Origin of the sequence: Photobacterium sp. MCCC 1A19761 (assembly GCF_037389125.1) — a bacterium.
Taxonomy (GTDB): domain Bacteria; phylum Pseudomonadota; class Gammaproteobacteria; order Enterobacterales; family Vibrionaceae; genus Photobacterium.
In genome coordinates, this window is record NZ_JAZGTF010000003.1 from 115344 (window position 1) to 172367 (window position 57024).

The 57024-nt window shown below is 52.8% G+C and carries 58 protein-coding genes and 2 pseudogenes (2 of these 60 running past the window's edge); 30 read left to right on the plus strand and 30 right to left on the minus strand.

From position 1 onward, the window contains the following. Positions 1-865 carry the 5' portion of a LysR family transcriptional regulator gene (locus VV869_RS05570; RefSeq protein ID WP_337733989.1) on the minus strand. 68 nt of this gene lie to the left of the window's left edge, so only the first 865 of its 933 coding nucleotides appear in the window; its start codon is at positions 863-865; its stop codon lies off the left edge, out of view. A gap of 425 nt (positions 866-1290) precedes the next feature. Between VV869_RS05570 and VV869_RS05575 the strand changes: the two genes are divergently transcribed. Continuing rightward, positions 1291-3078, plus strand: coding sequence for an ABC-F family ATP-binding cassette domain-containing protein (locus VV869_RS05575; protein WP_337733990.1), 1788 nt, complete (start codon positions 1291-1293; stop codon positions 3076-3078). A 124-nt stretch (positions 3079-3202) separates the two neighbouring features. Here VV869_RS05575 and VV869_RS05580 read toward each other — a convergent pair whose 3' ends face one another. Then, positions 3203-3889 carry an NAD(P)-dependent oxidoreductase gene (locus tag VV869_RS05580; RefSeq protein WP_337734190.1) on the minus strand — a complete coding sequence of 229 codons (687 nt, stop codon included), beginning with the start codon at positions 3887-3889 and terminating at the stop codon, positions 3203-3205. A gap of 122 nt (positions 3890-4011) precedes the next feature. Here VV869_RS05580 and VV869_RS05585 point away from each other — a divergent pair, with 122 nt between their 5' ends. Continuing rightward, positions 4012-4926 (plus strand): LysR family transcriptional regulator, encoded by a 915-nt coding sequence (locus tag VV869_RS05585; protein ID WP_261603482.1) that lies wholly within the window; start codon positions 4012-4014, stop codon positions 4924-4926. Here the strand turns inward: VV869_RS05585 and VV869_RS05590 are convergent. Both VV869_RS05590 and VV869_RS05595 read right to left on the minus strand, forming a co-directional pair. Beyond that, complete coding sequence (locus VV869_RS05590; protein ID WP_337733991.1) at positions 4916-5608, minus strand: DUF4336 domain-containing protein; 693 nt, start codon at positions 5606-5608, stop codon at positions 4916-4918. The genes VV869_RS05585 and VV869_RS05590 overlap by 11 nt on opposite strands. A 286-nt stretch (positions 5609-5894) precedes the next feature. Continuing rightward, the gene (locus VV869_RS05595; RefSeq protein WP_337733992.1) at positions 5895-7346 is read right to left on the minus strand and encodes an NAD-dependent succinate-semialdehyde dehydrogenase; all 1452 of its coding nucleotides are present in this window, start codon (positions 7344-7346) and stop codon (positions 5895-5897) included. Between the two features lie 146 nt (positions 7347-7492). On the opposite strand from VV869_RS05595, the gene VV869_RS05600 reads away from it, so the two are divergent. Further along, positions 7493-8419 carry a LysR family transcriptional regulator gene (locus VV869_RS05600; RefSeq protein WP_337733993.1) on the plus strand — a complete coding sequence of 309 codons (927 nt, stop codon included), beginning with the start codon at positions 7493-7495 and terminating at the stop codon, positions 8417-8419. A 167-nt stretch (positions 8420-8586) separates the two neighbouring features. Here VV869_RS05600 and glaH read toward each other — a convergent pair whose 3' ends face one another. Next, complete coding sequence (gene glaH / locus VV869_RS05605; protein ID WP_337733994.1) at positions 8587-9546, minus strand: glutarate dioxygenase GlaH; 960 nt, start codon at positions 9544-9546, stop codon at positions 8587-8589. 220 nt (positions 9547-9766) lie between these two features. On the opposite strand from glaH, the gene VV869_RS05610 reads away from it, so the two are divergent. From VV869_RS05610 to VV869_RS05625, 4 genes are all read left to right on the plus strand, one after another. After that, positions 9767-10651 carry a LysR family transcriptional regulator gene (locus VV869_RS05610; RefSeq protein WP_337733995.1) on the plus strand — a complete coding sequence of 295 codons (885 nt, stop codon included), beginning with the start codon at positions 9767-9769 and terminating at the stop codon, positions 10649-10651. A gap of 100 nt (positions 10652-10751) precedes the next feature. Further along, on the plus strand, positions 10752-12068 hold the full coding sequence (locus VV869_RS05615) for an aspartate aminotransferase family protein (protein WP_337733996.1): 1317 nt from the start codon (positions 10752-10754) through the stop codon (positions 12066-12068). Positions 12069-12495: 427 nt separating this feature from the next. Further along, a complete protein-coding gene (locus VV869_RS05620; RefSeq protein WP_337733997.1) occupies positions 12496-13032 on the plus strand; it encodes a GNAT family N-acetyltransferase in 537 nt (178 codons plus the stop codon). 109 nt (positions 13033-13141) lie between these two features. Continuing rightward, positions 13142-13612, plus strand: coding sequence for a GNAT family N-acetyltransferase (locus VV869_RS05625; protein ID WP_337733998.1), 471 nt, complete (start codon positions 13142-13144; stop codon positions 13610-13612). Here VV869_RS05625 and VV869_RS05630 read toward each other — a convergent pair. Next, entirely contained in the window at positions 13609-13788 is a 180-nt protein-coding gene (locus VV869_RS05630; protein WP_337733999.1) for a hypothetical protein, read from the minus strand. The two genes, VV869_RS05625 and VV869_RS05630, sit on opposite strands and share 4 nt — an antisense overlap. 35 nt (positions 13789-13823) lie before the next feature. Between VV869_RS05630 and VV869_RS05635 the strand changes: the two genes are divergently transcribed. From VV869_RS05635 to VV869_RS05650, 4 genes are all read left to right on the plus strand, one after another. After that, the gene (locus tag VV869_RS05635; RefSeq protein WP_337734000.1) at positions 13824-14312 is read left to right on the plus strand and encodes a GNAT family N-acetyltransferase; all 489 of its coding nucleotides are present in this window, start codon (positions 13824-13826) and stop codon (positions 14310-14312) included. Between the two features lie 13 nt (positions 14313-14325). After that, the gene (locus VV869_RS05640; RefSeq protein ID WP_261603467.1) at positions 14326-14847 is read left to right on the plus strand and encodes a cysteine hydrolase family protein; all 522 of its coding nucleotides are present in this window, start codon (positions 14326-14328) and stop codon (positions 14845-14847) included. Positions 14848-14962: 115 nt separating this feature from the next. Further along, positions 14963-15682: a riboflavin synthase subunit alpha gene (locus VV869_RS05645; protein ID WP_337734001.1), complete on the plus strand. Its 720-nt coding sequence runs from the start codon at positions 14963-14965 to the stop codon at positions 15680-15682. Between the two features lie 92 nt (positions 15683-15774). Next, positions 15775-16488 (plus strand): sulfite exporter TauE/SafE family protein, encoded by a 714-nt coding sequence (locus VV869_RS05650; RefSeq protein WP_337734002.1) that lies wholly within the window; start codon positions 15775-15777, stop codon positions 16486-16488. Between the two features lie 25 nt (positions 16489-16513). Here VV869_RS05650 and VV869_RS05655 read toward each other — a convergent pair whose 3' ends face one another. After that, positions 16514-17161: a glutathione S-transferase family protein gene (locus VV869_RS05655; RefSeq protein WP_337734003.1), complete on the minus strand. Its 648-nt coding sequence runs from the start codon at positions 17159-17161 to the stop codon at positions 16514-16516. A gap of 117 nt (positions 17162-17278) precedes the next feature. On the opposite strand from VV869_RS05655, the gene VV869_RS05660 reads away from it, so the two are divergent. After that, on the plus strand, positions 17279-18127 hold the full coding sequence (locus tag VV869_RS05660) for a LysR family transcriptional regulator (RefSeq protein WP_337734191.1): 849 nt from the start codon (positions 17279-17281) through the stop codon (positions 18125-18127). Between the two features lie 68 nt (positions 18128-18195). Then, a complete protein-coding gene (locus VV869_RS05665; protein WP_337734004.1) occupies positions 18196-18483 on the plus strand; it encodes a hypothetical protein in 288 nt (95 codons plus the stop codon). 26 nt (positions 18484-18509) lie between these two features. On the opposite strand, the gene VV869_RS05670 is transcribed toward VV869_RS05665, so the two are convergent. Continuing rightward, complete coding sequence (locus tag VV869_RS05670; protein ID WP_337734005.1) at positions 18510-18839, minus strand: winged helix-turn-helix transcriptional regulator; 330 nt, start codon at positions 18837-18839, stop codon at positions 18510-18512. 86 nt (positions 18840-18925) lie between these two features. On the opposite strand from VV869_RS05670, the gene VV869_RS05675 reads away from it, so the two are divergent. From VV869_RS05675 to VV869_RS05695, 5 genes are all read left to right on the plus strand, one after another. Further along, a complete protein-coding gene (locus tag VV869_RS05675) occupies positions 18926-19213 on the plus strand; it encodes a YciI family protein (protein WP_337734006.1) in 288 nt (95 codons plus the stop codon). A 196-nt stretch (positions 19214-19409) separates the two neighbouring features. After that, positions 19410-19844: a GNAT family N-acetyltransferase gene (locus tag VV869_RS05680; protein ID WP_443147292.1), complete on the plus strand. Its 435-nt coding sequence runs from the start codon at positions 19410-19412 to the stop codon at positions 19842-19844. A gap of 44 nt (positions 19845-19888) precedes the next feature. After that, positions 19889-20473: a GNAT family N-acetyltransferase gene (locus VV869_RS05685; RefSeq protein WP_337734007.1), complete on the plus strand. Its 585-nt coding sequence runs from the start codon at positions 19889-19891 to the stop codon at positions 20471-20473. After that, positions 20461-20967, plus strand: coding sequence for a GNAT family N-acetyltransferase (locus VV869_RS05690; RefSeq protein WP_337734008.1), 507 nt, complete (start codon positions 20461-20463; stop codon positions 20965-20967). Before VV869_RS05685 ends, VV869_RS05690 begins: the two co-directional genes overlap by 13 nt. 429 nt (positions 20968-21396) lie before the next feature. After that, positions 21397-22899 carry a hypothetical protein gene (locus VV869_RS05695; protein WP_337734009.1) on the plus strand — a complete coding sequence of 501 codons (1503 nt, stop codon included), beginning with the start codon at positions 21397-21399 and terminating at the stop codon, positions 22897-22899. 196 nt (positions 22900-23095) lie between these two features. Here VV869_RS05695 and VV869_RS05700 read toward each other — a convergent pair whose 3' ends face one another. Both VV869_RS05700 and VV869_RS05705 read right to left on the minus strand, forming a co-directional pair. Then, on the minus strand, positions 23096-24472 hold the full coding sequence (locus tag VV869_RS05700; RefSeq protein ID WP_337734010.1) for a hypothetical protein: 1377 nt from the start codon (positions 24470-24472) through the stop codon (positions 23096-23098). 830 nt (positions 24473-25302) lie between these two features. Beyond that, entirely contained in the window at positions 25303-25500 is a 198-nt protein-coding gene (locus VV869_RS05705; RefSeq protein WP_337734011.1) for a hypothetical protein, read from the minus strand. Between the two features lie 150 nt (positions 25501-25650). On the opposite strand from VV869_RS05705, the gene VV869_RS05710 reads away from it, so the two are divergent. From VV869_RS05710 to VV869_RS05745, 8 genes and pseudogenes are all read left to right on the plus strand, one after another. Continuing rightward, positions 25651-26199, plus strand: coding sequence for a TetR/AcrR family transcriptional regulator (locus tag VV869_RS05710; RefSeq protein ID WP_337734012.1), 549 nt, complete (start codon positions 25651-25653; stop codon positions 26197-26199). 170 nt (positions 26200-26369) lie between these two features. Continuing rightward, positions 26370-26996 carry a thermostable hemolysin gene (locus VV869_RS05715; RefSeq protein ID WP_337734013.1) on the plus strand — a complete coding sequence of 209 codons (627 nt, stop codon included), beginning with the start codon at positions 26370-26372 and terminating at the stop codon, positions 26994-26996. A 2-nt stretch (positions 26997-26998) separates the two neighbouring features. Beyond that, positions 26999-28024: pseudogene (locus VV869_RS05720) on the plus strand (AMP-binding protein); the annotation flags it as partial. A gap of 513 nt (positions 28025-28537) precedes the next feature. Continuing rightward, on the plus strand, positions 28538-29260 hold the full coding sequence (locus VV869_RS05725; RefSeq protein ID WP_337734193.1) for a TenA family transcriptional regulator: 723 nt from the start codon (positions 28538-28540) through the stop codon (positions 29258-29260). A 26-nt stretch (positions 29261-29286) separates the two neighbouring features. Next, positions 29287-30090 carry an SDR family oxidoreductase gene (locus tag VV869_RS05730; protein WP_337734014.1) on the plus strand — a complete coding sequence of 268 codons (804 nt, stop codon included), beginning with the start codon at positions 29287-29289 and terminating at the stop codon, positions 30088-30090. 23 nt (positions 30091-30113) lie between these two features. Next, entirely contained in the window at positions 30114-30758 is a 645-nt protein-coding gene (locus VV869_RS05735; protein ID WP_443147293.1) for a tetratricopeptide repeat protein, read from the plus strand. A gap of 2 nt (positions 30759-30760) precedes the next feature. Then, positions 30761-31420, plus strand: a complete 660-nt coding sequence (locus tag VV869_RS05740) for a response regulator (RefSeq protein ID WP_337734015.1) — start codon at positions 30761-30763, stop codon at positions 31418-31420. Next, positions 31407-32888, plus strand: coding sequence for an ATP-binding protein (locus VV869_RS05745; RefSeq protein ID WP_337734016.1), 1482 nt, complete (start codon positions 31407-31409; stop codon positions 32886-32888). Before VV869_RS05740 ends, VV869_RS05745 begins: the two co-directional genes overlap by 14 nt. A 63-nt stretch (positions 32889-32951) precedes the next feature. On the opposite strand, the gene VV869_RS05750 is transcribed toward VV869_RS05745, so the two are convergent. The 3 genes from VV869_RS05750 to VV869_RS05760 form a co-directional block, all read right to left on the minus strand. After that, positions 32952-33203: a hypothetical protein gene (locus VV869_RS05750; protein WP_337734017.1), complete on the minus strand. Its 252-nt coding sequence runs from the start codon at positions 33201-33203 to the stop codon at positions 32952-32954. 194 nt (positions 33204-33397) lie between these two features. Next, positions 33398-34546 (minus strand): ABC transporter substrate-binding protein, encoded by a 1149-nt coding sequence (locus VV869_RS05755; RefSeq protein ID WP_337734018.1) that lies wholly within the window; start codon positions 34544-34546, stop codon positions 33398-33400. A gap of 12 nt (positions 34547-34558) precedes the next feature. Beyond that, positions 34559-36349, minus strand: a complete 1791-nt coding sequence (locus VV869_RS05760) for an adenylate/guanylate cyclase domain-containing protein (RefSeq protein ID WP_337734019.1) — start codon at positions 36347-36349, stop codon at positions 34559-34561. A 201-nt stretch (positions 36350-36550) separates the two neighbouring features. Here VV869_RS05760 and VV869_RS05765 point away from each other — a divergent pair, with 201 nt between their 5' ends. The 3 genes from VV869_RS05765 to VV869_RS05775 all read left to right on the plus strand — a co-directional run bounded on the left by VV869_RS05765 (position 36551) and on the right by VV869_RS05775 (position 40749). Next, positions 36551-39391 (plus strand): cation:proton antiporter, encoded by a 2841-nt coding sequence (locus VV869_RS05765; RefSeq protein WP_337734020.1) that lies wholly within the window; start codon positions 36551-36553, stop codon positions 39389-39391. A 276-nt stretch (positions 39392-39667) separates the two neighbouring features. Then, entirely contained in the window at positions 39668-40117 is a 450-nt protein-coding gene (locus VV869_RS05770) for a DoxX family protein (RefSeq protein ID WP_337734021.1), read from the plus strand. 98 nt (positions 40118-40215) lie between these two features. Then, a complete protein-coding gene (locus tag VV869_RS05775; protein ID WP_337734022.1) occupies positions 40216-40749 on the plus strand; it encodes an NADPH-dependent FMN reductase in 534 nt (177 codons plus the stop codon). Between the two features lie 101 nt (positions 40750-40850). On the opposite strand, the gene VV869_RS05780 is transcribed toward VV869_RS05775, so the two are convergent. The 10 genes from VV869_RS05780 to VV869_RS05825 form a co-directional block, all read right to left on the minus strand. Beyond that, positions 40851-42698, minus strand: a complete 1848-nt coding sequence (locus tag VV869_RS05780; protein ID WP_337734023.1) for a M3 family metallopeptidase — start codon at positions 42696-42698, stop codon at positions 40851-40853. A gap of 341 nt (positions 42699-43039) precedes the next feature. Beyond that, on the minus strand, positions 43040-43372 hold the full coding sequence (locus tag VV869_RS05785; RefSeq protein WP_337734024.1) for a hypothetical protein: 333 nt from the start codon (positions 43370-43372) through the stop codon (positions 43040-43042). Positions 43373-43590: 218 nt separating this feature from the next. After that, positions 43591-44760 carry an aromatic amino acid transport family protein gene (locus VV869_RS05790; protein WP_337734195.1) on the minus strand — a complete coding sequence of 390 codons (1170 nt, stop codon included), beginning with the start codon at positions 44758-44760 and terminating at the stop codon, positions 43591-43593. Positions 44761-45147: 387 nt separating this feature from the next. Continuing rightward, positions 45148-45606: a methylated-DNA--[protein]-cysteine S-methyltransferase gene (locus VV869_RS05795; RefSeq protein ID WP_337734025.1), complete on the minus strand. Its 459-nt coding sequence runs from the start codon at positions 45604-45606 to the stop codon at positions 45148-45150. After that, positions 45603-46979, minus strand: a complete 1377-nt coding sequence (locus tag VV869_RS05800) for a DNA-3-methyladenine glycosylase 2 family protein (protein ID WP_337734026.1) — start codon at positions 46977-46979, stop codon at positions 45603-45605. Before VV869_RS05800 ends, VV869_RS05795 begins: the two co-directional genes overlap by 4 nt. Before the next feature lie 350 nt (positions 46980-47329). Continuing rightward, positions 47330-47809 carry a DUF1456 family protein gene (locus tag VV869_RS05805; RefSeq protein ID WP_337734027.1) on the minus strand — a complete coding sequence of 160 codons (480 nt, stop codon included), beginning with the start codon at positions 47807-47809 and terminating at the stop codon, positions 47330-47332. Between the two features lie 469 nt (positions 47810-48278). Further along, on the minus strand, positions 48279-49160 hold the full coding sequence (locus tag VV869_RS05810; protein ID WP_337734028.1) for a sulfurtransferase: 882 nt from the start codon (positions 49158-49160) through the stop codon (positions 48279-48281). Between the two features lie 593 nt (positions 49161-49753). Continuing rightward, positions 49754-50368, minus strand: coding sequence for a DNA-3-methyladenine glycosylase I (locus VV869_RS05815; RefSeq protein ID WP_337734029.1), 615 nt, complete (start codon positions 50366-50368; stop codon positions 49754-49756). 11 nt (positions 50369-50379) lie between these two features. Continuing rightward, on the minus strand, positions 50380-50670 hold the full coding sequence (locus tag VV869_RS05820) for a YciI family protein (protein ID WP_337734030.1): 291 nt from the start codon (positions 50668-50670) through the stop codon (positions 50380-50382). Then, positions 50670-51263 (minus strand): TetR/AcrR family transcriptional regulator, encoded by a 594-nt coding sequence (locus VV869_RS05825; protein ID WP_337734031.1) that lies wholly within the window; start codon positions 51261-51263, stop codon positions 50670-50672. Before VV869_RS05825 ends, VV869_RS05820 begins: the two co-directional genes overlap by 1 nt. A gap of 96 nt (positions 51264-51359) precedes the next feature. Here VV869_RS05825 and VV869_RS05830 point away from each other — a divergent pair. After that, positions 51360-51629 (plus strand): annotated as a pseudogene (locus tag VV869_RS05830) (transposase); the annotation flags it as partial. A gap of 1430 nt (positions 51630-53059) precedes the next feature. Here VV869_RS05830 and VV869_RS05840 read toward each other — a convergent pair. From VV869_RS05840 to VV869_RS05870, 7 genes are all read right to left on the minus strand, one after another. After that, positions 53060-53878, minus strand: coding sequence for a hypothetical protein (locus tag VV869_RS05840; RefSeq protein WP_337734032.1), 819 nt, complete (start codon positions 53876-53878; stop codon positions 53060-53062). A gap of 13 nt (positions 53879-53891) precedes the next feature. Continuing rightward, positions 53892-54347, minus strand: coding sequence for an Imm26 family immunity protein (locus VV869_RS05845; protein WP_337734033.1), 456 nt, complete (start codon positions 54345-54347; stop codon positions 53892-53894). Between the two features lie 219 nt (positions 54348-54566). Continuing rightward, on the minus strand, positions 54567-55001 hold the full coding sequence (locus tag VV869_RS05850; protein ID WP_337734034.1) for a VOC family protein: 435 nt from the start codon (positions 54999-55001) through the stop codon (positions 54567-54569). Positions 55002-55097: 96 nt separating this feature from the next. Further along, positions 55098-55571 carry a nucleotidyltransferase domain-containing protein gene (locus VV869_RS05855; RefSeq protein ID WP_337734035.1) on the minus strand — a complete coding sequence of 158 codons (474 nt, stop codon included), beginning with the start codon at positions 55569-55571 and terminating at the stop codon, positions 55098-55100. A gap of 51 nt (positions 55572-55622) precedes the next feature. Next, entirely contained in the window at positions 55623-56144 is a 522-nt protein-coding gene (locus tag VV869_RS05860; protein ID WP_337734036.1) for a GNAT family N-acetyltransferase, read from the minus strand. Positions 56145-56253: 109 nt separating this feature from the next. Then, entirely contained in the window at positions 56254-56532 is a 279-nt protein-coding gene (locus VV869_RS05865) for a SemiSWEET transporter (protein WP_337734037.1), read from the minus strand. After that, positions 56529-57024, minus strand: the 3' portion of a protein-coding gene (locus tag VV869_RS05870) for an inositol monophosphatase family protein (RefSeq protein WP_337734038.1). 275 nt of this gene lie beyond the right edge of the window; 496 of the gene's 771 nt are visible here — the last part of the coding sequence; its start codon lies beyond the right edge, outside the window — the gene reads right to left on this strand; its stop codon occupies positions 56529-56531. The genes VV869_RS05865 and VV869_RS05870 overlap by 4 nt, the downstream gene beginning before the upstream one ends.

Here is a 57024-nt window from a genome sequence, read left to right on the forward strand (position 1 = left end):
AATCATAATGCTGGTGCCACATCAGCACATAAGCCCCGGGGACCAGGTCAACCGGGACGTCTAGGCTCCGCACGTTGAAATCCCCCATCATGGTCGCGGCATATTTGGCCGGAGCGCTCATGATCAGATCGCTGCTTTCACATAACCGCAGCGCACTGTGAAATTCGGCCATATTCACCGCAATATCCCGCTGACGTTTTTCGCGCGCCAGGACGTCGTCCAGCAACCAGTGCTCGACGCCGCCAAAGCTGACCTGCAAATGGCGATAGTTCAGAAACGTCTCAAGCCCCCAGGGCTCCTCAAATAGCGGATGATCCGCCCGCATGATGCAAATCGGATGATCCCGCACCAGTGCCACATAATTGAGCTCCGGCGGGATCTGACTGACATGCAGCGGTGAGCGCTCATCCCACTCCCGAATACAAATCGCCATATCAATGTCGCAGCGAAGCAGCTTCTCCAGACTGTCCTGGCTCCAAATCTGACTGCTGAGCCGAAGATTGGGGGCCTGCGCCAGGAGTTCCGGCATAAAGCAGGGGTAGGTCAGTGAGTACGCCGCCTCGACCATATCAATCCGGAACTCACGGCGGCTGAGCGCCGGATCGAACGCATTCGGCCGGGTAAACTGTTCCAGCTGCTGCAACAGCACCCGCAACTGCGGTGCCAGCGCTTTGGCCCGCGGCGTCGCCCGCAAGCCATGTGCCGTTCGCTCAAACAAAGGATCGCTGAAGGTCTCCCGCAGTTTGGCCAGTTGCTTGCTCACCGCCGACTGGCTCAGGTGCAGCCGCGCTGCCGCCGCAGTCACGCTCTGCTCCTCAAGCAACACTTCCAGCACCCGCAGCAGGTTATAGTCAAAGTTATTCAATCTGTTACTCCCCGAAAACCGCCGTTTACCCTAAACCCAACCTGAGAACGCCGCAACAGGCGAATCCCGAATCTTCTCAGCAACAAATGACGGTTATCTCGCAATTGCCGAACTCACGCTGTTAATCAGTTGTTAGTTTTCTCATTCCCGCCTACAATGCAACACATTGATTAACTGACAAAATAAAGGAGGTAAACTTATGATCTTGTGTGCAATCCATCTCGCACAATTCTTTGGTATTCGAAACCACTCAAGTTTTTGCGATATCGTGCTGCGATAACCAAAGCTTGAGCGAAGCCATCAACATCAACGCGTAATCTTCACTCACGCTTACCGGGTTGTCGTCAGCTTTGTTTGACGATGGCGCAGGTTTTTCTTCTCATGTTTTGAGCCGAAACGCTGTGCCCGCAATTCTTGAGTAAGCCATGAGCACTTTACTAACTGCACAATCGATTTCTTATCACGTCACTTCAGGTTCTCTCCTTGAAGCGGTTTCTTTCACCCTAAATCAAGGCGATCGGATTGGCCTCATCGGCCACAACGGCTGCGGCAAAAGTACCCTGCTGAAACTGCTGGATGGCACCATCGGTGAGTTTCACGGTCAACTAATCCGTGCCGGCCACTGCCTGATTGAACGGGTTGAGCAGCACCTGCCTACCGAGTTGAATCAGGTCACGATGCTGGATGCGGTGATTGACCGTTTGCCGCCTGCTGAGCGACTGGCAGAGCGCTGGCGCGCAGAAGTGCTGCTGGCAGACATGGGCTTTACCGAGCAGGACTGGTCGCTCACCGCCGGTACCCTGAGCGGCGGCCAGCATACCCGTTTGCTGTTAGCCCGGGCATTGATCCGCCAGCCGGATCTGTTGTTGCTCGACGAGCCGAGTAACCATATGGATCTGCCGACCCTGCTGTGGCTGGAAACATTCCTGATCCACTGGAAAAGCAGCTTCGTATTGGTCTCCCACGATCAGTATCTGCTCGACCGGGTGACCAACTGCACCTGGATCATGCGCGACAAGCAGCTGCAGCTCTTCCGTCTGCCTTGCTCGCAAGCCCGGCAAGCCCTTGCCGAGCAGGATCGGGCTGATGAACACCGTCACTTGTCAGAGCAAAAGGAGATCAACCGGCTGGAGAAAAGCGCCAAGCGGTTGGCTACCTGGGGCAAGGTCTACGACAACGAAGATCTGGCCCGCAAAGCCAAACAGATGGACAAACGGGTCGACCGACTGAAAGACAGCCAAACCCAGCTGACGCCCGGGACGCCATGGCAACTGACCCTGAAAGGGGAATCGCTGCCCGCGAACCGCCTGTTGAGTATGACAGCGCTTGAAGTACGGCCGGCCCCGGAGGCTGAACCGCTGTTTGAGGTGATCAGCCAGCAGCTCAAAAGCGGGGATCGGGTCGCGATTCTTGGCCGTAACGGTGCCGGGAAGTCTTCCCTGCTGCGCCTGCTGTGGCAACGTTATCAGGACCTTATCGCCGATACGGCTGACAGCAAAGGCCGTATTCAAACGCCTGAGCTGGCTTTCCATCCGCAGCTCAGGCTGGGTTACTACGACCAGCGCCTGGCGCAGCTACAGGATCAGGACACCCTGCTGGATGCGCTGCGGCCGTTCGCACCGCTGACCGATGAGTTGCGAAAAATGGCGCTAATCAGCGCCGGTTTTGCGTATATCCGCCATCAGGAGCAGGTTGCCACCCTCAGTGGCGGCGAGCGCTCCCGGCTGCTGTTTGTCGGCTTAACCCTGGCGAAATACCACCTGCTGTTTCTGGATGAGCCAACCAACCACCTGGATTTGGAAGGCAAAGAAGAGCTGGCTGAAACCCTGCAAACTTTTGCGGGCGGCTGCCTGTTGGTCAGCCACGATCGCGCCCTGATCGAGCAGAGTTGCAACCGGTTCTGGCTGGTACATGACGGTAAGCTGGAAGAGTGGCACGATTTAGTGCCACTGTACGAGCGCCTCGCCGGCCACAATGCAATACCGGGCGCTGACGATGCGGTCCGCCCCGCCCCTGATTTCGGGGAATCGAGACCAGTTTCAGGCGGCGCGGCAGTCATCCGCGAGGACGAACGGCTGCTTGAACGGCTGGTAACGCTGGAAACCTGGCTGACCGAGGATCGGGCCCGCAAGGCTAAGCATCAGAAGCCCAAGCTTCAGCAAGTCTGGCGCGATGAAATCGAGCAGATCAATCATACGCTGGGATTGGTGTAGACACCATTCCCGAACTGATTGAACCAAAAAGAAAAACGGACAGTGGGTGACCACTGTCCGTTTTTTTGCCGCAACCTGCAGCGAGCCACCAACCTCGACCTCATGCAAGACCGGGGTCACGCTGTTAGTACGCCACGCCAATACGCTGGTTCGGATACTGTTCAGCTTCCAGCTCATCAACCATGGCAACCGCATAATCACTGACCGAAATCCGACTGTTGCCGTCGGCATCGGTCAACAATTGCTCGCCGCCCACCCGATACGGCGCTTGTTGTTCCCCCGGGAAGATTTCGGCAGCCGGGCTGACAAAGGTCCAGGCGATCGGGCTGTCGCTCTGACGAAACACCGCGAGCGCTTCGCCCTGCGCTTGGGCTTCCGCACGATACGCATCCGGAAACTCAGGCCCACTCAGCAAAGTCACGCCCGGCGCCACTTCAAGCGAGCCCGCGCCACCGACCCAGAGCAGACGTGACACGCCCGTTTCCGGCAACGTCGTCAGCAGGCGCTGCGCCGTTTGCGCAACCAGCTCATGATTCCCGGCAGCACGGCCACCCACCGCGGCAATCACTACATCCGCTCCTTGTACCGCGGTAGCTAAATCCGCCTGGGTATCCAGCAAATCGAACTGGCGTACTTGAACACCTGCGGTGGAGAATTTTTCAGCATCTCGCACCAGTGCGATTACCTCGTGCCCGCGGGACACGGCTTCATTCACAAGATGACTACCAATCCAGCCGGAAGCACCGAGAACGGCAACTTTCTGGCTTTGATTCGTTTGCTGGCTTTGGTTTGCATCGATTGTCTTTTGCATCATTTTCTCCCGATATTTCCGTTTCAATTGACTACCCTTGCAGTCTAATTGCTCATCACGGGGCGATAAATATGCAGATATGATGTAGATTGTATCAACCTGAGATACAAATAGTGAACGAGATGGACAAACTCACCGCAATCCGCAGTTTCATTGAGGTGGCTGAAACCGGGAGCTTTACGAAGGCTGCTGATCATCTGGCGCTGAGCCGGTTACAGGTTTCACGACATGTCCAGGAAGTTGAATCCTGGCTGCAACAGCGCCTGCTGCATCGCACCACCCGCAAAGTCAGCCTGACCAGTGCAGGGGAAGAAGCCCTGATCCACTGTGAACGTATCCTGGACGAAACTGCAGCGCTGGAAGTCTCGGCGCTCAGCCGGAGCCAGCAGTTGTCCGGCACTATCCGGATTGCCTCTCCCATCGGCCTGGCTCAGCACCTGTTGCTGGATGTCGTGACCCGATTTACCGATCAACACCCGGATGTCACCATTGAGATCCTGGCCTCGGATCATTTTTCCCAACTGGTGGATGAGCGGGTGGATATTGCGCTGCGTTATACCGACCAGCCTGATGACAACCTCATTGCCCGCCGACTGATGCACATTGATTCCGTGGTGTGCGCCTCACCCGAATATCTGCAGCAATATCCGGCTCCAGAGTCACCCTCAGATTTAAGCCAACACAACTGTTTCGTTCATCTCAAAGCATCGCGATGGACCTTTATCCGGGATAATCACCCCCAGACGGTTGCGGTCACCGGCAACCTCAGAGCCAATGATGTCGGCACCCTGACTCAAGCCGCGCTCAAGGGGAAAGGGGTCGCCCGCCTGCCCTGCGATATGGCCAATCCGTGGATCCGTCAGGGCAAACTCATTGGACTGCTGCCCGAGTATCACGTCCCCGGCAGCACTTTATGGGCGGTCTACCTGTCGCGCAGTTATCAATTGCCGGTGGTCCGGCAATTAATTGATTTTATCGCCAGTGGCTGGCATGCGGATATTCGAAAAGAGCCCAATCCAAACTCTGTCAGCGAGTGAACCGCTGGCAAAGATTGGTGAACACAGACTTGGCGTTCTCTTCAATGATATCGCCGTGGGTGACAATAATGCGGGTAAAGTCCCAACCGGACACCGTACGGATAAAATCGGCAAATCCGGATTTGTCTTTGCGGATGATCCCCCATTTCAACGGGGGCGCGACACAAATCCCTTTAAACCCGATTGGCTGAAACACATATTTGCTCATGATCCCGGCAAAGCCGGAAGGCGTCGTTTCGGGATGATTCTGGATCAGGTCGGTCACGATCAGCGACTGAGTTTTGTCATGGAAGAAAACCGTTTCGTTGAATACAGGCACGCCCGGCATAGTTGCCCAGGTAAAATCCTCCGGCCACGGATTGTCCAACCCGGGTTGCAGAATATGGTAGTTTGACAGCGGGACGCTGCGCGGGATCCCGGCACTGACATAAGCCTCCGCTTCCGGATAAGCTTCGCACCAATCCTGTAGCCACAGGCTATGGTTGTTGCTGGCGGCGACAATCGCGGTCACGGGACCAATGGCATCCACCTCAGCTTTGAGTTGCGACGACAACGCCGTCGGAGAGTGAATCCACACCCCGCCATCGGCCAGTTTCACGACGGTCATCCGCAAACCCAGCCGGACCCCGACTAACGACATGGCATCTTCATGTACCCAAAGATCTGTTCCGATTTGTTGCATGCAAGGCCCTCATTCGCGCTCAGGATGAATCCAATCATCTTGCCAGAGCCAGCCGGATCCGCCCTGCTTTGGGATCACAAATCTCAGCTAAAACCTTGTTTGAACACTTCATTATGTTGCCTGCATCCCATCGCAGATCGGGAAAAATGGCTTTTGGTTTTAACCCTTGCTGAGCCCCAGAAAAAAGGCAATACCTTGAAGGCATTGCCAAAGACGTCACGACAAAAAAGGAATGAGGCATATCGCAACACAAGCTCTAGAGAAAAAGCAGAAGCGCGATTCGGAATTATGGGTCGATCCCTAAGCAGAGATATTTTATTTCCAGATAATCTTCAATGCCGTACTTTGAACCTTCACGGCCACATCCGGACTCCTTCACGCCACCAAACGGCGCCACTTCGGTTGAAATAATGCCTTCGTTGATCCCGACCATCCCGTATTCAAGCGCTTCGCTGACCCTCCAGATCCGGCTGTGGTCACGGGTATAGAAATAGGCCGCCAGCCCAAAAGGCGTATCATTTGCGCGGCGAACCACATCTGCTTCATCGTTAAACCTAAATACCGTAGTGACCGGCCCGAACAGCTCCTGATGTGCAATGGCCATCTGTTCGGTGACATCGGTCAGAATCGTTGGCTGATAGAATTGCGGACCGAGGTTGGACACAGCGCCCCCCAGGACCAGGGTCGCACCCTGGCGCACGGCTTCAACGACCAAGTCATCAACTTTGGCAACCGCTTTTGCGTTAATCAACGGACCGATATCCGTGCCTTCCGCCAGACCATCTCCCACTTTTAACTGGCTCACCGCCTCGATGTAACGGGTCATGAACTGATCGTACACGGCCTCGTGCACATACAAGCGGTTGGTACACACACAGGTTTGCCCGGCATTGCGGTATTTGGAGATCAGCGCACCCTGCACTGCTTTGTCGAGGTCGGCATCATCAAACACCATAAACGGCGCGTTGCCGCCCAGCTCCATCGACACTTTCTTCACCGTCTCGGCGGCCTGACGCAAGATGTGTTTTCCGACCGGCGTCGAACCGGTGAAAGAGACTTTTCGTACCAGGGGATGGGTACAGAGCACTTCGCCAACGGGTGCTGGGTGTGCGGTCGTCACCACGTTGATCACCCCAGCCGGGATCCCGGCCAGCTCTGCCAGCTTGGCTATCGCCAGGGCGCACAGAGGGGTATCTTCTCCCGGTTTCACCACCACGGTGCACCCCGCTGCCAGAGCTGGCGCGACTTTTCGGGTGATCATCGCTATCGGGAAGTTCCACGGGGTAATGGCAGTGACCACCCCAATCGGTTGCTTCAGGGTCAGGTAACGGGTGCCCGGCATCGCTGAAGGAATATGATCGCCGTAGGTTCGTTTGGCTTCTTCGGCAAACCATTCAATGAAAGATGCGCCATAAAGCACTTCGCCGTAAGCTTCCTTGTACGGCTTGCCCTGCTCGGACGTCAACAGCCGCGCCAGTTCATCAGCTTGTTCAACCATTAAATCAAACCAGGCTCTCAGCAATCCGGCCCGGTGTTTGGCCGTCGTTTTACGCCAGCTTTGAAACGCTGCATCAGCCGCCACAACCGCCGCTTCCGCTTCGCGGGGACCCATGTCCGGCACATGGGTGATCACCTCCCCGGTGGCCGGGTTCATAACCGGGACGGTTGCCCCATTTTCGGCAGCAATCCACTGCCCGTTGATATAACCGGCAGACAAAGCCAGACGTAATTTTTCCATAGATTCACCACTTGCAGCACAGAACCCATTACGGGTTCATAGAAACACACTTCAAATCAATTCATAATGCTTGTTGCGCATATTATCACCCCGGTTCAATGGGTAAATCACGACGAGTAAACCTTAAGTTTTAAAGGCGTAAAACAATGACAAGAGCCTCCCCGCCGATCGGACAGATCGGGGATTACGAAATCAAGCAACTGAAAATCTTTAAAACCGTGGTTGACTGTGGCGGGTTCTCCGCGGCCGAAACCGAGTTGAACATCAGCCGCTCCACCATCAGCATTCATATTTCCAATCTGGAATCCAGGCTCAACCTCATCCTGTGTCGTCGCGGCCGGGCCGGGTTCGCCCTCACCGAAGAAGGTTCTGTGGTCTACGACGCCACCATCAAACTGCTCGGCGAGCTGGAAGATTTCCGCAACACCATCAACGATCTTGACGCTCAGCCTGCCGGTCATCTGACCGTGCTGTTCAGCGATACCATCAGCCTCGACAGCCGGGCGCGGATCCCCAAAGTCTTCCAGCGTTTTGCCAAACTGGCACCTGAGGTATATCTGACCTCAGAAGTCGCCCGGATGACCGAAATTGAACGCCAGGTGATGAATGAGGAAGCTGATGTCGGCTTTATTCCCTTCCACCGCACCCTGGAAGGGCTGGAATATCAGCACATCTATGCCGACCATTGCTTTCTGTATTGCAGCCCGGACAATCCGCTGTTTACCCTGTCAGAAGACGAGCTGAGTGATGAGATCATTGACGGGTTTCCGGCAGTCTATGCCGGCATGAAAACCCAGGAAATTATTCACGGTCATCTGGCGAATATGAACCTCAAGGCCACCGCCTATAATTACGAATCCCGCCTGGCGCTGCTGCTCTCGGGCAAATTCATCGGCTTTCTGCCCGCGCATTATGCCCAGCCTTATGTTGATCGCGGGGAGCTCAAGGCTATTGCCCAGGATCGGCGGCTGTATACCTTAGAGATCATGGCTATCACCAAAAAGACCAGCACGGTGAATAAAGTGCGCTCGCTATTCATCAAAACCCTGCGTGATTGTTATCGTGATCAATAGCCACCCCACTCAGCGGGTGTGGCTGCTCCATCACAATTTTCCCCGAGGTCGGCACCCCGATGATCCCCCGCAGGTAAAAATGCGCTCGCCGCAATCACTGCGGTGAGCGCATGGTTCCTATCGTTACGGATACTAATCGTAGTCAGTAACTGGTAATAAGAACTGACTTAACGGGTAAAATGGCCACGCTGGCGCAGCAGCTCACGCTTCAGGCCCGGATGGGCGACAAACTTATCGCGGCCATGGAGCCAGCAGTGGTTCTGAACCACCAGCATGGCGCCGGTTTTAACCCGGACATTGAAACAATTGGTGTCACTTTCCAGCGATTCACTCATCTGGTGCAGATACAGGCCCTGCTGCATGTTTTGCGGCTGGGCGAACTGGTCGATAAACAGCATATGCGGCTTGCCGTTCTTGTCTTCTTCAAAGAACACCGGGTGTTCGATGGCATAGCCGACATTTTTGCTCGGCGGCGCGCTCCAGACGATGTTCTGCTTGGCCATCGGGTGGTGGTAGAAACGCTCCAGATCCTGCCAGTCATCCACATGCAGCAGCAGGGAATCGCCCATCTCCATGTTCTGCTCATCCATCTTCATCATCAGAACAAAATCGGTCCGCTCATTCACATAAGTACCGTCGTTATGCAGTTCCATCCGACGATGGGCCTGGCGCAAATAGCTGTCACTGTCGTCTTCATTACGCACCGTAAAACGGGCATAGTACTTGCCGTACATGGCATCAAAGTTCGGCAAACCGATCAGGTGAGAAACCGCGGTGGAGAGCTTGACGAAAAAATTGCGCTGCGCGTCGCTGTCTTCAAACCCGGCCTGGGCCTGCTCATCGGCCTGGAGCAGAAACGCACCGGTATCGCGGTTTTCCATGATCCCTACCAGCAGCTTACCCAACGCATAGTTGCAGGCTTTATCCAGCGCATCCGCGGTGGCAAAGCGCAAGAATGGCTTGTACTCAATCGACTGCAAGTTCCAGTTGGCGGTTAGGTCGGCAAACCGGGCCAGGGTCTCCTGCGTCAACGTCACTACCTGCAGGCGTGGATTGGCCGGAAAAGGAGTAACCGAAAAACCGGGATCACGAGTCGGGTCCTCATGTAACGCTGGGGCGATATTCATTGTTGCTTCCTTGTCTCTCGTTCAGGCGCATCCGCCTGATATAGTGAACTGACTTCATGGTAATCGGAGACCCGTCGGGCATCGGTAGTATTCTGGTTGCCATATGGGAACGCCGCGAACTAACAAAATAATAACAAGACGCTGGAAATATCAACAATATATGGTAATGATAGTTTCCATATATTGAATAGATGAAAGTAATCGAAACACCGGAGCACTGATGGATCTCAAACGGCTGCGCTATTTCACCGTCCTTGCGAAAACCAGCAACTTTACCCGGGCCGCCGACCAATTGGGGATCGCCCAATCGGCCCTGAGTATCAGTATTCAGAAACTGGAACAACAGTTGGCACTCAAACTGATCAATCGTACTGAGCGGCAGATGAGCCTGACCGCCGACGGCCAGGTGCTGCTGCGCCACGCCCGGAAAATTCTGGAAGATGTCGAGCAGGCGCAGCAAGAGCTGCAGGAGCTCAAAGGTCTCTCCCGCGGGGTGATCAATTTCGGCGTTTCAGCGATGCTCGGCTCCTATTTTCTCCCCGACACCCTGGCGCTGTTCAAACAAACCTACCCCGGGATTCAAATCAACATTCATGAAGCCGGGACCGCTACGCTGGAAAAAATGCTGCTGGACGGCCTGCTGGATTTGGCACTGATCCGCTGCGACCGCCCCCACGATCAGCTCCGCCACACCACCCTGCTCAAAGAGCAGATTGTCGCCTGTGTCCCCCATGATCACCCGTTTGCCGGCCTGCCCGCCATCACGCTCGAACAGTTCTGCCAGCAGCCCTTGGTGCTGTTCCGGGAAGGGTATTTCCTGCGGGAATCAGTCAGCCGCTACTGCCAGCAACACAAGATCACCCCGGATATTCGCTTTGAAACCAACCTGATCGAATTACTCAAATCTCTGGTTCGCAAAGAAATCGGCATCTGTACCTGCCTGCCGATGATCCTGCGTGATGAGCCGGATCTCGTCACCGTCCCGTTCGATCCACCGATCCCACTCCACCTCGGTCTCGGCTGGAAATCCAGCCACTACCTGTCCAGCGCCTCCCGGGCCTTTGTCGATTTCCTTCAGGACCGGCTTGCCCGGGAGAATGTTTGAACCCCCTCAACCTTTATTTTTAACCGCGGTGATTTTCCGCGCATGAGCGCCTCGCTAACCTTGAATTCTATATTCATCACCCGAGCGAAAAGGCCAGCCCATGGAGAAAAAAGTCAGCTACGATGCATTCTGGATGCCGTTCACCGCAAACCGAGATTTCAAAGCCAACCCGCGGATCATCAACCGCGCCGAGGGCATGTATTGTTATTCCGATCGGGGCCGACAACTGCTCGACGCAACCGCCGGGCTCTGGTGTGTCAATGCCGGTCACGGCCGCAAAGAGATCGGGGATGCCATGGCCCGGCAAGTCGCCGAGCTCGATTACAGCTCGCCGTTTAATTTCGGTCACGATATCGGCTTTGAATTTGCCGAGCGACTGGTTCAATTCACCCCGGCCGGGCTCGATAAAGTCTTCTTTACCTGCTCCGGCTCTGAAGCGGTCGAAAGTGCCCTGAAAATTGCGCTAGCGTACCAGCAAGCCAAAGGCAATGCCGGTAAATACAAACTGATCGGCCGGGAGCTAGGCTATCACGGCGTGAACTTTGGCGGCATTTCGGTCGGCGGCCTGACCCCGAACCGCAAAGGGTTTGGTCCACTGCTGCCGACCGATCACCTCTCGCACACGCTGGATATTGCCAACAACGCCTTCAGCAAGGGGCTGCCGGAGCATGGCGTCGACAAAGCCGAGCAACTGGAGCAGTTGATCCAGTTCCATGGTGCCGACAGTGTTGCGGCGGTGATCGTCGAGCCGATTGCCGGGGCGGGCGGGGTGATCCTGCCGCCGAAAGGCTACCTCCAGCGGATCCGCGAAATCTGTACCCGACACGATGTGGTGCTGATTTTTGATGAAGTGATCACCGGCTGGGGCCGCTTGGGCTCACCGTTTGCCTCGATTGAATTTGATGTCACACCGGATCTGATCACCTCTGCCAAAGGGATCACCAGCGGCGTGGTACCCCTGGGGGCGGTGTTTGCCAAAGACGAGATCTATCAGACCATCGTCAACAGTGCGCCGGAAGGGGCGGTCGAGCTCTTCCATGGCTATACCTACTCCGCCCATCCGGTTGCTTGTGCTGCCGGTCTGGCGACCCTAGATATTTACCAGCGCGAGGGCCTGCTGGAGCGCGGTCGCGGCGACATTGGCCAGTATTTCGAGCAGGGGCTGCACTCACTCAAAGATATTCCGTCGATCATCGATATTCGCAACTACGGCCTGATTGGTGCCGTACAGTTCGCCGCACCGGCCGACGGTAAACCGATTGGCTTTGATATTCTCAAGCGCTGTTACGATCAAGGCGTGATGGTACGCAGCATGGGCAATACCATTGCCCTGTCGCCCCCGCTGATCATCGAGAACGAGCATATCGATATCATCATCGATACCCTGGGGGCCGTGGCCAAAGATATCCCGGCCTGATCCCCGCCCTCGGTCCGTGCCATCGGGCTGAGGGAGCATCTCACGTTTTCTTAACCCTGTCGTACTCTTTGCCGCCCGTGTCACCACGCCGTGACCCGGCGGCTTTTTTCCGCAAACCCCACACATCCCTACACAGCCTCAATGCCGCTTTGCCTGAGAACAGCTTTGGCCGAAACCAACGGTTTGTCTTGTAACACTTTTTTCACCCGACAGGATGCACCACCAATAAGCACGTGATAGCATATTGTTTTTTATGCACGTCGCATTGACGACGTGTTGGCGGTAGCGTGGTGGAATACGCAGTCCCTCAAAGTACTCGATGGATTAGCGCTCTATGAGTGAGTGCTCGATAAATTTTTTCGCTGGTCGTCTCACACATTTTCGTGGACTACCTGCGCCCACTTTTTTCCTTCAGTGAGACTTTGAAATGCTTGAACTGCAAACCGAACGTTTAGTGCTCCGCCCGCTGTCGCTGACCGATGCTGCGCCGCTGCTGGCCATTTTCTCCGACCCGGAGGTGATGAAATACTGGGATGGCGCACCCTGGTCATCACTTGCGCAAGCCACACAGTTTATTGAAAACGCAGCGTTTGATCCGAACCATCCCGCCCATGTGGTGCTGGGCGTTTATCTGAAAGAGACCCAGACGCTGGTGGGAAAATGTATGCTGTTTAACAGCCATCCGGAATCCAGACGGGCTGAGCTGGGCTTTGGGTTGGCCAAATCCTGCTGGGGACAAGGACTGATCGGTGAAGCCGCCGCCGAGCTGCTTCAGTACGGCTTTCGCACCCTGAACCTGAACCGGATAGAGGCAGAGATTGACCCGGACAACCGCGGCTCAGCCCGGGTACTGGAAAAACTGGGCTTTCGCCAAGAAGGCTATTTACCGCAACGATGGATTATCGGCGGCCATGTATCCGACTCCGCCCTGTATGGCATGTTGGCCGAACACTGGCACGCATGAGCACTAGGCGCGTATGAACACTGGGCACGCATAAACATTGTGCAAGCCTGAACATCATGCAACGCAGCGGGCAGTAGACGATAAGTCGCTCACAGAAAAGGAAGAGACGATGCTTCAAAACACCGAACCTCAATCCAACGGGATTACGCTGAAAGAAGTCGACCAACACAACTACCTGGACTGCATACGCCTGTCTTTACTGCCCGAACAACAAGAAAACCTGGCATCCAATGCCATCACGATTGCGCAGTCGAAGTTCGAGCCCCACTATCGGCTCAAAGCGATCTGCCTCAATCAAAAAGTGATTGGGATGCTCGCCTTTTGCCATGAAGACGAGCCGGAAGATTTTGAGCTCTTCTGGCTGTTCCGCTTCATGATTGATGCGCGACATCAGAATCAAGGCTACGGCAGCCGGGTATTGGCGCTCTTGGTTGATGAAGTCAGAGCGTTGGGCGGCAAGCGCCTGAGAACCATGCACAAACCTGCCAACTGCCAGGCGTCCCGGGTCTATCAGACGTTCGGGTTCCGTGAAATCGGTACTCTGGACGACGGCGATACCTTGCTCACGCTTGAACTCTAATCGCGACCAGACACGCTTCTCCCTTCAGTGGCATGATCTTTATCGACCGCCTTGTTTCTGGGCTGGGTGGTGTTTGCTTGTTGATCAGCTATGTCGCTGCGAAACGGCTCAACCCGGCCTTGTTTGGCAGCTAATCGCCGATGTTTCTGAACATCGGCCGGCAGTCCGTTCGCCATTATTCACATCAATTCACGCAAGGGAAGCTCCCGACATGATCCACATCGATTTTTTGGCTGATGTGCCCGAGTTCGCCCCTGAACTGGCAAGGGCGATTTCCGCTCACTGGCAGACACTGCTGCCGGAGGAGACCTATGAGGAGCGCTACCGAAAACTGATGAGCCACAATCAGAAAGATCGCCTGCCAATGGCATGGGTTGCTCATGAACAGGGCCGCCCCCTGGGCACCAGTGCCCTGCGCGTCTGCGATCTGAATGGCCGTGAGGAACTCACGCCCTGGCTTGCCGGCGTGTTTGTGTTACCTGCGCATCGGGGCCGGGGAATTGCATCACGCCTATGCCGTGTTGCAGAAAACCACGCCTGGAAACTAGGATACTCCCGGTTGTATCTGCATACCCCGGATCAGCAAGCGCTCTATCGCCGCCTTGGCTGGCACACACGGGAGCAAACCCTCTGGGGCCACATCCCCACCGAAATCATGGACAAAACACAGTCGCGACTCAATCACATAAGAGAAGCATGAACAAGGAAAGCGCATGAAGTCAGCAGTTCTGGTCATTGACGTGCAAAACGGTATTTTTGCCGCCGAAAGACAGCCGTACAACAGCACCGTGGTCGTCAGCAATATCAATAAACTCATCACCCACGCCAAAGCGGCGGGTGACACCGTGATTTTTGTCCAACATCAGATGCCGGGCATGGTCGAGTACGGTAGTCAGCCCTGGCAGCTCTTCGCAGAACTCATGGTCGGTGACGAAGACATCCGGATCAGTAAAACCGCGCCGAATGCTTTCTTCGAGACGGAGCTTGAAGCCCTGCTCGATCAGCATGACATTCAAACCCTCACCCTGTGCGGTTACTCTTCCGATTTCTGTATCGACCGGACCGCATTCGAGGCTGCTTCCAAAGGCTATCGCGTTCACCTGCCGGCAGATGCCCACACCACCCATGACAAGCCGCATTTAACCGCCGACAAAATCATTGAGCATCACAACTTTACCCTGTCGATGCATCCGAATATCCACCTGCACGCGACACGGGTATTCACGGCTAAGTAACCGAAGTGTGCCAAGAAACCAAGACTGGCCGTCACCACCCGTCACTTGTGCACTTTTCCCCGATTCATGCAACTGACGGCAACCACCGGTTGCCGTCAGCAATACAGGACGTCTTATGTTTACCGGAATCGTTCAATCCATTGCAACCCTCAACCATATCAGTGATCAGGGCGGCATTCGCACCTTTATCATCGATTTTCAGCCCGGCTTTTGTGACGGCCTTGAAATCGGTGCCAGTGTCGCCGTTGACGGTGTCTGCCTCACCGTCACCGAGCTCATCTCCGAGGTTCAGGTCAAATTTGATGTCATGCTGCAAAGCCTGCTCATCACCACCCTCAGCGAGTATGAACCCGGCACAACGGTGAATGTCGAGCGGGCAGCCAGAGACGGTGCTGAGATTGGCGGCCATCCGCTCTCCGGCCATGTTGATTTTAAAACCCCGATTCTGGCTGTTCAGCAAATTGAAGATAATTACTGCCTGCGCCTGAAACTCACCGACACCTGGAAACGCTATGTCTTTCCCAAAGGGTATATCGCGCTCAACGGTGCCAGCCTGACCCTCTCCGCGGTCAACAAACAAGAGGGCTGGTTTGAAGTCTGGCTGATCCCGGAAACCCGGCGGATGACGGTGTTTGAACAGAAGGCGGTCGGTGATCACATCAATGTTGAAATTGAGCGCGGCACCCAAGTAGTCGTTGATACCGTGCGTGATACGCTGGAAGAAAACCTCGGCGCCTTGCTGCCGGCATTTGAAAAGCTTCTGGCACAACAAGGCATGGATATCGATACCCTAGGCCAGAATATGAAAGCGTTGGGCACCCCAAAATCCCAATAAAACCGTCGGCACCTGAGCCAGTCCGTCAAGCACAAGGTGCCATGCTGGATAACATCCAAAAAAGTTGAAACTTAAAAGAACAAGGAGGTTCTTTGCCGACAGATCTGCTCTTGGGGGCGATTGCCCTGCTCACCTCCACCGTTGCCGGGATTCTGGGATTCGGCGGCGGGATGCTGCTGATCGCCACCCTGCCGGTATTCCTTCATCCGGCCGTCATTATTCCATTGCATGGCATCACCCAGCTGGCGAGCAATGCTTCCCGGATGGTGTTCTCCATCAAAGATGTCCGGTGGTCACTGCTGCCGCCCTTTCTCGTCGGCTCCGCCGTCGGCATTTTGCTGTTCGGTTTTCTACTGGCGAATCTGCCGACCGGCCTGATCCCGGTTGCCATCGGCCTCTATATCCTGCTGAGCCTGTGGAGTGAGCGTTTTTCGCAATGGATCAAGCGCTATGAGAACTTTTATCTGGTTGGGGGACTGCAAACCGGCTTAGGCTTGATGGTTGGCGCTACTGGTCCGCTGGCCCTCAGCGTGCTGACCAAACGGCTCACCGATCAGAATCAAATCATTGCCACCAGCGCCCTGATGATGGCAATCAGCCACATCGCCAAGATCCTGGTGTTCGGCTATTTGGGCTTTTCCTTTGCGGAACATCTGGAGACATTACTCTACCTGGTCACCGGCTCCATCATCGGCTCCTGGCTCGGTACCCGACTGCGCCAGTTCGTCGGCAACCCGCATATGATCATGGTGATCAAGCTGGCACTGAGCCTGCTGGCGATCAGAATGATCATGGCGGTTGTTTAAAGCACTTTCGTAGGTACCGCGCGTTTTACACCGGCTCCCCGGCCTCGTCTTCGACGACAATATCCGTCTCTTCACCGGCTTCAGCGAGCCAGCGTTGTATCGCCGGACTGTTCAACAGTTTTTGCTGATACGCGCTGGCCTGCTCCGACAGCGGCAGCCCGTATGTTTTGACTCGCAGTGCCACCGGGGCAAACATCGCATCGGCTATCGACCAATCCCCGAACAGCCAGCCACCGGCATAACGCGTCATTTGCTGTGACCAAATGGCATCGATTCTTGCGACATCTTTCAGCGCCCCTTCGCTCAATTCGACTTTTCTTTGCGCCCGGCAGTTCATCGGCAGCTCATTACGTAAGGACGAAAATCCGCCATGCATTTCTGCCGCCAGCGCCCGTGCTTTGGCCCGCTCCTGGAGTGAATCCGGCCAGGCCCGGCCACCAAGATAAGCCTCATTCACGTATTCAAGAATCGCGAGCGATTCCCACACCGTCACATCACCGTCGACCAGTGCAGGCACTTTGGCGGTCGGGGTTACAGATTCCAGCGCTTGGTAAAAATCTTCCGTAAACAGCTTCAGTTTTACGACCTCAACATCCAGCTCGTACTGGGCAAACAACAGCCAGGCACGTAACGACCAGGTGGAATAATTTTGGTTAGCAATGTAGAGTTTCATGGATCCCTCGTTCGTCTCTGTGTCATGAGCTTTTAACTTAAGGGATTGTTTTATCAGCAACAAACGGATAATTTTAATAGAACCTATCAATCACGACGATGGATGGTCAGCCCTGCAATGGATATTGATGCCCTGAGAAGTTTTCTCGCATTTGCCGAAACCGGCAGCTTCACCCGTGCCGCGAAACAAATTAACCGGACCCAATCGGCATTCAGTGCCCAGATGCGCAAACTGGAGGCCGAGCTCAGTGTCAATTTGTTTGAAAAATCGGGCCGCAACCTGGTCCTCAGTGAAGCCGGGCTGGCGCTACGCACCCATGCCGAGCAGCTCGTCGCGATGCACAATCATGCCTTGAAGCAGGTCAAACGCTATGAAGGGAAGCGTCCGCTGCGACTCGGCTGTCCGGAAGATTACAACGACATCATTCTGCCGCAGGTCATCCGGGTACTTAGCCAGGCCGATCCGACCTGCTCAATTCAGGTGTTCAGCGAACCCAGCATCACCCTCAGGGCCTGGCTGGATGAGGGCAAAATCGACGCAGCAATCCTCACCCGTCCCCCCGATAGCGAAGAAGGCCATTGGCTTGCCAGTGATCAGGGCGTCTGGATTGCCGGGAAAACTTTCACTTTCGATGACACCCAGCCCGTGCCCTTGGCTTTATTCCAGTCCGATTGCAAATATCACGCGGCGGCCATCAACGGGCTCACCAAACGTGGCACGCCGTATCGGCTGCTGGCCTGTTGCAATACGGCTTCCGCCCAACGCGCCCTTGTCCGTGAAGGCATGGCGATCGGGGCGATGGGACGACTCAGTGTCACGGATGATCTGAACATCCTCGACAACATGCCGGCGCTGCCTGCCGTGGACATCGTACTGGTCTGCGGCGTTCAGCCCCACCCCTTGTTGGATCAAACATCGATTGAGCACCTAACCCAACGGACAGCGAATGAAACCGAGCGTAATTAACGGTCACTCGTCGGTTCCATAGCAGATGCTCACAACATTTCTCGAACCAAACAGAGCAGGAATACACCATGCCTCGATATCAATTTTTCACCTTTCCGCACAATCAAAAGACCGACTTTACCTATCTGAACATGGATACCGCGACCTTTTCAGAAGACAAACTGGCACTGCTGGCACAGAACTTTGAACTTGACGGTGCCCCGATTGATGCAGCCAGCGCCCAGGCCGCCGTTGAGAAATATCAAAATGATCTTCACCGGCCTCTCGAAGACTATGGCCGCTCATCGGTCGTTTATGTTCTGGTTGAAGGTGTCCTCACCTGGTGGCGAAAACGAATGAGCAAGTCATCCGGCTAATCGCTGCTTTCGCCACAGACCACTGGCTATTTGGCCAGTGTGCTTTCCCATTGAGCCGCCCAGTCTCTTAAAGGATCGAGTGTCTCCATCAAATCAGCGCCCAACTCAGTGAGCTGATAGCCCTGGGCAGATTTTTCAACCAGCTTTGCTTCGATGAGCTGTTTGATCCGGGTGTTTAGAACCGAGGGAGACATCCCATCGCAGCGCTCCTGCAACGCACGAAAACTATACGCTGTTGTTCTAAGCTCCCACAAAATCCGCATGTTCCATTTTCGACCCAGCAGGTCGAAGACAGCCATAATCGCGACACCAGAGCTGGAGCCCCGGACTGAATTTTTCGGTAAAGGTGTCATCATTCTTGCGCTTCTGAATTGGTAGCACTATAGTTGCTACGAAATAAGTAGCAATCTTAAATCAACTCAATCATAAGGCGAAGGAAAATATGTTTCTGGTCGATATGTGCTTTACCGATATGGCAAAAATTACCCCTGAACTGGCCGCGCAACATCAACGCTATTTAGCCAAGGAATATCAATCGAACAACCTGCTCTTTGGCGGAAGAAAGGTTCCTCGCACCGGCGGCATTCTCATTTCACAGCATGAGTGTGAACAAGCGCTCAGGACAATATTAGACGCCGACCCATTTATCCAAAGCGGGGCAGTGTCTTATTCGATTACCGAATTTACGCCTGTCATGGCTGCTGAAGCATATGCACATCTTTTAGCCTGAATGCTTGTCACACAAGCTTGCCCGCCTCATTTATGGCCGCAGTTCGATCACGTGGCCAGTTGTCATCTCCGCGAAAAGAAGGGAATATAACGCCATAAAATCAAGGAATAATGGCGCGTCAGGCATGACGTCGGTTGATGTCTGACAGCGCGCGATTTGGAATGACCGCTCATTTGAGCAAGCAAAGGAGGCTGTTATGGTCATCATTCGGGAAATGAATATCGCTGACTACGAGCCAGTGATTGAACTCTGGCGGCAAACGGAAAATTTATCGCTGCGCGATACCGATTCGCAAGCAAACATCGAAGCCTATTTACAAAGAAACCCGGGCCTAAGTTTTGTCGCACTCATGGGTGATGAAATCATCGGTGCGGTATTAGTCGGCACAGACGGCCGCCGCGGCTATTTGCAGCATCTGGCGGTGAGCATCGAGTACAGGGGCCAGAACATCGGCCATCAGTTGGTTGCCCGATCCGTCGATGCACTGGCATCGCTTGGCATTTCAAAGACCCATTTATTCGTGTACCAAGACAATATTAACGCACAGGGATTCTACGAAAAATTAGGCTGGTTTCCCCGTGATGAGATCCGGATGTATTCGTTTAATAGTTCTGCCAATCACAATGCTTAAACACGGCATGATGCCGATCGGATACAACGCATAAGGAAATCATTTTGATCTCACCCTCCCTGAAGCACCACCAATCACCGCGGCTTGACCGCGAACACATCCTGATCACCGATGCCATCAAGCTACGCCCTTTAGCCCTCAGCCATGCCGAAGGGCTGTTGAACGCGGTCGAACGCAGCCGCCCCCAGTTAGCCACTTTCCTCGGCTGGGTGGAACAGGTCACAGATGTATCCACCGCCCGGCAATATATCCGGGACCGAATCGACGCACCGGCCCCCGGTGCCCGGTGGTATGCGATTTTCCACCAACAAACATTCTGCGGCGTCTTTGGGATTAAATCGATCGCGCCCTGCTCGCAAATTGCCGAAGTCGGATACTGGCTCAGTACCGAGGTTCAGGGCAAAGGGGTGATCCATAAAATCCTCGCAGCGCTCATTCCGGCCCTGGCTCAGGAAACCAACGCCGAGATTGTTGAATTTCGCTGCCTGGAGCACAATCAGGCCAGTATCCAGGTCGCCACACGAGCCGGGGCCAAATGGGTTAAATCCGTCGAACATCAAATGGCGGTTTGCAACGCGGCGCAAAAACTCAACATCTACCATCTGGCGCTGAAACCATGGAAAAAGTAAGCCATGCCGCTTTGCCCCAGCGAACCTTCACCTTAACCACTCGGGATGCCACGGCTGCGGATTTTGAGTTCCTGTATCAATTAAAGAAAAGTGCTGAATACGATGCCGTACACACTGTTTTTGGTTGGCATGAGGCGACCCAAAGAGCCATTCACCAGCAAGAATGGGATGAAGCCAGACCGACTCTCATTGAAGTCAACCAGGAACCTGCCGGCAGCATCTTATTTGAACATCATGGCGAACATTGGTATCTCGGCCGCTTCTTCCTACTGCCTTCATTTCATGGTCTCGGGATCGGCAGTCAGATCCTGACGCAGCTATTGCAGCCCGCCGATGAGCAGTGCCTCCCTGTCCATTTATGCTACCTACAGGGCAACCGAGTCAGCAGCCTGTACCGGCGCTTTGGTTTTGTCCCGATCCGGGAAGATAACCACTTTGTCTATATGATCCGTCCACCCGGCACTCCCCAAGAACTTCCTGTGCGTGATGATTAATTCTGCAGAGACGCTTGTTCGCTCAAGCATCCATTGAGGCAATTCACCCGACGGAGAGCAAATAAAACTAAACGCATTGAATGGTCACTGAAAGGCGATATCGATCCGGCATATTCAACGTTAACTCGCCATTGAAGCCATGCGAACTGGTGACGGTAGATCAATCTAAACAACTCCCATCTTGTTTTTAGCGCTCAAGCGGGCGTCGTAAAATCGTCATTATTTTGTCACCGCCATCATGCGAAATGATAATGCCACTTCTTATCACGTGGTCGTATTTAGTTTGTCCCTATAATTTAATTAGTCAACTAGATGAATATTAGTTAAGATACCTAACCGTGAGGAGCTAGAATATTTCATTCTTGTACTGTCTATCTATGTTGTTCAGCAAAATAAGGGAATATAAAGGTCATGCTTAAAAGAAGTTTAGTGTCTATTTCGATTGCAGTGATGCTCAGCGCTTGTGGGTCTGGTAGTGATGGGGATCATAATTCCACACCAGCCTCACCTGAATCTAACTCATCTGAATCGAACTCACCTGCATTTACACTAACCGCTTTTGATGGTTATTTAGAAAATGCTGTCGTATTCATCGATAAAGATGACAGCACAACATTTAACACTGGTGACGAATTCCTCGGCTTAACGAACGCAAAAGGACAACTTTCACTCGAGAGTGTTCCTCAGAAAGCGCTTTCCTTGCAAACATTAGTGCTGGGTCAAAGTGCTCAGCTATATCTGGCGTCTTTAGACTCAAAATATACCAATCGCTATACTGTCGACGCCGACCGCCCGGCTCAACCTTTAACCGGTGAGTATGTTATTCAAACAGTTGCTGGTGCTGATGTTGTCTCTCCAATCACGGACTTAGTTGCATTGGAGATAAAGAACGGCGCAGATCAAGCAACAGCCATTACCAGAGTTCAACAAGCACTTGGCCTGAATACGAACGATGATATTTTTGTCGATTATGTGGAAGGTGCTACCGCAAACGTCAAGCTTCACAAAACGGCACAGCTCCTTGCGGACTCAAAAGTAAACGCTTCGACAAAATATGCACAAAATCCAATCGACTTTGCAAAAGATGCAAAACAAAGGGTTGATGCAATGTCGTCTGACGAGTTAAAAGACCCAAACTTCCGAGCTCCCGTTAATGGTGACGTAGGTGACGTCGATGAGATTGTTTTTGAGACCTATGTGGATCCAATCGTCGCTGCATCGGTGCAAGAGAAGTTCAATTCATTGAGCTTAGTTTACGGGCAAAAAGCCGGAAACTCGATGTTCTTCTTCAATGCCGATATCTCCAAGTTATTCAGAGACCAAGACGTCCAAAACAAAGATTTGGTCGATTTGCTTCGCGTCAAAAACACCGCTTCCAATTACTCCATAGTAGATAAGTACGGCAACAAAACTGGACTTATCGCTTATATCACTGGTGGTACGCTCAATGTTGGGATGAAATCAACGGAAATGTTGAGCCGAGTCGGTAAATTTCACGTAGAAATTGAGTACAGCGCCGAATTAGAAGGAACTAACTCCCATTTGGCCGTGTTTGAATTTGAAATCAAGCCGAGTGACGACATGCCTCCCCAAGTCAATTCTGCGACTCATCAGGCTTTACAGACTAAAATCTATGAATGGAACTTGTACCAAGGCGTCAGTGTAAACGATGGCTACACTGTCGATATTGCGGGTTTATTTGAGGGTCATGGTCAGAATTTTGAACTTGCCTTAAATCCTGACAATGATACAAACGGTTTAGTCATTACTTTAGACAAAGGAATCGTGACCGTTACCGGAACGCCAAGCAAAACCGCCGACAAGGGTGTATACAACTTCTCTATAATTGCGACTGCTGAAAATTCGAAATCCGAAGAGGTGATTATTTACCTCCCTGAGGTTAAAGCTGCACCAGCTAATAATGGATCCTAATCCTTTATCCAGAATAAGCGTGATCGTTTAAGCGCCACGATAGTGGCGCTTAAAGTTTCCTGATATCGCCATGACCTGGCAATCTATCCTAAGCGGATGAGACATCATCTGATGAACCATGACTTTGCTCAGTCACTTGTTCGAGCCAATCTTGCCCTAAAATAAAAAACCCTCTGAATCCAGAGGGTTTTGATGATTAATTCGCTGGGGCGACACAAACTAAGGCTTTGTCATTGCCAATCCCGACACCCAGTTGGTAGTAACTCGATGCCATTTCACGCGCATTAAACTCAAGCATCCAGATGTACCAGCTGGCCGGCTCATCTCGACTCAGGAATTTGTTTGTCGACAGCGTGCCCAGCAGGTTGTTGGCAGACATGTAATTCCACAGCGCTTGATAGTCCGCCTTGGTGGCCAGTTGCTGCCCCGGCTGATCACACAGCTTACGGATCCCCCAGCCACTCGTCTCTGGAGCAATCAGCTTTTTATCCAGAATGGTGTATGCCTTCCCACCAAAGGTATAGCGCGGTAATGGAATCAAATCACTGCCCTTGAATTGCAGGGTCGACATGTACTCCCCGTTACCGCTGACACTTCTCACGTATACCGGTGCAACCGGCGGCGTGCCAAACGTCACGTCAACACTGGTGTTGTCGCGTCCTTCAATATAGTCAACTTTGATATCAATCCCATCATTATGGATGAATTGTAACTCGATATCCTGCGCCGACGCGCCCGGCTGGGTATGATAGAAAGATAAACGGACTTTGCGCTCCTCAAGCAGCTCTGCCTTGGTCAACACACTCGGCACTTGATGCGCATTGCTGTTTTCTCTTTCATGTTGCGTAAAATGCTGCTGAAGATAAGTGTTGGTCCAGCTATCAGCAAAACCATAAGTCATCCCGCTGCTGTGGTTAAACCCATACCCATGTGCGATTTCATGGAAGACCGACAGATAGGACATGTTGTTATAACCACGATAGGAGCCGCTATTCGGATCCATGTAAGCGTGCCAGTAGGATGCCCATCCTTTGCCTTCAGACTGATGGAGACCGATATCCGGCAGACTGCCGCCGCCCATGCCATCCGCAGCATACACATCCCGCATCACAAACATATCCATTTGATGACCACTGATCCCCATCATCATCATGTTTCGTGTGGCATAACTCAGCGCCGGATCTTTATAATCCACACAACCTGAGTAATTGGCGCACACACTGGCATCGGCAAAGTAATTTTCAATATACGATTGGAAAGACTTTCGGTTGAACGAATTTCGCATATTAATCATGATGTTTTCGTAGAAAACACGCTCGTAGTCATAAGGATCGTTGTAACAAGCTTTCGTTTTATCAGCACAGTCAGGTGTTAAACCCGAAATTTGAACCGTCGGATCGAATAGTTTCAGTTGATTTTCATGCGCCAGATTCACCAATGAGTGTGTCGAGGACTGGAACTTCGCTTGGCTGTATGCCGGTAGCGTGCTCGACAGATTCAATCGGCCAAACGTTTTTTCTTCACCATAGCGAATGGACAGCGTATTTATCGGCTGAGGGGTACGGTTAATCATCGTCCACTCGGAACCATTTTGAATAAATTCGATATCATCAAATCTGAAAGTATTGACTGCCGGGATTTTTTGCACGCCATACAAATTAACATACACTTGCTCAAGTTCTGCGCTTGAAATCGGGAAGGTATGCTCAGCTTCCTTAATATTGGAAAAGCTATGAGACTTGATTTCCGGACGTTTTTCCGGTTGTATTCCAGAATCCTCGGATTCTTCCGAACAGCCCACGAGCGCCAAACTTACCAAATAGATCGCTAATGCTGAATACTTCCGCGTCATGCTCTTGACCTGTAATCGTGAATAATTGGGATCTCACAAAGCATGCCCTCTGTATCACAGGGTATGCTCCATTTAAAATTATCTGTGAATCCTATCAATATAAGTTAAAAACGCAAGTTCCCGGCGCGTTGATAGATTTTAAGCAATCATGACCCGACAAATATATTTAGCACCATTCATCTATTGGAGTGATGTATTCGATGAAGATAATTGTTATCAAACCATGTTGATGGTGTAAATTTAATCAGGAATGAAACAAACCATAAAATATTAACAACGAACCATTTAAATAAATAATTTAAATAGTCGCCTATTGATTTGTTTACTTATCGAATCAACCTTCATTAATCCGTTATTTTTTGGTGACGAAATTTTTGCAGATAAATTACGATAGGGTCACTTCACCTGCGGATACTGCTTATCTGACATGCGATGCGGGCAGGATGACAACAAGAACCAGGCCCACCAGATTCAACAGGCCTGCCGCATCGCTCCGACTCACGTCAGGCAATCAACCTGAAACACTGAGGGGCCCCCCCAGGCAGAAGAGTCTAAATCAGCGCCGCCGATTCACGCCACTCTTTACGGAACGCTTTCACGCCGTCTTCATAGCCAAGGATCAGCATCAGCACCCCCAATCCACCAACCAGCAAAATCGCCCCAAGGATCGGGCCGACCACGTAGCTGAACATCATTTGAAACGGCAAATAGCAGGTGTAGGCAAAACACTTCAGGATCAGATCTTTCATCACGATTCTCCAAATTAAAAATGAGCGCGCTCAATAACTATAAATTGAGCGCGCTCATTTTTCAACAACCCATTCTATGTCATGCTGATTTCGGTGCAACGTAGCGATGAAAAATCAGATACAATGCAGACTGCAGCAGAAGGAATCACCATGACCAGCACCAAGAAACAGCAGACACGCGAGACCATCCTGAGCAGTGCCTGGCGCCTGTTCCACCAGCAAAGCTATGCCGAAACGACGACCCGGCAAATCGCCTCCGCTGCCGGTGTTGCAACCGGTACGGTGTTCTCTCACTTTCCGGCCAAAATCGACTTGCTCAAAGCCGGGATTGAGCAGCAGGTCGAACGCGTCCTCCAAGTCGCTGCAACCAACGATACCGCCCACTATCCAGACGAGCGACTGCTCCACTATGCCCGGTACCTGTTTGATTTTTACTTGCAGCAACGAGAGTTCAGCATAGAGTTATTTAAGGAGCTGATCTGGCAGCAACCCCAACTCAACCCGCAGATTATTACGTTTCAACAGCGGTTGTTTTCACACCAAAGCACCTACGATCCGATGATTGCTCAGGTGATGATGGAACTCTATTTCATGACCTTAATCACCGGGCTGCAAACGCCTGATGCCAACACGGAAACCCTGCTGGAAAGCCTTCGCGCCCGGCTAGCCTGCCTGCAACTGCCTCAGGGCATGGTTTGATCCGCCGACAACTGCCTGAAACATCAGAGCCTTCCGGGCGCTGAACGCTCTCGGGCATCAAAAAAATCCCGCCGCCTCACCCTTGAGAATGGCTTTTTTTGTTTCTTAAGGGATTCTTAAGTCTTTCCCCCTAATGTTGAGTCATACGCCAGACATATAGGGGCAAGGCCATGCGCAATGCGGATCAAAACAGCACTTATTCGCTGCAAATAATTCATAACAACCACCCGTCGCGGCAAGCAGTCGAGCGCTATATTGCAACCCGGTATCGTGCAGCCTTTCATGCCAACTTAAGTGAATTTATGCCCGCGTTCATGGCCGTTTACGACCAGTCGCAACAACTGCATGCTGCCTGCGGTTTTCGGATCGCGAATCAGGGGCCGCTCTTTCTGGAGCAATACCTGAGCCAGCCCGCAGAGGCCGCAATTCTTTCCTGCTGTGGTATTACGGTACAGCGGGAAAAGCTGGTTGAATTTGGTCAACTGGCCTCTTTCTCCCCGGGCATGTCCCCACTCCATTTCTGGATGATGGCCCAATATTTGGTCGATGCCGGATACGAATGGGCGATTTTCACCGCGACCGATCCGCTGTACGCCATGATGACCCGGCTGGGGCTGAATATGACAATTCTGTCCGCCGCCAGTCCGGATGTGATCCCGGATGCAGCACAAACCTGGGGCACTTATTATCACCACCAGCCCCGGGTCTCCGTCGGTAATCTGGCCGAAGGCCTCCAGCAACTCAGCCAGCGTTTTTCCAGATTATCCAACCGTCGCGTGGTCTCAGGAGAATCATAAACATGGATACTGTTTTAGGGGCTCTGGCCCATTTCGCCACTACCACACCCGCCCACCCTGCACTGATAGGCCGGGCACATGCTGATGCTGTTCGTCCGGACCAGCCGATCGAACGGCAGCTGAGCTATCAGGCATTGTGGCAAGCCGTTCAACAGGCCAGCGAGCAACTCCACCGTTTGGGCGTCCGCCGCCTGGCCCTGAAGGTCGAAAACAGCCTCGACTGGGCCGTGGCCGATTTGGCGGCCATGGCCGCGAATGTGGTTTTGGTTCCGGTGCCACAATTTTTCAGTGCAACCCAAGTCGAACATCTGCTCGAAAGCGCCGGGATTGACGCCCTGTGGGGGGACTGGCCGGATAGCCTGTACCCGCTGCAAGGCTTTGCTGCTAACCTGCCCGTGTATACCTACAGCGCGGCGCAAGCCATCGCGCTGCCCGCAGGCACGGCCAAAGTGACCTTCACCTCAGGTTCAACCGGACAGCCGAAAGGGGTCTGCCTGAGCCGGGCACATTTGGATACCGTCAGTGCCGCTCTGGCTGACACGCTGCGCCAGTCCTCGGTCCCGGAACAGCATCTGATCTTATTGCCGCTGGCCACGTTGCTGGAAAATATTGCCGGGATCTATGTCCCGCTGATGCTGGGGATGACCAGCATTGTCCTGCCCGGCCAGCACGTCGGGCTGACCGGCTCGAGTCAGTTTGAACCCGAGCGGTTTATCGCAGCCATGCAGCAATACCGACCGAACAGCCTGGTGCTGACCCCGGCCCTGTTGCTGATGCTGAATCAGGTCGTCCACCAGCTTCCGGATCTGGCTGCGCCATTGCGATTCGTGGCTGTCGGCGGCGCCCGGGTTTCACCGCAACTTCTGGCCCAGTCTCACCAGCTTGGGATCCCGGCCTACGAAGGCTATGGCCTGTCGGAGTGCGGCTCAGTCGTCAGCCTGAACCACCCGGGCGCCGATAAAGCCGGGAGCTGCGGCCAAGTGCTGCCGCACTGCCGGATCACCGTCAATGAAGCAGGCGAGGTGATCGTGGCCGGTGCAACGATGCTGGGATATATCGGCCATGACACGGATTCGGCACCAGATGAAACCCACGGTGACATCCCAACCGGCGATCTCGGCTATCTGGACAGCGACGGCTTTTTGCATATTACCGGCCGCAAGAAAAATGTCCTGATCACCCCGTTCGGCCGTAACGTGTCTCCGGAGTGGCTGGAATCTGAAGCCCGGCACTACCTCGGTCTGCACGCCATGGTGGTGATCGGCGATCACCAGGACAACCCGGTCGCGGTGATTTCCGGTGCCAGCGCTTCTCAGGCGACGGCTTCATTGCAGCAGCTCAATGAAACGCTGCCGGATTATGCCCGGATCCATCGCCTCATTCTGGCCCCTGCCCTGAGTCAGTTCCCGGACTTACTGACCAGCAACGGCCGACCACGGCGCGAGCCCATCCGTCGCTATTTCCTGAACTATCTGCCGGACTCATCGCATCAAACCCGGCATCCGATTTACATTATTGATCTGACTCAGCAGGAGCATCCCATGACCACAATTTCATCTACAGTTCAGTCAACAGTCCAAACTGCGCCGTTTTTTGACCAACTCAAAACAGCCACTGAGCCTGCCCGTCAGCAAATGTCCGGTGCGCCCGTCTTTGCGGCCTGCGCCCGCGGTGATATTCAGCTCGAGACTTACATTGCCTTTCTGACTCAGGCCTACCATCACGTCAAACATACGGTGCCTTTGCTGATGGCCTGCGGCGCTCGCCTGCCGGAGCATTACGAATGGCTGCGCCAGGCGCTCGGGGAATACATCGAGGAAGAAAAAGGCCATCACGAGTGGATCCTCAATGATCTGGCCGCCTGTGGGGCTGACTCTGACAGCGTGCGCGCCAGCCAGGGCCTGGGCGCCGTCGGGCCGGATATCGAGCTGATGGTGGCTTATCTCTATCACCAGATTGATCGCCGCAATCCAATGGCATTTTTCGGCATGGTCTGGGTTCTGGAAGGCACCAGTGTCAGTGTCGGCGGTCAGGTGGCCGAGGCCATTCAGCAGGCATTGCAGCTGCCGGATACCGCGATGAGCTACCTCAAATCTCACAGCAGCCTGGATCAGGAACACATTCGGCTGTTCGAAGGCCTGATGAACCAAATCACCGACCCGGTCGATCAGCAAGCCATCATTGACGGGGCCAATATGGTCTTCCGCTTGTATGGCCAAATGCTGCACTACCTGCCTCTCCAAGGCCAGATGCAGGTCGCCTGAACGCATGACTCCAAGGAACGATGACCATGAATCTTGATCAGAAACGAATTTTGCTCACCGGTGCAACAGGTGGGATCGGCAGCGCAACGGCAATCAAACTGGCCGAAGCCGGGGCTCACCTGGTATTGGTCGGGCGTAAGCAGGACAAGCTTGATGCCCTGAAAGCGCAGCTGGCCAATCCGGGACAGCACCTGACCATCACCGCAGATCTCAGTCAGCCGGACGGGCTGAGCACGCTCGACAGCACCTGCCGGACCTGGCGCGAGCAGGGGATCCGGATTGATGTGGTGATCAACAATGCCGGGACCAATCAGTTTGCCTATCTGTCCCAACGGTTGGGCGCCTCGATCGAGCAGGAGTTTCAGCTCAACCTGATCACCCCGGTGCTGCTGAGCCAGAAAGCGCTGGGCTGGATCAACCGTCCGGGGATCATCCTCAATGTCGGTTCGACCTTCGGTGCCATTGGCTATCCGGGCTTCAGCACCTACTGCGCGGCCAAAGCCGCCCTGCACCGCTTCAGTGAAGCCATGCAACGCGAGCTGCAAGGTGCTGGGATTCAGATGTTGTATCTGGCACCCCGGGCGACGGCCACCCGACTGAACGACGACCGGGTAACCGCCCTCAATGACGCGCTGGGCAACAACACTGACCAACCCGAAACCGTGGCAGCAGCGATAACCACTGCGCTTAGGAAAGAATCGACCTGCACCTGGTTAGGCTGGCCGGAAAAACTGTTCGTCCGGCTGAACCAGCTGCTCCCGGGCCTCGTGAGCAGCTCGATTCGCAAACAACATTCCCGAATCACCGAATTTGTCAGCAAGACACTTTAATTTCAGCTTGAGAGGACATCCCCATGAAAGTACGTAACCCGCTCCTTGCCACCATGATTGCCACCGGTGCGCTGCTGTTTACCTATCATACCCAAGCCGCAGAGACCATGACGCTGGAAGCGATTCAGCACCAGTGGGCCCACTGCAAATATGATGTGTTCAATGAAGACAATAAGATCAATTGTCTCGAAACCCTGATCCAACAAAACCAGCAGGCGCTCAGATACGCCCCGGGCAACAATGAACTGAAAGTCTGGCTGGCCATCAACAAAAGTACCCTGGCCGGGGTCAATGGCGGCCTCGGCGCACTTTCTCTGGTCAAAGAGGCCAAATCCCTCCTAGAGGAAGTGATTGAAAAGAATCCAAAAGTGTTAGAAGGATCTGCTTATACAAGCTTAGGTTCACTATACTACCAGGTGCCTGGGTGGCCGCTCGGGTTCGGCGATGATGAAAAAGCCGAGCAAATGCTGAAAAAAGCCCTGACCATCAATCCGGACGGGATTGATCCGAACTTTTTTTACGGCGATTATCTGGCAAATGAAGGCCGCAAGGCAGAAGCTATCGCCTTCCTGAAAAAGGCGCAACGCGCCACACCGAGCCCGGGACGTCCACTGGCGGATCGCGGCAGACAACAAGAAATTGCAACTAAGCTGAAGGAACTGCAATAGTCATGCGCATTTTACTGGTAGAAGATGACGTCATGCTCGGCGAATCCATGGTGGCTTCTCTCAGCCGCCGTGGCTACACCGTCGACTGGTTACAACAAGGCAATGGGGTTGAGCTGGCGCTGAACACCGAAGAGTTTATGGCGATCATTCTCGACCTCACCCTGCCCGATACCGATGGCCTGGAGGTACTCCGGCGCATTCGCAGGGCAGGTCATCAACTACCGGTGATGATCCTCACTGCCCGGGATGAAATTAACGATCGGGTCAAAGGGCTGGATGGCGGGGCCGATGACTATCTGGTCAAACCGTTTGCCCTTGAGGAACTGCTCGCCCGGCTCCGGGTGCTGATCCGCCGCCGCTCCGGCCAGACCGAAACCACCCTGGAAGTCGGTGCCCTCACCCTTTCGCTGGTAAACAACGAGGTGCAGTATCAGGGCGAGCCGATCAAACTGACCAAAAACGAATTCAAAATTCTGGCAACCCTGGCCACTCAGGCGGGTCGGGTGTTGAGCAAGGAGAAACTCCAGCAGGCCCTGCATGGCTGGGATGATCTGGCCAGCGACAATGCCATTGAGGTCCATATTCACAATTTACGTAAGAAAATCGACAGCAAGCTGATCAAAAACATTCGCGGCGTAGGGTATATCATTGAAAACAGCTAACACGCCGGTGCCATTTTCGATCAAAAAACGCCTGATCCTGACCACGGTCGGGGTTGCCTCCATCATGGTGTTGATTTCCTGGGTCCTGGTGTTCATTGAAACCCGCCACGAAATTGAAGAAGTCTATGACGCCCGCCTCGGCCAGTCCGCCAAAATCCTCGCGCTCAGCATGCCATCCCTGATGAAGGACGCTCAGGAAGCGAATGCGGCGATCTACACCCACTGGTCACAGCGTATCAAACAGCTGGCAACCGATGACGATAGCGCCACCACCTTTGGCCATCCCTATGAGCAGAATCTGATGTTTCAGCTCTTTCACGATCAGAGCGTGCTCGTCAAATCCCCGGAGGCACCGGATGTACCCATCGGCGAGCCGACACAGCCCGGATTTGGCCTGGTGACAATTCAGGGAGAGTCATGGCGGCGATTCCAGCTCCGGATGCCAGAACAGCCCGGGCTGGCGAAAAACAGCTTCCTGGTGGTCGCCGAACGCCAGTCGATTCGGGAAGAGTTGGTCAATGAAATAGCCACCTCCACCGGCCTGCCGCAGCTGTTGCTGATCCCGGCGCTGGCATTAGCCATCATCTGGCTGATCAATAAACTCCTCGAGCCGATCCATGAACTGCGTCAGGCCGTAGCCCAGCGCAATATCAACAAACTGGACAGTATTCTGGTCCCGCATCCGACCGTCGAACTGTCACCGCTGGTCAACCAGCTCAACTATCTGCTGAACGAACTGGATAAAGCCTGGCAGCGAGAGCGGCGACTGACCCGAACCGCAGCCCATGAGCTGAAAACGCCGCTTGCCGTGCTGCGTCTGAATGCCGAAAACGCCTTGGCCAGTGACAATCCGGCACAGCTAAAAAGCGATCTGCAACAAATTCTGCACGGTATCGATCGGACGGACCGCCTGATCCAGCAACTGCTGATGCTCTCCCGCGTTGAGGCCCAGCAAGACATCAGCCTGGCTCCGATCGATCTCATGGAAAATCTGCGAGAAGTGATCGCGAACCTCGCGCCCCTAGCGCTCAAACAGCAACAAGAACTTGCGCTGAGTGGGCCAGAGCTGCTCGAACTGCCCGGCAATGCCATGCTGCTGTCGGTTCTATTCAGTAATCTGATCGACAATGCCATCCGCTATTCCGGCGCAGCATCGAGTATTGATATCGAGGTTGTACCGGCCCCGGAAGGTACGCCCTTTCATGAAATCCGGATCCGTGACAACGGCCCCGCGATCCCGGAAGCCGTCAGAGATAAAATTTTTGAGAAGTTTTTCCGCGCCCATACCGAGCGTGGCGACGGCGCAGGCTTAGGGATGTCAATTGTCGATGATATCGCCAAACTCCATCATGGTGAGGTAGCCTTATTGCCGAACAACACCCCGCGCGGCAATATTTTTCGGGTGCGGTTGCCAGCCGGAAATCACCTTGTCACAGCGCGTTCGCGCCAGTTAATCGGCGAATCATGACAACGGCAAATCAGCAAAATTGCAAAGAAGTGAGCTGAATCAGGGGGTACAGGGGAAGCCGGACTAGCGCTCCCCTTTCATTGAGCCCAGTCTTTCCATGGCATCCAGGTGCTCAATTAACGTATTTGGCGGACATTGCCGCATCGCCACCCGCCGCAGCAAGTCAGCGCTTTGATCGTCTCCGCCCAGACAACGCCGGATACTGGCATTAATCTCTTCATGTTTCACGCCATCGTGAGACAGGGCTTCTATCCACTTATATTCCACGGATTCTAAGTCGAGTATGGTATCACGGCCAATTAACATTCTACCCATAGCAGTACCATTCCCTAACGAAAAATAAACACTTGTAACCATATGATACTTTATGGGTATTACAGAAGTATTTCTGCGCGTGAGATCACAACTCAATCGTTTGCACCCGATAAAGTTCGTGAGAAAAAACGCCACTCACCTGACGGCAATATTCTCAATGAACGCCATCGATACCCGTTGTCATCCTCCCTTGTTCAGGGCTGTGCCGGCGGGGCGACCCAGCGACTAAAGATAAACTGGCCGTCTTTGACCGTCATTAAGACTGCGCTCTTCACCGGATCGCCGGAGTTGCGAAATTCAATCTGTCCGGTGATCCCTTCGTATGCAGGCATCGATTTCAGCGCATCACGCAAGCGTAGCGGCTCGGTACTACCGCTGCGACGCGCTGCTTCGAACAGCAAACCAAACGCATCATAGGTCAGCGCGGCGACATCATCGGGATCCCGCTGATAGGCTTCACGATACCGGGCCCGAAAATTGAGCGCCTGACCGCTTGCCTTATCAATCGCATAGTGGGCGCTGAAATACGCGCCTTCCAGGGCTTCCCGCTCGGACTCCGGAATTTGCGACCAGCTGTCACTGCCCAGCAATTGGGTGGTGATCCCCGCGGCTCGGGCCTGACGTGCCTGCTCCGGCACCTCGTTATAGTAATTGGGTAAGAACAACACGTCCGGATTAGCCGATTTGATTTGCCGGAATTGCTCTTCAAGGTTCGGGGCATCCCGGGTATAGAGCTCAAAAGCAGCCATCACCCCACCCATCGCCTGAAACTCGGTACTGAACACTTCGGCCAGCTTGCGGTTGTAATCGCTTGAAACGTCATACAGCACCGCAGCGGTCCGCGCCCCCAGATCTTCATAGGCAAACTTCGCCATCAGTTGCCCCTGGAAGGTATCGACATACGCGACCCGAAACACCCAGTCTTTATTCCGGGTGGTTCTGGGGTTGGTCGACCAAGGGCTGAGCAACGGAATTTTGGCGTATTCGGCATATCGGGCTGCCGGAATCGCATTCCGGCTGGCCTGCGGGCCAATAATGGCACTGACATTTTTCTGGTTAATCAACCGCAGGGCCGCACTGATGGTATGCTCCGCATTGTCCTGGTTATCCTCGGTCAGCAGCACCACCCGGTATTGCTTGTTGTTGAGGATCAACCCGCCCTGCTGGTTCACGGTTGCCACAGCCAGCTCGGCCGCTTCCACCGTTGCCCGGCCAACTTCCGGGATCTGGCCGCTTACCGGCGCAATCAGCCCGACCCGAAATTCCTGGTGCTGCTCAGGTCGCTCTTCACAGCCGCTCAATATCAGGCTGGCTAACATGATCAAGGCTACCAATCCCTTCATCGATCTCCCCTTCTAGACTTGTTGCGCCGCGTTGTCCTTACGTCCGGTGAGGATGTAAGTGTGCATTTTGCCTTTACCTTTAATCTCGATCATTCCACGGTCTTCAAAGAGATAGCGATCCCGCAGATGCCGGTAGGTCGCTTCTGTGATCTGAATCCCTCCCTTCAGCCCCTGCGATTCCATTCTTGAGGCAGTATTGACCGCATCACCCCAAATATCGTAGATGAACTTTTTGGTCCCGATGACGCCAGCCACCACCGGGCCGCTGTTAATACCGATACGAATGCTCAAATCCCGATGATGTTTGCGATTAAAACAGGCAATCACATCAAGCATATCCAATGCCATTTCAGCGATGACCTCGGCATGATCGGTCCGGGGGATCGGCACCCCCGCCCCGACCATATAGGCATCACCCATGGTTTTAATTTTCTCCAGGCCCCGGGCCTCACTCAGACGGTCAAACTCACAAAAAATCTCATTGAGCAATCCGACCAAATCCGCCGCCGCCAATTCAGCGGACAAGGGCGTGAAGTTCACAATGTCGGCAAACAAAATAGTTACATCGGCATAGCTGTCTGCGATCGTTTCTTCCCCTTGTTTGAGCCGGGCCGCGATGGGTGCCGGGAGCACATTCAGCAGCAGGTGCTCTGATTTTTCCTGCTCTTCCGCCAAATCATCCAGGGTATGCTTCAATCGCCCGATCATCAGGTTAAAGTTCCGGGCCAGCAACCCGGTTTCATCCTCAGTCAGGACCGGTGCAACCTGCGACAAATCCCCGGCGGTAATTTTCTGGGTGGTGTCAGTCACTGCCGTAATGGGGTGGGTGATCCGGGCGGCAATCAGGTAAATGCCCACACTAAGCACCCCGACCGCCAGCAGGCCAACCCCCAGGATCATCCCGCCAAACCGGTTCGCCGGGGCCAGCGCGATACTGGCCGGGATCTCTGAAATCAGGGCCACGCCCAGCGTCGGCAACCAACGGTAACTCCCGATCACCGTCTCTCCGACATAGTTGTCATACAGCCCGGCACCGCGCTCGCCACGCAAGGCCGCATCAATCCCGTCACTATGAACCCCACGGGGATACGCTTCACTCCCGAATCGATCGGCGGATATCACCCGATTGAGCGAATCAACCAGATACGACGCCACCGGCGCTGCGCGGGCAGTTTGCCGACCGGCAATCTCCACCAGCACGGACATCCTGATATGCGCGGCCAGAACGCCGATCAACTCACCAGCCGGGGAGTACAGCGGGGTCGAAACGGTCAAGGTCGGCGCCGCGGTTTCCGGCGACGGATAAACTTTTTGCACAAAGGTGCCCTTCAACCCCTCAATGAAATACTGATCGCTATGCCGGTATTCCCCCTCGTGCGCTGGCTGGGTGGAAAAGAACACATGGCCGCCGACTTTAGTCATCATAAAAATTTCGGTCAGATCGGAAACCCGTGCCACCCGGCTATCGAGAAACGTAGAAAAATACAGCATTTCAACCAGCTTGAAGTAAGCGGTCTGGTATTGAGTCGAGTCCGGCGTTTCCCCCACTAAGTTACTGACCGCCCGTTGCAATTCCCCCAACCGCGCAATACCGGTGACAATCGCCACCTGATCGTCAATATAGCGTTGTATTTCGGAAGCTTTGTGCTCTGCGGTTACATCAAACTGGGCGATGGCCATTTCCTGATGCGTCGCAGCGGCCAGCTGGTAAGTCACCAACGCCAGGGCCACCACCACCAGCACGGAGACCAACAGAAAGTAAGCCGTCATCCGTGCTTTCAGACTCTTTTGCAAAAGCCCCATCACAACCCCTGTTTTGAGCAGCATTCAAAATCAGTATAGTCGGCCTGTCGTCACTCTTTTGCGCATGTTTTAGCACTGGCTGCCGACCGATCACCGGCCCAAAATGAACTAACCTGATAAGAACCCAAGACTGAACTTCGAACGGATATCCGGGGGAGAATACTCACCGCCACGGCAGGCAGCGACGCTCGGAGAAAGCGCATGCATGACACTTTTCTGTTAGTGCTGGGCCTGATCGGCCTGCTGACCATTGCCAGTCTGCTCCTACCCATCGCCAATCGGATCAATTTCCCCTATACCGTCCTGCTGGCTGTCGCGGGGAGCTTGCTGGGGATCCTGGTTCTGACCGCAGGGGGCGAACACCCGCCGGGCCTGTTCGGTGATTTTCTGGCCTCGCTTGAAGCCCTCAACATTACCTCGGAAGCGGTGTTCTTTGTGTTCCTGCCGGCGCTGATCTTTGAGTCGGCCCTGAATATCAATGCCCGCCATCTGATGACCGATATCGGCCCGATCCTGCTACTGGCCGTCCTCGGCCTGTTGATTTCCTGTGTTCTGGTCGGGGTGCTGGTGTGGGGCGTTTCCGAGATCAGCCTGGTCGCCTGCCTGCTGCTGGGGGCGATTGTCTCCGCCACCGACCCGGTCGCAATTGTCGCGATTTTCAAAAACCTCGGCGCGCCGAAACGGCTGACCATTCTGGTGGAAGGGGAAAGCCTGCTCAACGACGCGACGGCCATCGTACTGTTTACGATTTTAGTAGCCATTCTGCTCGGCGATGCCCAGGCCGGGCTGCTCTCGGCCACCGGGCAGTTTCTGAAAGTCTTCTTCGGCGGGATCGTCGTCGGCCTGATCGCATCCGCGCTGGTCGCCGCCCTGATCGGCAAACTGCGTAATATGCCGCTGGTCGAAATCACGCTGACGATTTGTCTGGCCTATTTGAGTTTTCTCTTTGCCGAGCATTATCTTCATGTCTCCGGAGTCATGGCGGTGGTCACGGCGGGACTCCTGATGAATTCCTACGGCCGGACCCAGATCTCCCCCCAGACCTGGCACGCCCTCACCGAAACCTGGGAAGAGCTGGCTTTTTGGGCCAACTCGCTGATCTTCTTCCTCGTCGGGCTGCTGGTGCCCAAAGTCCTGATCACCTTTACCGGCGCACAACTGTTGTCGTTGACGGTATTGACCATCGCTGCCTTTGCCGCCCGGAGCGTGGTGTTGTATCTGATCCTGCCGCTGCTCAACAAAGTCGGGCTGGGCCAGAAAATCAGCCTAACCTTCCGGACCGTGATGTTATGGGGAGGCCTGCGGGGCGCCGTTTCCCTCGCGTTGGCGCTGGTGATCCTCGAAACCCCGGGCATTGATCAGGACATCAAAGCGTTCATCGCCGCACTGGTGACCGGCTTTGTGCTCTTTACCCTGTTCGTGAATGCGCCCACCATGGGGATGATGATGCGCTTTTTTGGTTTGGATCGCCTCCCGCCGGCGGAGCAGATGATCCGCAACCGGGTCATGGCCCTGTCGATCAAACGGATCCGCAAAGGGCTGGATCATGCCGCCCGCACCGATCGCATCGCGCCCGCCATTGCGACCGGGGTCGCCGATATCTACGAGCAGCGACTGAGCCGGGTCAAACGCTCGATGTCGATTGATGCCGCTCAGCCCGATACCGTCACGCTCAGTGTCGGCCTGACCACTCTGACCAATCATGAACGGCACCTGTACCTGCAGCGCTTTGCCGACGGGCTGGACTCCGCCAAGATCAGCCGGGCCCTGCTGTTTCAGGCCGACGCACTGCAAGACAGCCTGAAAATGAACGAAGTCGAAGGCTACAACAACACCTACCGGCAAACATTGAGTTACGGGGTGACGCTCAAATGCGCCTTATGGCTCCAGCAATATGGCCACCTGACCCGACCGCTGGCGATTCAGCTCGCCAACCGGTTTGAAGTGCTGACGGTCATCGAAACCGTGGTGACGTCGCTGCTGGACTATAACCGGGACAAGATCCCGCCGTTGTTTGGCGAGCCCGTTGCCGACCGCCTGGCCCCCCTGTTACAAACCCGGCTGAAACTCACCCGCCAGGCGCTGGATGCCCTGCGCCTGCAATATCCGGATTATGCCGAGACCCTGCAAAAGCGCCACCTGGTGCGGGTGGCGTTACGGCTCGAAGAAACCACTTATCGTCAGATGCTCAGTGAAAATATGATCAGCCAGGAAGTGTTCACGGATTTAACCCGGGAGCTGGATAAACGCAGCCGGATCATGGATCGTCAGCCCAAGCTGGATCTCGGCCTGGAGCCGGAAGCCCTGGTGGCCAAAGTACCGTTCTTCGCCACCCTGCAAGCAGCCCAGTTGCATCAAATCGCGACCAAGCTGACACCGCTACTGGTGGTGCCGGGTGAGCGCATTATCACCCAGGGCGAGCCCGGCAATGCGATGTATTTTATCTCCAGCGGCGCTGTTGAAGCCGAAGTGCTCCCCAAACCGGTCCGGCTCGGTAGCGGGGACTTTTTCGGCGAACTGGCGCTGCTGACCCAGGCACCGCGCAATGCCCATGTCACGGCCATCAGCTACTGCCAGTTACTGATGCTGAAACTGACGGACTTCCAGCAGCTTACCGCAGACTATCCGGAACTACAGGCTCAGATCACCCGGGCTGCCGAGCAACGGCTGAGCCCGGGCCAGCTTATCGCTCAGGTGCCTTTATTCAGCGCCCTCCACCCCGATGAGCTCCAGGCGATTGTCCGTCGCCTGCAAACCCGCGTTGCCGCCCCTGGGGAAACCCTCGTGATCCGAGGAGAAGTCGGTGATGCCCTGTATTTGATCGCTGCCGGCACGGTTGAGGTCCGGACCGGACAGAACGAGCCCGTGATATCGCTTGGCCGGGGGGATTTTTTCGGGGAGCAGGCGCTGCTCACCGACAACCCGCGCAATGCTGATGTCGTTGCGACCGACTATTGCGAGTTACTGGTGCTGGAAAAATCAGCTTTTCATGATTTGGTGACCTCGCATCCGACGCTGCAAACACGCCTACGCCGAACATAATCCTGCGATGCTCCGCTGATCGGTTGCAAACGGGCGTTCTGTGAGAACAGACCTTCCGATTGCAGGTCGCCGGGCGTGATTTTTACGGTCATGCTCTGCATCTCCCTCGGATCAGGGCCTTCCCTTCGGTTGTTCAAAAAATTCGAACTATCTATTCAAATCCGACGGCTTATCACCGCGCTTTGGCTCACCTACACTAACAACCAAGCGATGAGAGAAGGCATCAGCACTTGTCTCACGAGAAAACAGACATTCGAATTTTTTGAGGTAACTCTGATGAACAAGCAAACACTGACAACGATTCTGCACAGCAAAGCCGGCTTGGCCGCCCTGAGCCTACGTTTTCCGGCCGGGATCATTTTCATGGCCCATGGTTCCCAAAAACTGTTTGGCTGGTTTGGCGGCTACGGCCTGGAAGGTACCGGGCAGTGGATGGCTTCGATTGGCCTGGAGCCGGGTGTACTGATGGCCTTGATGGCCGGAAGCGCCGAGTTCTTCGGTGGGCTGCTTCTGGTACTCGGCCTGCTCACCCGTCCGACCGCGCTGATCCTGGCCGTGACCATGGTCGTCGCAATTGTCAGCGTCCACCTGGAAAACGGCCTGTTTCTGGCGAACAACGGCTATGAATTCGGCCTGGCGCTGCTGGCCGCTTCCGTCTCGCTGATGTTCTCCGGGGCCGGATCCGTATCGACCGATAACTGGCTGGTGCGACAGGGGTCACGCTAAGGAGAGTGTTCTCCGGGGGCGAGGTCTGAGATACTCTTCTCAACGGGATATTCAACGTATCCGTCTCAATCACAACCTTTCACTACAAGGAGCACGTTATGAAGGTGATTGCGTTTGCAGCCAGCACCCATTCCAAGTCGATCAACAAACAACTGGTCACGTATGCTGCCAACCTACTGGATAAAGTCGAAGTCGAGCTGTTGGATTTGAATGACTACGAGCTGCCGCTTTACAGCCAGGACAAGGAGCATGAACTGGGCCACCCGCAGAAAGCCAAAGATTTTCTGGCCAAGATCACCGACAGTTGCGGCATCATCATTTCATTTGCCGAGCATAACGGCTCGTATACCGTCGGGTATAAAAACCTGTTCGACTGGTGTTCGCGCATTGAGCCGAAAGTGTTTCAGAATAAATCGATGGTGCTGCTGTCGACTTCTCCCGGCTCCATGGGCGGTGCAAGTGTCCTGGCGGCGGCAGTGAATTCGGCCCCTTACTTCAACGGTGTGGTCAAGGCCAGCCTGTCGATTCCGAGCTTCTACGATAACTTCGACACCGACAAACAGGTACTGACCCACCCGGAGCTTAACGAGCAACTCAAAGACGCCGTCAGCCACCTCAACCATCTGAAATAAACCGCAGCGCCGTTACATGGCTGCTCAAACAAAAAACGCCGATGAATCCTCTTCATCGGCGTTTTTTGTTTCAGGGCTTGCGCCTTGTGATCAGGTGGTGATTATCGGCCGTAGTGGCTCACGATGTAATCTTCGAAGGCAGTACACATGGCTTCATCAGAAATCTGATTGCTGGCCAGTGTTTTCGCGCCGTCGACAACCTGAATGGTCGCATTTAACGATGCCTGCTCGGCGCGCGGACGCGATTGCAGCGATGCCATTTTTGCCTGTGCCGCTTCCCAAGCCTGCGCCGCAGTCAGGTTACAAGCATCCGCAAGATATTTGGCGTTGAAGCCTTCACCGGTCAGGCTCTCAATGGTGCCGTTATGGTTGACGCTGTTACCGGTATGCCAATAGTGTTTCGCCAGCAGCGGACCGATTTCCGGGTTGTCCGTCAGATAACCAAATTTCTCCAGGAAATAAGCACGCGTCTGGTACACCGCCATATGCGCCAGCAGATACCCTTGGTACGAACAAGCCGCTTCATCAGACAGCAGGTGCGGGATCGCCATCAACGGACGCGGACTGCAAGCCAGTCCCAGGATTTGCATTTCCTTCTCGCGGGCTAGACGGGTTACGTTTTCCGGCGTCAGCTCTTCTTCACTTAACTGGTACAGCGCCCGCTCAAAATACGGTACCACCAGAATATTGCGCTCTTCGTAGGCCTTGAACGGCTGCTTGCTGTCGATCATCGCTTTAATCAGATGATCCGGCACCGGATTACCTGCCGCGTCCAGCGCGTACTGCTTAAGCCAGTCGGCGTCAGTCAGCAGACTGTCACAGAACATCGACTGCGTTTCGGCATAAGCCATGGACGTCGGTGCGAACTCCATCGAGAAACACGGCGAGTTCATTTTCACGTTGGCAAAGTGGGCCGCATGGCCGCCTTCGTGGAACAAGGTATTGATACCGTCAAAGCCGCTGCCGATCTGATCCGGCTTGGCATTGCTGGTAAAGTTGACCTTGGCAGCGACCCAGTTGCCTTGATCATAAAAGGACGGGATTGGGCCATGGCAGAAGCCATTCTGGTACTTACCTTTGCGATCCAGCAAGTCCAGCGTCAGCTCTGCACCGGAATAATCGATATTCAGGCGGCCGAAGGATTCAACCCAACGACGCAGCGACTGTGAAAACGGAACATACGGGTCCAGATCACGCATCGCATCCCCGGAGTAGGAATAGATGAAGTTGTGCCCCAGCAGTGCTTCGTCACCCTTCTCTTGCGCCAGCTGACACAGACTACGCAGATGGCTGTCCCGGGTACGGACTTCAAAATCGTCCAGAATGGCAAACAGCTCGTCAGCAGTCATTTGCTCGGTTTTAACCACCGAGTAATCAAAGAAGTTGTCATACCCCAGCGAACGGGCGAAGGCATTCCGCAGCTTGACCAGCTCCAGAAACCCGTTTTGCAGTAACCATTGCTCCAGATCCAACAGGGCCTGATGCGCGCTGCGACGCACCGCTTCCTGATCGCTGGTGCGAATATTCGCCGCCAGCACAGGTAGTGACCCTTCCGCTTGCTGACCCTGTTCGTCGACATAGGTCATCACATGGTTCTGCTTTTTCTCGAACAGCGCGGCTTCAAACTTGATTAGAGCTGCCTTGAGTTCGCGAGCCTCCGCCGATTCCAGGGCGTGGGCTTTGAACATCGCCAGCCAGCCGTTCAGCCCGAGCAGCGTTTGCGTTTTCTGCTCAGATTCCGGCGCGGCCTGTGCAGATTCAATATGCCGACGAACCTCAGCAATATTGGCCGGATCACTCAGATACTGGTTCCAGGCCGTTTCTGCCTTGGCAGAACCTTCATGGTCATCACTCATGCCCATGTAAGTTTCCCAGAAAAAGTCTTCCTTGGTGCGGTGGATGGCCAGGTATTCCTGGTTGAGTGAATTCAGGTATGCGGTCGCTGTCATTATCATCCCTATCAATGTAAGCGTGATTTATATGAAAGGAGCATATACTACCTTATATGAACTTATTGGCACAACTTAACTGTCGAAGGGATTCGAAACAGCCAAATCAGCTATCAACAACACTTTACATTGTAAATCCAGAAAGACGACAGAAAGAGATAAGTCGGGCGGAACAGCCCTGAGCAAGATGACAGCCCTGAGCAGAAAAACAGTCTTGGACAGACAGAAAATTCTGTTCAGAAAGACCGTTTTGAACGGGGAGGTAGTCATAAACAAAGAGGTAGTCATGAACAAGGAGGCAGCTCCCGCGTGTCGCAAGACATCAGAACGCGACAGGCTCTTTAGTAGCTGAATTCGAAAACCAATGCCCCGCTGTCGACTTCCACATTCTGCTGCTCGATCAGCTCGCCCCCGGCCTGGATCGAAATGCTGAAATCATCGGTCGCATTAAACTTCATCCCGGCCCCGAACTCCGTCGGATCCGTTCGGTTCACATCCTGATAGACACTGTTTTTATCGACCATATGGTTGTCGACAGGCCGACTCCCGCCGCCGACAAATTCCATCCTGTCTTTGGATTTCAGTTCATTGATAAAAATGCTGCCCGGCTCATGCTGCTCGGTTTGCGCCGCTGCAGAGAAGAGCCAGAACATCAGGACCGTTCCAGTAAGCACTCGCACACTATTTTCTCCTCTGCATATGAATGTGAGGTACTAGATTACCACCACATCGTGACGGACAGAACCTTGTTCAATTCTTTTCAGCCACTTTTCCCTGCCGCGAAAAGCCCTGCTCGCCATCCTCTGCCACGCTTTGTCTTGTCCTGCCAGACAAACAAAAACAGGCGCCGAAGCGCCTGTTTTCAATAAGTGTAGGATGGGAAACCTCGTGATTACAGGTTCACCAGCAGTGCCGAAATGGCCAGCACCCCGGTCACCAACACGAAAATGTTGGTCCAGCTGCGGTATTGCGCCATTCCTTTCACCTTGTAGATGGCGTACGTTGGCAGGATGAACAGGATCATCGCAATCACCGGACCCGACAGGGCTTCCATCATCCCCAGAATGCTTGGGTTCACCACCGCGGCAATCCAGATGGTCACAAACATCAGTGCAATACCCAGACGATCCGCTGTTTTCGCACCCATTTTTGTGTTCTTCGCCAGCAGGCCGTTCAAGCTTTCACGAGCACCCAAGAAATGGCCCAGGAAAGATGAGGTAATCGCGATAAACGCAACCAGTGGACCCAGCGTGGCAATAATCGGGTTATCCATCACATTCGCCAGGAATGACAACACAGAGATGTTATCCGCTTTCGCCTGGATCAGCTGCTCCGGTGATAATGTCAGTACGCAGGAGAAGACAAACAACAGCACAAAAGTCACCAGCATAATCGCGGTACGGTTCAGGATCAGATCGGTCTTCTCACCTGCCGCTTCACCGTAATGGCGACGCTGGATATTGGCAAAACTGGAAACCGCCGCCGCGTGGCTGAACGAGAACACCACCACCGGCACAGCCAGCCAGACTGTCATCGAAAAGTCGCCCACCGACGGCATCGACAGATCAGGCATCTGCCAGTTCGGGATCAGGTAAACCGACAGAATCCCCAGGATCCCCGCCAACGGGTAGACCATGACTTCAAAGCTTTTCAGCATGACTTTTTCGCCCGCCATCATGATCGCGATCATACCGAACACCAGGCCACCAGACAGCAACACACGCGGTGGTGACGCCAGCCCCAACTGGTTCACCAAAAAGCTGTCGACTGTATTGGTCAGGCCCACACCGTAAATGAGCAAAATTGGATAGATAGAAAGGAAATACAGCATAGAGATCATTCGACCGGCATTTTTGCCAAAGTGCTCATCCACCACATCGGTAAAATCCGCTTTCGGATTACTTGATGAAAGCACAAAGCGCGCCAGACCGCGGTGCGCCAGATACGTCATTGGAAACGCCAGCACCGCCATCAGGACCAGAGGCCAAATGCCGCCAAGCCCCAGGTTGATCGGCAGGAACAGGATCCCTGCACCAATCGCAGTCCCGAACAGACTTAGCATCCAGTGGATATCACGCTTGGACAGCGTGACTTTTTGATCTTCCGTTTTGTTTGTTTGTAATAATGTATTATTCACGTAAAACCTATTGGATTGGCATAATGTGCCACCAATACTAAACACAACAGGTTTTTAATTCATATAAAACAACAAGATAATAAATTTAATAAAATCGTTAACATATGGACTAAAAAGCCAACTTATAACAAAATATAAAAAATAAACTCCAAGATGAATCAATTTTGCAAAACTAAAATCTAAAAAATGAGTCATATTTAGTTTGGACAAAAATGTTAAATTTGTGACTTTTGTTGGATTTATCCCGTGTACGCATTAACGAAATGCAACTCAAGATTAACAACAGATTGCATATGTATACATCTCCCTGATTCAGCTCGATATTTTTCTTTCGTGCTCAATAAGCCAGATTTTGATGTCCAGACCTCCGGCATAGCCGGTTAGCTGACCCGAACTGCCTATCACCCGATGGCACGGCACTATCACCGGGATGGGATTGCGGCCATTCGCAGCACCAACCGCGCGCACGGCTTTGGGGTTTTCGATCTGATGTGCAATCGCGCTATAAGAGCACGTCTCACCGAAAGGGATCGCAATCAACGCTTGCCAGACTTGATGCTGGAATTTTGTTCCGTGGGCATCCAGCGGTACATCAAAGTCCGTTCTGTTGCCTGCAAAATAATCACTCAGTTGTTCGCAGCACAGCCGGGTGATGGTATTCGGGGCCTGCTGTGCAGACGGATCAGCGTCAAACTCAATCGCCGTCACGGCTTCATCGTTCGCCACGATATTGAGCCTGCCGATTGGGGTGTCCAGGTGTTGGTTGTTCATGCCAAAGTGCTCCATAAATATAAGGTTAAATAACTGCGCCACGGTGCCGCGAGTTGGTCGTCAATCGGCAGGGGCAGTTTGGCGATGGCTTTTTTGATCCCCAAATCGCTGTTCAGGTAAATATCGGGGTCACTCAACCCGCGCATCCTCAGGTAGTTCACCGTCCACGGGCCAACACCCGGCAGTGAAAGTAATCGCTCACTTTCATCCAGCGAATAATTATTGGCGTAATCCGCAAAATGCCGGAGGGTTTCCCGACGGCGCTGTGGCATGCCGAGCTGGGTCAGGTCCAGTTGGCAAAGCTGCTGCGGAGACGGAAAGTAACGCCGTGATTCATCGTTTTCCGGGTTCAACGCAACCAACTGGCTAACCAGATTTTTCGCTGCTTTGACCGAAACCTGCTGGCCCAGAATCGCACGGATCCCGGCCTCGAACGGGCTCCAGATCCCCGGCAATCGCAGTCCGGCTTTACTCAGCGATGCCGTCCCCATGGCCTGACACAACTGCGATTCAATCAACCGCGTATCGGCATCCAAATCCAGACAACGACGGATGTTCTGAATCACCCGCGGCAGATACGTCAGATCGGACAGGTGGATCAAGACCCGAAACGCAGACTTCTCCGCCAGATGCAAGGCGATAAACTGTCCCTTACACGTCCCGTAGTTGAACGTGCGGCCATAACTATGCGCATCCAGCCATTCCAGGCCCGGGATCAGACGCGAGGCATAGAACTGGTGCAGCCCCTGCCAATCGTAAGGCGGCCGGTACGACAGCATCATCTCAATCGCCTGCCCGCTGTCACGGTGACTGCCGTCCTGCTTGCGGACCTGAGACGGCGTGAGTGAAAACTGTTGTTTGAAGCAGTCATTAAAGCGGCGAATACTATGAAATCCACACGCCAAAGCAATTTCAGTGACCGACATGGTCGAGTCGTGTAGCAACTGCTTAGCCAGCAGGCACTGACGGTACAAACTGTAGGCCTTCGGCGACAAACCGATTTCATCGCTGAACAGACGGCGCAAGTAACGTTCGGTGATCCCCAGCCGTTCCGCCAGTTGCGTGAGCGACTGCTCTGCCAGCGCCCCTTCATCAATCAGGCGCAGCGCCCGGTTCAGGGTGGCATTTTTCCCCAGCCAGGCCGGCGAGCCGGGCGCACTGTCAGGGCGACAACGCAGACACGGACGGTAACCAGCCTTGGCGGCCGCCACAGCCGTCGGGAAGTACTCGACATTGACTTCTTTCGGCGCAGGGGCCGGGCAAATGGAGCGGCAATAAATCCCGGTGGTCTTCACGGCGGTAAAAAACAGGCCATCGTAGCGGGTATCCCTCGCGAGTCGGGCTTGCTGGCATTGGCTTGGGGTCAGTTCCATGACGTTTCTCTTTCTGAGTTTCTACCGCTAAGTCTAAAGCTTTTCGGCATCAAAACTAGCCAGAAACGGAACTGAACCCTGAAGGGGTTTCTGCAACACGTCCGGCCCCCGCAGTAAGAAAGCAAACCGCAGTGACCCAATCAGTGAGCAGGTGATGACGTGCGTCGGATCGCCCGACCGAGATAGCCGGAGAAAAGCGAACAAAATACAGAGACTGGCTGCACCTGATGAAAACAGCTGGCTGCGCTGTCCAGCGACGCTCAGCCGAACTGTATAATATGGCAAATGCCGCTTCGAGCTGGTTCAGCATCCGGGTTGAGTGTCGGCTGCGCGCCCCTTGTCCTTATCTGTTATGACCCTGATTCGCTATCGTTTGGGCGTAGCTGACGTTGAATACCCAACAAAAAGTTTCGCAGCATTTGATCTTTACATTCTCTATAGTGCTTGTTGTCCGGTTTGCGGAAAAACGCACTGAGTTCATGCTTGCTCAAGCGAAAATCTACGAGCTGAAAAACGTCGAGAATATCTTCAGCCTTCAGGTTTAGAGCAATGCGTAGCTTTTGGAATACCATATTATTATTCAAATGCTTTTCCGGCTGAGGCTGTTCGCCTTCACGCTTGCCACGTTTTAGATTGATGAAACCATTTAAAAATATCGCCAATTCTGTATCGCTAAGCTTGATAAAAGATTCATCTTCTTCTTTTTTAAGCCAACATTTAACTTGCTCTTCAGTCACATTGAGCTCAGCTAGAGAAAAGATCTCCGTCATTACATTGTCTTTTAAATCAAATGTATAACGTACACGGCGTAAAATATCATTGTTGGTCAAAATAGATCCTAGTCTTAGGTAAATCCAGCGCTATCAACGTGATAACTGGAAGCGTTGAATTTTATCAGATTTGCAGCCTCTTCCCTATCCATAGTGTCGCTAAACCCAAGAAAATCATCGCGAATAACATGGACTCCCCCTCATCAGGCTTTGCCACACTTGGTATGTCTGATCCCGTATTTATCGGAGGCCCCCCTATCACAATCTGTCTATCGCATTGATTTAGCTAAACATCACTTCAGTATCCATGGAGAGGATCACCAAGACAAGATACTGTTCTACAAAACAATCACGCGATCGAAAATTCTCACAGCTTTTGCCAATATTCTGGCGACGACCTCCGGAGAAGAAGCCTGCGCTTTTTGTCTGAGTTAACGGAACCATGTCTCGTAGCCCGGCCAGAAACCAGGCAGCGGAGAGCCTGTTTTCAGAGACCCTTAATATGTGTAATGCGGCGTACGTATAAGCATCATTCTCCAAGCTCAAGGGGCAAGTTGCGATCTGCCGACCACTCGATGAGCCCTCCGTCGTACACGGCGACGTTCCGATGTCCCAGCAAGTGGAGAATAAACGCATCGCTCGAAGAGGCAATGCCGCCGCCACAGTAGGTAATAACGCGGTCGGCCTCAAGCATTGGGCGAAACAGCTTGCGCAGCTCTTCAACCGGACGATAGCGCATTGTCTCCCGGTCGAGGATTTCCCATGCCGTCACGTTTTTTGCACCTGGAATATGCCCTCGCCCCCCATATTCTTTACGCTCACCACGATGCTGCCGCCGGCCGAGTGCATTCACGATGCACGTCGTCGAGTCGTCAATCGCGGCCAGCACCTCCCCTTTGTCAGCGATGAGCTCCGGCCGGACGCGCGGGGTAAACGTGGCAGTCGGGTACGCGCAAGGTTTCGAGGAGACCGGACGGCCTTCAAGCCGCCAGGCCGTCCACCCACCGTTAAGTACCGCCGCGTTGTCGAACCCAAACGTGCGGAGCATCCACCACAATCTCGCGGCCCACATGTTTTCCCGCGCATCGTAAAGCACGACACGAGTGCCTTCTCCGATGCCAAGCCGACCCATGTGATCGGCGAACCATTCCGCGGTTGGCATCGTAAATGTGCAGGAAGGCCGTTGGGGGTCCGATATATTCAAGAGGTCTGCAAACGCTGCGCCTGGAATGTGACTCCGCTCAAACCCACATCGACCGCTCTTGACGCGCGGGAATGGCCAAAGCTTAACCTGCACCGTTGCGTCCACCACGCGCAGGTCGGGATCATCAATGTGTTCCTCCAGCCACTCCGGCTCAACGAGCAGTTGGTGCGTGCCTGTTTCGGATATGCGCGTATGGTACTCGCTCATGGCTATCTCCCGGTGGTTCCGTGCAGGTGTCTTAACACAGCCTAACAAATGACATGAACTCCCCTCATCAGGCTTTGCCACACTTGATAAGTCTAAGCACGAAATTACCGGGCCACCATGTCAAAGCCTGTCTGTGGCATCGATTTAGCCAAGCATCGTTTCAGTATCCACGGCGAGGATCACCCTGGAAATATGTTGATCCACAAAACAATATCAAGATCGAAAGCTCTCTCGACGTTTGCCAATATCCCACCGGCCATCGTGGGATGGAGCCTGTGGGGCCTCCCATTACTGGGTCCGGGAGCTGACTCAACTCGGCCATCCGCCAAAGATCACGGCATCAAAATACCATGTCTTTGAATCGTTTCCGTCTGAGTTGACGGGATCGATTCCATGGCCGTTTTGCATCATGTCGGCAGGCAGCGGTGAGACCGCAGTAAGAGACCCTCAATATGTTTTTGCAGTAAGCCTGATGTAAATGGCGAAAATGAGAAAACGAAGTAGACGACTTTATGATTCAAATACATTGGCTGCTATGCAGCCAATGGGTTCGCTTTACGCCTCGATACCGAGAAGGCTCATATACTAGAGCATTATACGCACCCAGGACGCCTGAAACGCTTACGTGCTTGCTCGACTTTTTCCCTGAATACGCAGCCATCAGCGTGATCATTGACAAGTCCCATTGCTTGCATAAATGCATAAAGGGTCGTGGGGCCAACAAACTTCCAGCCCTTCTTTTTCAAAGCCTTCGATAGCGCAATAGATTCCTCTGAAGTCGATGCCGTTTGGGGTTCAAGCAAACTATTCTCATCTGGCTCGAATCGCCAGAAGTAAGCGGCCAGTGAGCCTTCCTGTGCAACAAGCTCTTGGGCCCTTCTTGCATTATTAATCACAGCTTCTATCTTTCCCCGATGCCTGACAATCCCTTCATCCTTCAATAACCGCTCAATATCAGCGTCATTGTATTTTGCCACCAATTTAAAATCGAAATTTGAAAAAGCAGCACGAAAGTTCTCTCGTTTAGCGAGAATCGTTCGCCAACTCAGACCGGATTGAAAGCTCTCGAGACACAGTTTTTCAAACAGCCGGATATCGTCGTCAACTGGGTAGCCCCACTCATTATCGTGATATTCAAAGAACTCTGGAGCAACCGAACACCAGTTGCAACGCAGTTCACCATCAGGGCCCCTAACCTTAGCGTTCATCGCTCAATCCCTTAGTTAGTCAGAAGAAAATTCAACCGTTCATCAGCTTTTCTCGGCTCAATTTCTAGAATTTCTGCCGTCACGATATTCTCTGCCACAAATGGGTCTTGATTAACCCGGCTCTCGAGCGCTTCTTTTGACTCACCATGCGCAATAATAGAGCCTCCAAGACCTGGCTGAAGGGCGCCCACCATTAAGAAAACCTGATCTTCGAAACCACGCCTGATCCACTGATTGTGCCCATCCATAAAATCACTGGCCCGGTCTTTGTTTTCTGAGAACCGTAAAAGAACGATAAACATTAAATCTCCTCCGATTGAGTGTTGCCACCATTTGCAATAGAGGTTAACCAATCTTCAAGACGGTTGACCTCGTTCTGAATAAATGTCTCATCTTTAAATGCACTGTAAAGTGTTGCGACTCCCTGGCTGGATGCGAGCAGGTGCATTGCCAACTCATCAGCATCATCATGACGGCCAAGCAGCTCAAATTGTCGGCGCAACCAAGATCTGAATAACGAAAACAACTCATTTGCGTGACCTTTCGCAGGGTGATTCAGCTTGGCAAGCTCCGTGCAAAGCGTCCCCACCGGGCAGCCAAAGCGTTTAATTTTGGCCCGATTCATTAGCAGAATATTGATGAAACTGCGGATACGTTCAATTGGTGTATCGCCTTTCAGTTCCCAGTTATCAAGCGTTGAATTCGTTCGAACAAGGCGATGGCTGATTACAGCATCCAAGATTTCGTCCTTGGTCTTGAAATGGTAGTAGAAATTTCCTCGGGAAATGCCTAAGGCTTCCGCGATTTGCGCGAAAGATGTATGCTCAAAACCCTGCTCATAGAACAATTGATCCGCCTGATCGACAATGCGATCTCTTGTTAGCTTATTGGCCACCGAAACGCCTCCATCAACGATCCAAACTCATAGGACAACCGTCCTAACTTGAAATTTAGGACAGCTGACCTAATGGGTCAAGAGATAACTACAGGAAATATCGGCAACAAGGGTGAGCAGTTCGATAAAGGCCGGGATTTTGCCGCCTGGCTTGGGCTGGTTCTCAGCCAATACTCAACCGGCGGCAAGCCAAGGCTCGAGCAAGTTACCAAGAAAGGTGACCAATATCTGCGAACGCTCTTAGTTCATGGCGCACGGACAGTGATCGCCAGTCTCGGCGATAAAACTGACCGACTCAGTTTATGGTGCAAAAATCTCGTCGGACGCCGAGGTTTCAAATGAGCCATTGTTGCCCTTGCGGCATAAAATACCCGAATTATCTGGTCACTATTAAGGAACGATACGGAATATCAACCCATATAAAAACTGAGTGTTTTTCGTCAACGGAGTGACTTGCTTCACCGGGCCATGGCAATAGCCAATGATGAGATGACAAAGGTGACCAATATTTGCGAACGCTCTTAGTTCATGGCGCACGGACAGTGATCGCCAGTCTCGGCGATAAAACTGACCGACTCAGTTTATGGTGCAAAAGTCTCGTCGGACGCCGAGGTTTCAAATGAGCCATTGTTGCCCTTGCGGCAAAAAATGCCCTAATTATCTGGTCACTGTTAAGGAACGATACGGAATATCAACCCATATAAAAACTGAGTTTTCTTCGTCAACGGAGTGACTTGCTTCACCGGGCCATGGCAATAGCCAATGATGAGATGATGTAAGGTTCAGATCTTTTGCGGGAAAACCTGATATTGCGGCGGGCACGTTTGATGCTTTCTAACGAATGAGGAACCGCAACCGCGTACTGTCATCAGGGTCATGGCATCAATGCCAATAAACAGACCGAATGTAGAGCGGCAGTCCCAACCTTGCATTACCTGACGCTGTTGTTGACAACTGGGGGAGTCCATATAGCCTTGTTGGGCTAACTCTCACAGTTAGCAATGAATTCTTAGCTTTGCTTCTTCTTTAGGTAATTACCACTTTTTTCATACAAATATGTTAACGCAGCATAAATCGATACAAACAACACGAAGTCTAGTGCAGCCAATTTTAGGTTGAATGGATCTGACAAAATGTTATACGTGAGATCAAGATGCGCTTCTATGAATTTCACCAAAACTAGCGTGGCGATAAAAACTACTATACCCATCAACTTACCTATCAAAAGTGGCAACAACATTCATTGCAAAATATGATAAACCCAACCAAAGAAAGACTAAAACTGGGAGCACAAAAATTCCTCTTTAGTGCGAGTCGATTAACGATGTTCGTCCGATTAGCCTAATGAATAACATGGACTCCCTTCATCAGGCTTTGCCACACTTGGTCAGTCTGATCATGAAATCACCGGAGGCCACCATATCACAACCTGTTGATGGCATTATTTCACCCATCATAAATTCAGTATCGACTGTGAGGATCGTCAAGGCAAGGTGTTGAACCACAAAACAATATCACGTTCGAAAGTTCTCGCGACGTTTGCCAATATCCCGCTTGCTATCATCGAGGGGGAGCCTGAGGTGCCTCCCATTATTGGACACTATTCTTACTGAACTCGGCTGCACCACCAGCAAACAAGCTGCCACGTTGGTCGGCGTAGCGCCCATGAACCGAAAAAGTAGCCATCATTGCATGCGTCAGGAAGATAGTTGTCATCTTCAATACGATGCTTCGCGATGGCGTCAGGTGGGAAGAATAAACAGCATGAATTTAATTATTGACGCCATAGTTGTTCGCTATGTTTTATTTTCAAGATTATGTTGAACCTTCAAATACACATCCACACACTCTTCAACCAAATTCTGTTTACTATGCTGAACAACCAAAAGATAAATTATGTGAATCAATATAGTTGCACCGATATGCCTCTGAAGCTCTGAGCTAACATTTTCAACACTAGGTAGCGCACTAGCAGATGCATATAGCAATAAATTTCTTTTGTTAGCGGTATCTTTAATATATTGAAATATTGACGTAATTCCTCGTTCAGACGCAACAGCACGTACTTCGTGCAGGTAATTTTTAGTATTGCCTGAAGCGTCCACAGAAACGTGGTTAAGTGGTGGGTCTGGCTGTATAACGAAACCACCGAGCGACAACTGGATCTTGAGCATATCTCGCCCATTATAGTTTTCAACGACTAGCTGATACGGAATTTCACTTAGCTTTAGTGCAACACCTAGGAGAGTTAAAAATGGGTACAGTCCTCCCTTATGTTTATGATCATGCAGTTTTAGTTCTTTAGATCGAAGGTATGCTTTGCTTTTCAACGCAATAAATAAAGCCGTTGCAGCCTCCTCTTCAGCAGTGATAGCTAAAAATGTAGCCACTTCAGGCATTATTCCTGCAAGTTCAAAGGCTCGCTCAACATAGCGAATACTCGACTTAGCTGCGAACCCCGAGTGGCCTTTCGTAACTGATGACATTTCAAACACTTTCTTCTGAAAATCATTTAAGTTCATGAAATCCTCATAAAACATAACGCCAGTCATAAGGTGCGCCCCACCGAACTCACCAAGCCAACTGAACTTCAAACCAAAAATGCCCAGCGTCACCTCGATGACCTTGTTATACTCGAGACTCAGCAGACAAAGAGCTTACCCACTTGCTTTCTCGTCCTTCACTTAAAGCGAGAAGCCTTTCTTCGACATGCTCTTTTGACCAAACCGCTGCACACTCTAACTCAATACAATCTTCTTTCGTCGCTGGTATCTCATTGCCATTTGTGTAAATAGAAAACTGCTTTGAGATAAGGTCAAACTTATAAAATTTAGGCTCGGATAATTCGATTAGGTTAGCTTCAATGCAGCCTACTTTAGACCAACCATTTTTACCCAAAGCATCTTTCATAACCCAAATCTTGAACAACTTTCCGCCAAAGACCTTACCGAAATCACTTTGAGGGACGTCATAAGAATTCTCAGAAAATACGACAAGAGGATCGGATATGATCAAACCGTAGCTGAACTTTCCATTTGAAAGTGGAATTTGCACCACTTTGCCACACTCAAAGTTTTTAACCATAGTTTGTGATTTTCCTAAAGGTTATAACAGCCAATTAGGCAGCATGCTCCTTTTCACGCAGCCCGCCCTGCTCTTTCTAGACACTATATTCACAAAATACATCTATTTTCAATTTGTTAGATCACCAACTGCTAATATCAGAGCTCAAGGTCACTGAGTAAAATGAGCCTATTCATTTAACGCGAGCAATGCCTGCCTCGTGAATTCCGAGGATTCCACTTACCCCGCTTGATCAGCCAAGCGTCTTGAGATCGGATGATCCGCGTTTAGTTGCAGTAAATCCCATAAATTACCGTAAAGATCTTCAAACACCGCAACGGTGCCATAGTCCTGCTCTTTCGGCGGCCGTACAAACTTGATGCCGTCGGCCACCATCCGGTGGTAATCGCGCCAGAAATCATCGGTTTGTAAAAACAAAAATACCCGGCCGCCAGTCTGATTGCCGATAAACTCCAGTTGTTCCGGCTTCGAGGCTTTCGCCAGCAACAAGGTCACGCCGTTCGAGCCTGGCGGGGACACCACAACCCAGCGTTTATCCTGCTCGGGCTGATAACTATCTTCCACCAGCTCGAATTTGAGTTTATTAAGATAGAAGCCTAAAGCTTCGTCGTAATCTCGGACGACCAGTGCAATATGGACGATTGATTGCTTCATGTTGGCTCACTGTGTGAATATAAGGAGAAATGTTCCCCCAGTATCTTATCGGGTCACTGAGGCGAACACCAAATATCATACAGAAATCGCCCAACGTCACTCACCCGACAACTCTGCAATATCAATCAGATCGACTTCCCGGCCAAGCACCTTTTTATAAGCCACCAAGTCCGCCACAGGCATGACTGGCACTACGACTCCCTCGTAACTCCCAGGGACAGATTGCTCGAAGTTGGCTTCCACCTCAAACCACGTATCACTGCCGGCAGCACGTATTTTGGTACCAGGAAGCAGGCCAATTTCTATTTTTTGATTGTGATAAATCAGCTGAAAATACTCGAGATCCCAGCATTCCTCGACATAATGCGCGAGCGGCTTTGAGATATAAGCCCCTACGTGAGGCAAGAGGTTATTCACCTGGGACTTGGGTATGTAGAGATCGATATCAGCCACTTCTCGCGAGCCGCCATGAATATGAGCCGCCAGACCGCCAACGATCTGATAGGGGATGTTTTCCTGCTCTAGAATCGCTTTGATCCATCTTAAAACTGTCTGTACTTGTTCGCTCATGTGTACTTCCTTGTTAAACGCGCTCTTGCCTGACCAGCAGCACGGCGGGATTTAATACAAATAGCCCAACCAGTCCAGGTGGCCGGGTGCCCAGGCTTTGCCGCTCATGGGTTTTACAAATATGCCGTCGAGCTGGTCAAAGGCAATACCGTAGTTCTGATGCTCGTGCAATCGCAACCAGGAACTCGGCCCGCTGACTTTATTGAAACCATTGGACGTATAAAAAGCATCCAGCTCCGACATCAGAATAATGAAATCCACATCCCTTGCAGCGGCATAATCGCTCAGCTCGGTGAGCATGGCAGAGCCAATGCCTTGGCCCTGAGAGGATTTGTCGATACAAATGTCGATCACCCCCAGCACCTTCAACGGGGTACCACCCACACAAACCACGCGATAATCCAGCCCCATATAGCCGATGAGCTGGCCATGGCCGTATTGGAGCACGCGCATGTGGGGCAGTTGCTTATAATATGAACGTTCAACTTGGTGGTCAGGAAATGAAGCATTGCGAAGTTGGGTGATCGCGTCATGTTCCAATCGGGTCACTTCAATTTCAGGGATAATCTTCAAGCGTGATTCCTTTCAGCTCTATACAGACAGGCTGCCTGGGGATCACCCGGCAGCCGCTCGTCTTCGGATATGTTAGATAAAGCCTCGCGCAATTGTTTGGCGAAATGAACTAATGTTCTGCCTTACTAATGGTATCTCGAAGCTTCATGGCAAGTATGATAGCCGCCAGAATGAGCGTAACAAGATTGGCCATAATTAATGGTAAATCTTTGACGACCACACCATAGACACACCAGAGAAAGACACCAAAGACAAAAATACAGTACATCAGGAGTGAAATGGACTCGGTATTTCTTGACTGAATGACTTGCCAAACCTGAGGAATAAACGAGCAGGTTGTACAGAGGGCAGCTCCATAGCCAACTAGAGTAATGTCGATAGCCATCATGAGAATTGTTCCATATAGGTGCTGAGGACGGGCCACAGACGCTGAGTACTGACCCAAACGGGATTCCCATTGATTAATCCATCATTGGCCAGAAAGTCGGGGACACATCCGCCAGCTTCCTCGACCAGAATTAACCCCGCAAGCGCATCCCAGCTGTTGAGGTGCGCTTCAAAATATCCATGAACGAGCCCTGAAGCAACATGAGCAAGCATCAGTGCACCAGCGCCAAAACGGCGATGATCGACGTTGTTTTCATCTAAAATGGCCAATAGGTTGATCACGTCTGACAGGGGTCTGCGGTTAGAGTGGCCAATGCCAATGATAGACTGGCCTTCCGCTTCATTTTCCATCTTTAAACAACGTCCGTTCAACCAAGCGCCCAGCCCCTTTCGAGCCGCAAAGAATTCATCCCTTTCCGGCGCATAAATATAACCCAGTTCAATTTGATCATTATTTACATAGGCAACGGAGATACACCAATAATCCATCCCT

Excerpts from the sequence above, each read along its gene's own strand:
- VV869_RS05575 (WP_337733990.1), top strand. The coding sequence starts at position 1,291 with ATGAGCACTTTACTAACTGCACAATCGATTTCTTATCACGTCACTTCA.
- VV869_RS05580 (WP_337734190.1), bottom strand. The coding sequence starts at position 3,889 with ATGCAAAAGACAATCGATGCAAACCAAAGCCAGCAAACGAATCAAAGC.
- VV869_RS05585 (WP_261603482.1), top strand. The coding sequence starts at position 4,012 with ATGGACAAACTCACCGCAATCCGCAGTTTCATTGAGGTGGCTGAAACC.
- VV869_RS05590 (WP_337733991.1), bottom strand. The coding sequence starts at position 5,608 with ATGCAACAAATCGGAACAGATCTTTGGGTACATGAAGATGCCATGTCG.
- VV869_RS05595 (WP_337733992.1), bottom strand. The coding sequence starts at position 7,346 with ATGGAAAAATTACGTCTGGCTTTGTCTGCCGGTTATATCAACGGGCAG.
- VV869_RS05600 (WP_337733993.1), top strand. The coding sequence starts at position 7,493 with ATGACAAGAGCCTCCCCGCCGATCGGACAGATCGGGGATTACGAAATC.
- glaH (WP_337733994.1), bottom strand. The coding sequence starts at position 9,546 with ATGAATATCGCCCCAGCGTTACATGAGGACCCGACTCGTGATCCCGGT.
- VV869_RS05610 (WP_337733995.1), top strand. The coding sequence starts at position 9,767 with ATGGATCTCAAACGGCTGCGCTATTTCACCGTCCTTGCGAAAACCAGC.
- VV869_RS05615 (WP_337733996.1), top strand. The coding sequence starts at position 10,752 with ATGGAGAAAAAAGTCAGCTACGATGCATTCTGGATGCCGTTCACCGCA.
- VV869_RS05620 (WP_337733997.1), top strand. The coding sequence starts at position 12,496 with ATGCTTGAACTGCAAACCGAACGTTTAGTGCTCCGCCCGCTGTCGCTG.
- VV869_RS05625 (WP_337733998.1), top strand. The coding sequence starts at position 13,142 with ATGCTTCAAAACACCGAACCTCAATCCAACGGGATTACGCTGAAAGAA.
- VV869_RS05630 (WP_337733999.1), bottom strand. The coding sequence starts at position 13,788 with ATGGCGAACGGACTGCCGGCCGATGTTCAGAAACATCGGCGATTAGCT.
- VV869_RS05635 (WP_337734000.1), top strand. The coding sequence starts at position 13,824 with ATGATCCACATCGATTTTTTGGCTGATGTGCCCGAGTTCGCCCCTGAA.
- VV869_RS05640 (WP_261603467.1), top strand. The coding sequence starts at position 14,326 with ATGAAGTCAGCAGTTCTGGTCATTGACGTGCAAAACGGTATTTTTGCC.
- VV869_RS05645 (WP_337734001.1), top strand. The coding sequence starts at position 14,963 with ATGTTTACCGGAATCGTTCAATCCATTGCAACCCTCAACCATATCAGT.
- VV869_RS05655 (WP_337734003.1), bottom strand. The coding sequence starts at position 17,161 with ATGAAACTCTACATTGCTAACCAAAATTATTCCACCTGGTCGTTACGT.
- VV869_RS05660 (WP_337734191.1), top strand. The coding sequence starts at position 17,279 with ATGGATATTGATGCCCTGAGAAGTTTTCTCGCATTTGCCGAAACCGGC.
- VV869_RS05665 (WP_337734004.1), top strand. The coding sequence starts at position 18,196 with ATGCCTCGATATCAATTTTTCACCTTTCCGCACAATCAAAAGACCGAC.
- VV869_RS05670 (WP_337734005.1), bottom strand. The coding sequence starts at position 18,839 with ATGATGACACCTTTACCGAAAAATTCAGTCCGGGGCTCCAGCTCTGGT.
- VV869_RS05675 (WP_337734006.1), top strand. The coding sequence starts at position 18,926 with ATGTTTCTGGTCGATATGTGCTTTACCGATATGGCAAAAATTACCCCT.
- VV869_RS05680 (WP_443147292.1), top strand. The coding sequence starts at position 19,410 with ATGGTCATCATTCGGGAAATGAATATCGCTGACTACGAGCCAGTGATT.
- VV869_RS05690 (WP_337734008.1), top strand. The coding sequence starts at position 20,461 with ATGGAAAAAGTAAGCCATGCCGCTTTGCCCCAGCGAACCTTCACCTTA.
- VV869_RS05700 (WP_337734010.1), bottom strand. The coding sequence starts at position 24,472 with ATGATTAACCGTACCCCTCAGCCGATAAATACGCTGTCCATTCGCTAT.
- VV869_RS05705 (WP_337734011.1), bottom strand. The coding sequence starts at position 25,500 with ATGAAAGATCTGATCCTGAAGTGTTTTGCCTACACCTGCTATTTGCCG.
- VV869_RS05710 (WP_337734012.1), top strand. The coding sequence starts at position 25,651 with ATGACCAGCACCAAGAAACAGCAGACACGCGAGACCATCCTGAGCAGT.
- VV869_RS05715 (WP_337734013.1), top strand. The coding sequence starts at position 26,370 with ATGCGCAATGCGGATCAAAACAGCACTTATTCGCTGCAAATAATTCAT.
- VV869_RS05725 (WP_337734193.1), top strand. The coding sequence starts at position 28,538 with ATGACCACAATTTCATCTACAGTTCAGTCAACAGTCCAAACTGCGCCG.
- VV869_RS05730 (WP_337734014.1), top strand. The coding sequence starts at position 29,287 with ATGAATCTTGATCAGAAACGAATTTTGCTCACCGGTGCAACAGGTGGG.
- VV869_RS05735 (WP_443147293.1), top strand. The coding sequence starts at position 30,114 with ATGAAAGTACGTAACCCGCTCCTTGCCACCATGATTGCCACCGGTGCG.
- VV869_RS05740 (WP_337734015.1), top strand. The coding sequence starts at position 30,761 with ATGCGCATTTTACTGGTAGAAGATGACGTCATGCTCGGCGAATCCATG.
- VV869_RS05750 (WP_337734017.1), bottom strand. The coding sequence starts at position 33,203 with ATGGGTAGAATGTTAATTGGCCGTGATACCATACTCGACTTAGAATCC.
- VV869_RS05755 (WP_337734018.1), bottom strand. The coding sequence starts at position 34,546 with ATGAAGGGATTGGTAGCCTTGATCATGTTAGCCAGCCTGATATTGAGC.
- VV869_RS05760 (WP_337734019.1), bottom strand. The coding sequence starts at position 36,349 with ATGGGGCTTTTGCAAAAGAGTCTGAAAGCACGGATGACGGCTTACTTT.
- VV869_RS05765 (WP_337734020.1), top strand. The coding sequence starts at position 36,551 with ATGCATGACACTTTTCTGTTAGTGCTGGGCCTGATCGGCCTGCTGACC.
- VV869_RS05770 (WP_337734021.1), top strand. The coding sequence starts at position 39,668 with ATGAACAAGCAAACACTGACAACGATTCTGCACAGCAAAGCCGGCTTG.
- VV869_RS05775 (WP_337734022.1), top strand. The coding sequence starts at position 40,216 with ATGAAGGTGATTGCGTTTGCAGCCAGCACCCATTCCAAGTCGATCAAC.
- VV869_RS05780 (WP_337734023.1), bottom strand. The coding sequence starts at position 42,698 with ATGACAGCGACCGCATACCTGAATTCACTCAACCAGGAATACCTGGCC.
- VV869_RS05790 (WP_337734195.1), bottom strand. The coding sequence starts at position 44,760 with ATGCTAAGTCTGTTCGGGACTGCGATTGGTGCAGGGATCCTGTTCCTG.
- VV869_RS05795 (WP_337734025.1), bottom strand. The coding sequence starts at position 45,606 with ATGAACAACCAACACCTGGACACCCCAATCGGCAGGCTCAATATCGTG.
- VV869_RS05800 (WP_337734026.1), bottom strand. The coding sequence starts at position 46,979 with ATGGAACTGACCCCAAGCCAATGCCAGCAAGCCCGACTCGCGAGGGAT.
- VV869_RS05810 (WP_337734028.1), bottom strand. The coding sequence starts at position 49,160 with ATGAGCGAGTACCATACGCGCATATCCGAAACAGGCACGCACCAACTG.
- VV869_RS05815 (WP_337734029.1), bottom strand. The coding sequence starts at position 50,368 with ATGAACGCTAAGGTTAGGGGCCCTGATGGTGAACTGCGTTGCAACTGG.
- VV869_RS05820 (WP_337734030.1), bottom strand. The coding sequence starts at position 50,670 with ATGTTTATCGTTCTTTTACGGTTCTCAGAAAACAAAGACCGGGCCAGT.
- VV869_RS05845 (WP_337734033.1), bottom strand. The coding sequence starts at position 54,347 with ATGGTTAAAAACTTTGAGTGTGGCAAAGTGGTGCAAATTCCACTTTCA.
- VV869_RS05850 (WP_337734034.1), bottom strand. The coding sequence starts at position 55,001 with ATGAAGCAATCAATCGTCCATATTGCACTGGTCGTCCGAGATTACGAC.
- VV869_RS05855 (WP_337734035.1), bottom strand. The coding sequence starts at position 55,571 with ATGAGCGAACAAGTACAGACAGTTTTAAGATGGATCAAAGCGATTCTA.
- VV869_RS05865 (WP_337734037.1), bottom strand. The coding sequence starts at position 56,532 with ATGATGGCTATCGACATTACTCTAGTTGGCTATGGAGCTGCCCTCTGT.